Genomic DNA, 57,671 nt, shown 5'->3' on the forward strand with positions numbered 1-57,671 from the left:
AAACGCTCGACTGGGATACCCCAGCCGAGCGTCTGCGTGATCTACTAATGACCACCTAGCCACCAGCGGTGTTGCAACGACCCCTTGAAACCGCCGGGGAGCCACCGCCGTCGTTAACCCGCGGAAAGTAAACCAGCGGAACCTAGTGCACCGGAACGGTAATCGATTCGTCCTCGGATGCCTCGCCGGCAACCCGCCGCTTCCAGTTCTTCATGACCGCAGGATCCGTCGGCTTGGTCAGCAGTGACACCGCGATGTAGACGACTGCCGAGGCCGCCAGGCCGAAGTAGATCGGCTCGTTGGCGTAGATGCCGTCCAGCGGTACCTCGGCGTTGATCTCCAGGACGATCATGGTGCCGAGGGTAATGACTGAACCCACGGCCATGGAGGCCGCTGCTGCGTGACCGGTGCCGCGCTTCCAGACCAGGCCGCCGAGAATGGCCACAAGGAGGCCGCCGACCAGGATGTCGTAGGCGATGGTGAGCGCCGCGACTACATCCTTGGTGATAACGGCGATGACGATCGCCACGATGCCCAGCCCCAGGACCCACATGCGGTTGGCTTTGACATCGTGTTCCGGGTTGTCCGTGTCGGCGGTGTTGATGTTCTTGCCGAACCAGCTGGCGACGAATGGCAGCACATCGGCGCGGGCCACGGTGGCGGCAGCGATCAGTGCGCCGGAGGCGGTGGACATCATGGCGGCGACGGCCGCGGCGAGCACCAGGCCGCCGATGCCGATCGGCAGGATCTGCGTGGCGACCTCGGCGTAGACAACGTCCTTGCCGAGGTTCGCGACGTCGATGTCCGGCAGCGCGACGCGGGCGCCGAGGCCGATCAGGGCGCCGGCCGCACCGTAGAGAATGCAGTAGACGCCGGCCGTGGCGCCGCCCCAGCGGGCAACTGTCGGGGTCTTGGCGGTGAAGACGCGCTGCCAGATGTCCTGGCCGATCAGCAGTCCGAGCGTGTAGACCACAAAGTAGGTGATGATCGTCTGGATGCCGATGCCGTCAATCTGGAAGAAGCTGGCGTCAACACGGGCACGGATGCCGTCGAGTCCGCCGGCGGCGTTGAGCGTGAACGGCAGCATCAGGACGAAGATACCGACCGTTTTGATGACGAACTGGACCTGGTCCGCCAGGGTGATGGACCACATGCCGCCGATAGTCGAGTAGATCAGCACGATCGAGCCACCGACGGCGATAGCGAGGGCGCGGTCCCAGCCGAAGAGCACCACGAAGATGGTGGCGTACGCGCTGGTGGACGTGGCGCACAGCATCAGCGTGTAGGCGAGCATGATGATGCCCGAAGTCTGCGTGGACTTGCTGCCATAACGCAGGGTCAGCATCTGCGAGACCGTGTAGATCTTGAGCTTCTGGATGGTGGGGGCGAAGAGCAGGCTCAGCAGCAGGACGCCGGCGCCGATTGCGACCACGAGCCACATGCCGGAGATGCCGAACTTGTAGCCCAGGCCCACGCCGCCGACGGTGGAGGCGCCGCCAAGCACGACGGCGGCCATGGTGCCGGTGTAGAGGAACGGGCCGAGGCGTCGGCCGGCGACGAGGAAGTCGCTATTGTTCTTGGTGCGGGACTTGCCCCACCACCCGAACGCCAGCATGGCGGCCAGGTACACCACCACGATTGCGATGTTGACGAAACTTGCGTCCATTAAGGGCTCCTTGGAGCTGGTTGGCAGCGGATGCGCATTGCCGGGCCTCAACAGTGTGTTCGGCAAGGCTGCTGCTGCGTGAAGTGGTTGGAGGAGGATGTCCGTCGGAACCTCCGGTATTGCCCAATAGGCAACACATGTTGCCAAAAGAGTATGTTGTGACCCCGGTAACAGTCAAGGCGCAGCGCGTGCCGCTGCCGCATCCGCGTCACGAAGGCCCGCTCCCGCTAGGATTGCTCCAATGATGGGGCCAAGCGGCCGGCCGTGAAAGGTTCCTAAATGAAGGCTCTACCAGTTGAACCGAGCAACGTTCCCGTTGCCATCGGTTCGCGGATCCGCGCCGCCAGGCAGTCCCAGCGGCTCACTATTGAACAGGTCGCGGACGCCACCGGCCTCACCAAGGGATTCCTCAGCCGGGTCGAGCGGGACCTCACCTCGCCCTCGGTAGCCTCCCTGGTGACGCTGTGCCAGGTCCTGTCCATCTCGATCGGCGACCTCTTTGCCGCCCCCGAAACGCACCTCACGAAGCAGAACGAGGGTCCCCGAATCTCCCTCGGCGGCGAGGGGATCGTCGAGCGGCTGCTGACAGCACGCTCCGAGCGCCGCGTCCAGATCATCCAAGCGGTGATCGAGCCGCGCGGACGCGGCGAGTCCGAACTCTATGCCGTGGACTGCGACGTCGACGTCCTGCATGTAGTCAAGGGAAGCATCCGGCTGATCCTGACCAATGAGGAATTCGAGCTCAGCACCGGGGACACCGTGACGTTCCCGGGCCGGGAACCGCACACCTGGGTCAATCCCACCGACGACGCCGTCGAAGTGCTGTGGGTGCTGGTGCCCGCCGCCAGCCGCTGAGGGCAGGACCGGCCTGCCTGCCTTCCGCGGCCATGCTGACTGCCGTGGCACTCCTTCCCGGTTGCTAAGCCGACGAGGGCCGTGGGCTGGCGTCCAGTCCCGGAATCTAGCGGGCGGTCCGGGGGGTTCCCGGAGGCAAGTGGGCAGGAACGTCACGGGATGCTGCGCGGGGTCCGGCTCAGCACGGCCCGAATTTCAGCGATGACACGCTCCGGCTCAAACCAGATGTGCTCCGGCATGTACCTCAGCACGGCAAACCCGTTCACCGTGGAGGCGTTGTTTCGTCCCAGATCCCGGCGCATGGCCTCGCGGTTGGAGTGGAATGCGTAGCCGTCCACTTCCACGATGAGGAATCCCTCGATCAGGAAGTCGACCCGGCCGATTCCCGGGAGTTGGACTTGGGTGTCGAAGCCGATCCCGTTTGCTTTGAAGAGATGCTGGGCATCGACCTCCACGATTGACTCGGCGCGTAAATCCAGCTGCCGCAGGGCCTGGAGTACCGGACCCGACCGGTCGCCGATGAGCTGGGCCTTCAGCAATTCGAGGGGAATGCCATGTAAACGCATGGCTGATGTCGCCAGGGCTGTTGATACGGGCGGCCTCAAACACGACAGGGCATGCAGCGTAACGTCCTCGACCGCGGCCACTGGCAGCTGGACAGGACCATCGAACCTGATGGTCCGATGCCTGATGAAGTCGGTTCCGTGGCCGTGGTTGCAGGCCAAATGATGCTGGGCCGGAATTTCTCTAAGCCACAGGCCGTAGTGCGGGGCCGCACTGGCGCAGGTGACGCGGGCATTGTGCCGGATGGCCGCAGCGAGCTCCGGCTGGCACTCGGGGAGCATGAACACTCCTCGCCTGGGTTGGCGCGCCCCCGCCCTCGTCAGCCCGGCGATGTCCGTCCGGGAGTATCCCGCGGCCAAAAACTGGCCGGTCCGGGCGACTCCGCCGAGTTGTGCGAGGTAGTTGATGGGGTCCATGTCGCCAGTCCACAGGGCCGGCCTGGACCATGGAAGGCGGCAATGGGGCTATGTGGGCATTGGGCTCTGCCGAAAATTCGGCGGTTTGCGCACCCATCGGCGGGCGCTGGCTGCGTTCCTTCCCGGTTGCCGGGCGCCGGGGCGGCTCCGCGGCCGGCAAAACGCTGAATCACGGTGTGGGGCCAGGGGCGGGCGTGGAGCAACCGGGAAGGAACGCTGGCCGCCCGCCTGCGGCCTTGGTGAGACTTACGTCACATCCTGGAAATCTGCCGGAAACGGTAATTTAATGCCCGGTGCCCTCGCGTAACGTGCCGGCAAGAATCGGAATGCCTTCCCGAAACACGTCGTGGGTAGCGTCATCTGCGGGGGGACGTACAACAGTCCCAAACGTCACATGGTCTCGCCGAATCGGCGCCCTCGGAGCGCCGGCACTCGAGGAAGGCTCCCGCTATGAAGTTCTCTGTGCTTGCAGTAGGAATGGCAGTAGATCCGCAGGTCCTTGACCCCGGATCGACCGCGTGGATGCTCACGGCGTCCGCCCTGGTCCTCCTGATGACCCCCGGGCTTGCGTTCTTCTACGGCGGGCTCGTCAGAATGAAGTCCGTCCTCAACATCATGATGATGAGCTTCGGCGCCATGGGCGTGGTGGCCGTCGTCTGGGCCCTGTGGGGCTACGGACTGGCCTTCGGCCCGGATGCGTTGGGCGGCTTCGTCGGGGATCCCTTCACTAATTTCGGCCTGAGCGGGCTGACCACCAGCATCGGCACCAAGGCGGCAGGCCTGCCGGACATGATCTTCGTCGGATTCCAGGCCACATTCGCCATCATCACCGTCGCGCTCATCAGCGGGGCGGTGGCCGAACGCGTCAGATTCGGACCTTGGCTGCTCTTTGCCGCCCTCTGGGTCACACTCGTCTACGCGCCGATCGCACACTGGGTCTGGGGCGGCGGCCTCTTTGGACCCACCGGCATCATCGGCAGCAAAATTTCGGCCCTCGACTTCGCCGGCGGGACGGTGGTCCACATGAACGCTGGCATAGCCGGACTCATGCTGGCGGTGGTTCTGGGCAAGCGGCTCGGCTTCATGAAGGACCCCAACATCCGCCCGCACAACCTGCCGTTCGTCATGCTCGGCGCGGGGCTGCTCTGGTTCGGCTGGTTCGGCTTCAATGCCGGCTCGGAACTCGCCGCCGACGCGACCGCCGCCCTGGCCTGGACCAACACGCTGCTTGCCACCAGCGCCGCCCTGCTGGGCTGGCTGCTCGTGGAGCGGCTGCGCGACGGGCATGCCACCTCGCTCGGAGCCGCCTCGGGCGCCGTCGCCGGACTCGTGGCAGTCACCCCGGCCTGCGGCTTCATCGACCCCGTCGGGGCCATCCTGATCGGCGCGATCGCCGGAGTAGTCTGCGCGCTCGCCGTCGGGCTGAAGTTCAAGATCGGACTCGACGACTCCCTGGACGTCGTAGCTGTGCACTTCGTTGGCGGCCTGTGGGGGACCCTGGCCCTCGGATTCTTCGCACTACCGTCCGCCAAGACCGAAGGCGGCCTCTTCTACGGCGGCGGCCTGGCGCAGTTCTGGCCACAGATCCTCACCGCGCTGATTGTCACGGCATGGAGCGCCGCCATGACCACCCTGATTGGCTTCGCGATCCACAAGAGCATCGGCATGCGCGTTTCCGAGGCCGACGAGCTCTCCGGCATCGACGTGACGGAGCACGCCGAAACGGCGTACGAACTCCTCATGGTCGGCGGCAGCTTCCACCCCGGCGACCCGCATGCCAGGACGGATGCTGCCGTGGCCCACGCCCAGACCGAAGGTCCGGCCGAAGCGCAGACCCAGGCCGAGGGTGAGGCCGCGCGCGGCAGGGTGTCGTCATGAAGCTCGTGACGGCTATTGTGCGGCCGGAGCGGGTTGACGCCGTCAGCGCGGCCCTGGAGCGGTCCGGAGTCAACGGCCTGACCGTGAGCCAGGCCAGCGGTTATGGCCGGCAGCGGGGCCACACCGAGGTGTACCGGGGTGCCGAGTACAGCTCCGACCTGCTGCCCAAAGTGCGGCTGGAGGTCCTGGTCAACGAGGACGCCCTCGGCGCCGTCATGGCCGCCATTGAAGAGGGCGGACGCACAGGCCGCTTCGGCGACGGCAAGATCTGGATCATTGACGTGCGCGACGCCGTCCGCGTCCGGACGGGGGAGCGGGGCGCCTCAGCCATCGCGTGAGGCCACTGGGAACGCCATTGGTAAACAAATGATGCGCAATGCGAAACTTCGAGTGTATGATGGCTGTCACAACCGTCGGTCAATCCTCGAAGGAGAGGCTTCTTTTGGAAGAGCTGCGCATCGAGGCCAATGGCAACCTTGGCCCCATCGATTCATCCCGCGTCCCACGCTACGCCGGGGCTGCCACATATGCCCGCCTGCCGCGCCTGGACCAGGTGGCCAAGGCTGACGTTACGGTGGTCGGCGTGCCGTTCGACTCCGGCGTCTCCTACCGCCCCGGCGCCCGCTTCGGGGCCAACCACATCCGCGAGGCCAGCCGCCTGCTGCGGCCATACAACCCGGCCTGGGACGTCAGCCCCTTCGAGAACATCCAGGTGGCCGACGCCGGCGACATGGCGGTCAACCCGTTCAACATCAACGACGCCATCGAAACCATCCAGCAGAACGCCCTGGACCTGACGGCCTCCGGCAGCAAACTGGTCACCCTCGGCGGCGACCACACCATCGCCCTGCCGCTGCTGCGCGCCGCCGCCGAGCGCGCCGGCGGCCCCATTGCCATGCTGCACTTCGATGCGCACCTGGACACCTGGGACACCTACTTCGGCGCCGAATACACCCACGGCACCCCGTTCCGCCGCGCGGTCGAGGAAGGCATCCTGGACACCGAGGCCATCAGCCACATCGGCACCCGCGGCCCGCTCTACGGCAAGAAGGACCTCGACGACGACCACCGCTTCGGCTTCGGCATCGTCACGTCCTCGGATGTCTACTACCAGGGCGTCCTGGAGACGGTGGCCAAGGTCCGGGACCGGATCGGGAACCGTCCGCTCTACATCTCGGTGGACATCGACGTCCTTGACCCCGCGCACGCCCCGGGCACCGGCACACCGGAAGCCGGCGGCCTCACCAGCCGCGAACTGCTGGAAATCATCCGCGGATTCCGCGGCATGAACCTGGTCGGCGCCGACGTCGTCGAGGTTGCCCCGGCGTACGACCACGCCGAGATCACCGGCGTGGCGGCAAGCCATGTCGCCTACGAGCTCGTGACCCTGATGGCGGACCGCGCCGTCGAAGGGGACCGCTTCGGCGCCCCGAACGGTTATGCGGCTCAGGCCCTCGGCCAGGAATCCCGCCGCCCCGCCGGCTTCGGCTCCCCTGTGGCTTCGCCGGTGGCTTCGCGATGACCGGCGTGCGCAACGGCGGAGACCTCGTCGTCGAGACCCTTGAGGCGCTCGGCGCCAAGACGGTCTTCGGCATCCCGGGCCAGCACGCCCTGGGCCTGTTCGATGCGATGGGCCGCGGGAACCTGCACTTCGTCTCGTCCCGGGTGGAGAACAACTCGGCCTTCGCTGCGGACGGGTACTCCCGTGCCACCGGCGAGGTCGGCGTGCTGTTCCTCTCTACCGGCCCGGGCGCGCTGACGTCCCTGGCCGGGCTGCAGGAGGCCTACGCCACCGGCGTGCCCATGGTGGTCGTGGCGAGCCAGATCCCGCTCGATGGCCTCGGCGCCCGCCGCAAGGGCATGCTGCACCAGCTCGATGACCAGAAGGCCTCGGCCGCGAACGTCACCAAGTCCCAGCGGCTGATCCAGCACGCCTCCGGCATCCCCTCGGCAATCCAGGATGCCTGGACCGAGGCGATCTCCTCGCCGCAGGGCCCCGTCTGGCTGGAAATCCCGCAGAACGTGCTGCTGGACCCCATTATGGTGCCTCCTGTGGAGGACGCCCTCGCTGAGGCCGCGGACAACCCGCCCCGGGTGGAGCTGGTCCGCGAAGCCGTCAAATGGCTCTCGACGGCGGAACGTCCCGCGGTCATCGCCGGCGGCGGCACCCGCCGCGGCCGGGCCGAGAAGTCGCTGCTCTCGATTGCGGAGAAGCTGCGGGCCCCGGTCATCTGCACCCCCGGCGGCAACGGCGCGTTCCCCTGGAACCATGAGCTCTCGCTGCAGTCCTGGATTGAAGACCAGCACATGACGGAGGTGCTGCAGGACGCCGACGTGCTGATCGTTATCGGCTCTTCCCTGGGCGAGGTCACCTCCAACTACTTCACCTTTGAACCGCGCGGCCGGATCATCCAGATCGACGCCGAACCCCGGGTCCTGGAGTCCAACCGCCCCGGCCTTGGCATCCGGGCCGACGCCGGCCAGGCCCTCGCCGCCCTCGACGAGGCCCTGACCGAACCGCACGGCGAACGCGCCGACTGGCACGGCACCTCTCCCGAGGCCCTGGTCAAGGACACCCTGGCCAAGGTCACGGCCCGGCTCGAGTCCCAGGACCTCGGCAAGGAGCTGAAGTTCATGGCCGACATCCGCGAGGCCGTTCCCGCGGCGATGCAGACGTTCTGGGACATGACCATCTCCGCCTACTGGGGCTGGAGCTGCTGGGACGCCCGCGAGGGCCAGTTCCACTCCGCGCAGGGCGCCGGCGGGCTGGGCTTCGGCTTCCCCGCGGCGATCGGCGGCGCCGTCGGGCTGGAGACCACCGGGGCGCCCGGCGCTTCGGCCCGGGTGCTGGCCGTCTCCGGCGACGGCTCGGCCATGTACTCCATCTCCGAGCTCGCCACCGCCAAGCAGCACAACGTCCCGGTCACCTGGCTGATCGTGGACGACGGCGGCTACGGCATCCTGCGTGAATACATGGTGGGCGCCTTCGGCAAGGCCACGGCCACCGAGCTCGCCCGGCCCGACTTCGTCAAGCTGGCCGAGGCCTTCGGCGTCCCGGCCGTCCGGGTGGCCCCCGAGGGCGTCGGGGACGCCCTGAAAGCCGGCTTCGCCGCGGACGGCCCCAACGTCGTCGTCGTCGAGACCCTGCTCAAGATGTTCGGCCCCACCCACCTGGCCACGTAGTCGGCCCGGGCGAGACCGCCCTCAACAACACAACTACACAACACAGCGGACCGGCCGGTCTGTCCCTCACGGTGAGGGGCAGGCCGGCCGGTCCGCGTTTGTCTTTAAGTCCCCTTTCGGCGCCCTTTTAGCGCCCGCGTGGCACCTCTCACGGAAGAGTTAGTTTCCCGAAGTAACCAATTTAAGATAAAGTTGCCTTGGGCAAACAAAAGAGGGGTGTCCATCATGTCAGTTGAATCCAACGCTGCCGCCAAACTCGTCTACCAAATCTTCGACCTCCAGCGCGCCGTCCGCTGCGTTGCCGCCGCCAGCCTGCGCGGGCAGGACACCGGAGTGGCGCTTCAGGGCGTTCTTCGCTTTGTGGGGGAGGGCGAATCCCGGGCCACGCATCTTGCGGAGCGGCTCGGCGTCAGCGCGCCGGTCCTCAGCCGGCACATCGCCGAGCTCGAGGAGCACGGCTATGTTGTCCGCCGGCCGGACCCCGAAGACGGCCGCGCGCAGCTGATCGCTCTGTCGGCCACCGGCGCGGAGAAACTGCGCGTCATCGAGGACCAGCGGACGGCCGCCCTCCAGGGCCTGCTGCAGGACTGGAGCCAGGACGACGTCGAACTGACGGCGCGCACCCTCGAAAAACTTGCTGAGTCCCTCAGGACTTCAGCCCGGGCAACGACGGCCGGACCCACGAATACGACCGAAATTGTTGAGGAGTAGATATATGGCTAGCCACGCTGCCGCCACGGGGCCGGACACTGCGCTGTTGAACACTGCGCCGTCGGGCCTTCCGCCGAGGGCGCCCCGCGCATCCCACCCCGCCGCAGAACCTGCGGCGATGACTCACCGCCAGATCATGGAGGCGCTCACTGGGCTGCTGGCGGCGTTCTTCACCGCCATCCTGAGCAGCACGATCGTTGCCAACGCGCTGCCCACCATCATGTCCGAGCTCAAGGGCACCCAGACGGACTTCGCCTGGGTGATCACCGCCGCGCTGCTGGCCAACGCGGCCACCACGCCGATCTGGGGCAAGCTGGCGGACCTCTTCAACAAGAAGGTCCTTGTCCAGCTGAGCATTGTGATCTTCGTGGCCGGCTCCGTCATGGCCGGCCTGTCCGAGACCATCCCGCTGCTGCTGACCGCCCGTGTCATCCAGGGCATCGCCATGGGCGGGCTCACCGCCCTGGCCCAGGCCATCATCGGATCCATGATCCCGCCTCGGGACCGCGGAAAATACTCCGGCTACATGGGCGGCGTCATGGCCGTGGGCACTGCCGGCGGCCCGCTGCTCGGCGGCTTCATTGTCGACAGCCCGCTGGGGTGGCGCTGGACCTTCTTCGTCTGCGTCCCGCTCGCGGTGGTGGCGCTCATCCTGCTGCAGGTCACTCTGAAAATCCAGCACGTCAAGCGCCCCGCCAAGATCGACTGGCTCGGCTCCATACTCTTGACCTCCGGCGTCAGTCTGCTGCTCATCTGGGTCTCCTTCGCCGGCAACCCGGACTACTACGACTGGTGGTCGTGGCAGTCCGTCGTTATGGTGGGCGGCGGTGTCCTGCTCCTGGGCCTGCTGGTGCTGGTGGAATCCCGGGTGGCGCAGCCCATCATCCCGCTCAACATCATCTCGGAGCGGACCACTGCCCTCGCGATCCTCGCCTCGGTGGCCGTTGGCGTGGGCATGTTCGGTTCCTCGACGTTCCTCGGCCAGTACTTCCAGGTGGCACGCGGTGCCACCCCCACCGAGGCCGGCCTGCTCACGCTGCCCATGATCGCGGGCAACCTGATCGGTTCGGTTGCCTCGGGCATGCTCATCAGCCGCACCGGCAAGTGGAAGCGGTACCTGGTGGCCGGCGCCATCCTGCTGATCGGCGGCCTCGGCCTGGCCGGCAGCATGGACCACACCACTGACCTGTGGCTGACCGGCATCTACACGGCCATCCTCGGCGTTGGTCTGGGCCTGCTGATGCAGAACCTCGTGCTCGCCGTCCAGAACACGGTCCAGGCCAAGGACATCGGCACTGCCAGCGCCTCGGTTGCCTTCTTCCGGTCCGTCGGCGGAGCGATCGGCGTCTCGGTCCTCGGCGCCGTACTGGGCAACCGGGTCAAGGAGCTCGTGGTGGAGGGACTCGCCTCCGCCGGAATCCAGGTTCCGGCCGGATCTGCCGGTGCCAGCATGGACCTCAAGGACATGCCGGCACCGATCCGCGACATCATGCGGGCCGCGTACGGCGACGCGATCGCTGAGGTCTTCCTGATCTCTGCGATCATCGGCCTCGTGGCGCTGGTTGCCATCCTGTTCATCAAGGAACGCCCGCTGCGCCGCACCGTCGATGTCCGTCCGGAACCTGCCGAGCAAGCAGGCGATGCCGCCACCGATGCCGCTGTGGCGGCCGCCGGGGGCGCGGCGGCAACGGCTTTGGGGAATGCCGGGAACGACGCCGTCCGGGCAGTTCCGTCCGACGGCGGTGCCGGCATCGTGGACCTGGACCGGGAATTCATCGAGGTGCTCAGCCGGGAGCGCGCTGAATCCCGTTTCCCGGATGCCGCCCGCCGGGAAGCCGACCTCGGCTTTGGAGCCAGCGTTGGTTCCGGCCGCGATTCGGGTGCAGCGGAGTCCGGTGCGGAGTTGGGTGCGGAGCGGGCAGCCGAGAGGGAAGGTGTCCGGCAGCGGGCCCGGACCTTGGTGGCCGAGAACCGAGCCGACGTGGCCGACGTCGTACCCGTGATGCTGCAGACCCAGCAGCTGCTGGCGGAGCAACAGCTCCAGCTGGCGGACGCGCTGCGCGCTGTGCACGAGCAGGCCGCAGAGCAAAGAGCGATCGCCGCGGAACAGGCCCGGGTTGCCGCAGAGCTCACGGTCCTGCGCCGCCAGCTTGCCAAGGAGCGCAAGATGCAGCGCGCGGCGGCCGACTACATCGCCACCCACGGCCGGCACCGCACCGAGTAGCGCCGGTTTACGGTACCGGCCCGGCCCGCACCGGACCGGCACGTACCGGACCGTGCACCGCCGGACTGTGCAGTACCGGACCGTGCACCGCTGTGCCGGATCCCAGAGGCCCCGCGGCCGCCCCAGGGCAGCCGCGGGGCCTTCGCCGGCTGGCCTTCGCGGACCTGCATTTGCGCGGCAGGACCGCGGCAGGGCTGCGGGCAGACGCTTAAGTACGTCGTTTGGATGATATTCAGTGTCCCGTGTTCCACCCGGGCGGGGGATTTCGTAGAGTTGGGTGGCTAATGGCTGTCGGTCCCGTGGGCTAGTCTCCAATCAGCTTTCCAATGAACTTGTTTTGTTCGGTTTTTATTTGGTTTTGTTCGGTCTTCGTAAATTTCAGTCTTCGTAAGGACTCGTGGGCATGCTCGTCACTCTCATGCGGCGCTATTCCAAGCCGTATCTGCCATACATCGCGGCTGTGGTCATCTTTCAATTGGCTTCGACCATCGCGGCGTTGTACCTCCCCAGCCTCAATGCCCAGATCATCGACGAGGGCGTTTCCCGCGGCGATACGGACTACATCTGGCGCACCGGCGGGGTCATGCTCGGCGTCTCCCTGATCCAGGTGGCCACCGCGATCGCCGGCGTCTACTTCGGTTCGAAGGCTGCGATGGCGTTCGGCCGTGACCTGCGCCGCGGTGTCTTCCGCAAGGTGAGCAGCTTCTCGGCGCGGGACGTCAACCTCTTCGGCGCACCCACCCTCATCACACGTGGCACCAACGACGTGCAGCAGGTCCAGATGCTCATGCTCATGGCACTGAACTTCATGGTGGCCACGCCCATCATGTGCATCGGCGGGATCTTCATGGCTTTGCGCGAGGACCTCAACCTGTCCTGGCTCGTCTGGGTTTCTGTGCCCCTGCTCATCGTTGTGGTGGGCTACCTTGTGGTCCGCCTCATGCCGCTCTTCCGTTCCATGCAGGAGAAGATCGACCGGCTCAACGGTGTCCTCCGCGAGCAGATCATCGGCATCCGCGTGGTCCGGGCCTTCGTGCGCGAACCCCACGAGGCCGAGCGCTTCGGTGCGGCCAACAAGGACCTCACCGACGTCTCGCTGAAGATCGGCTCCTTGTTCGTCCTGATGTTCCCCGCCATTGGCATGATCCTGCATGTCTCCACGGCCGCCGTGCTGTGGTTCGGTGGCCAGCGTGTCGATGCCGGCGAAATGCAGGTCGGCTCGCTGACCGCCTTCCTCCAGTACCTGTTGCAGATCCTCATGGCCGTCATGATGGGCACCTTCATGGCCATGATGATTCCCCGCGCCTCGGTCTGCGCCGACCGGATCGGTGAAGTGCTCGACGTCGAACCCTCCATCCACGAATCGCTCACCCCGGTGGCGCCGGCCGCAAGGGCCGGTCGCGTTGAATTCCGCAACGTGACCTTCGCCTACCCCGGGGCCGAGGCCCCGGTGCTGAGCAACATCAGCTTTACGGCAGAGCCCGGACAGACGGTGGCGATCATCGGTTCCACAGGCGCCGGCAAGTCGAGCTTGCTGGCGCTGCTGCCGCGGCTCTACGACGCCGAATCGGGTGAGGTCCTGCTCGACGGCGTCCCCGTCACCCAACTGGACCGGGCCCAGATCACGCAGCGCGTGGCCATGGTGCCGCAACGGCCCTACCTGTTCTCCGGAACTATTGAGCACAACCTGCGCTTCGGCAAGCCCGAGGCCACGGACACGGACCTGTGGGAGGCCCTCACGGTCGCCCAGGCCGCGGACTTCGTGCGCGAAAAGAAGGGCGGCCTGGCATCGCGGATCGCCCAGGGCGGCACCAACGTCTCCGGCGGCCAGCGGCAGCGGCTGTGCATCGCCCGCGCCCTCGTCACCGAACCCAAGGTCTTCCTGTTCGACGACTCGTTCTCTGCCCTTGACGTCGCCACCGATGCCAGGCTCCGCCGCGCGCTCAAGGCCAAGACGGCCGATGCCACGGTGATCATCGTCGGCCAGCGTGTGTCCACCATCGCCGATGCGGACCAGATCCTAGTGCTGGACAACGGCAGGATCGTGGACCGCGGAACACATGAGGAACTGTTGGAAAGCTCCAGCACCTATCAGGAAATCGTCGAATCCCAGCTGAGCGCGGAGGCAGTGGCATGAGCACCAACGAGAAAGTCTCCACCACTTCGGCCGCGGCCGACACGACCGCAACCGACACCACCGCGGCCGGTACAGCCGGAACCGACGTGATGGAGGACGACTTCATCGAGGAGGAGTACACGCCCGGCGAAGCCGACGGCGGCATGTTTGGCGGTGTGCCGGCCAAGAAGGCCCAGCACTTCTGGCCCTCGGCCAAACGGCTCATGGGGCTGCTGAAACCCGAGCGCGCCGGCATCATCGTCGTGCTCGCCATGGTGACGGTCGCCGTCGTCCTCAACGTCATTGCACCGAGGATCCTGGGCCAGGCCATGGACGTGATCTTCGCGGGAGTGGTCGGCAAGCAGCTCCCGGCCGGTGCCACCAAGGAGCAGTTCATCGACGGGCTGCGCTCCCAGGGCCAGAACAACTTCGCCGACATGCTGGCCAAGATGGACGTAGTGCCGGGCACGGGCATCGATTTCCAGAAGCTCGCGTTCCTCATCAGCGTGGTGCTGGTGATGTACTTCGTCGCCAACATCTTTCTGTGGCTCCAGGGCTATGTGCTCAACGTGCTGGTCATGCGCGTGGTCCGCACCCTGCGCGATGACACCGAGAAGAAACTCAACAAGCTCCCGCTGAACTACTTCGACACCCGCCAGCGCGGCGACATCCTCTCCCGCGTCACCAACGACGTCGACAACATCCAGCAGGCGCTCCAGCAGGCCTTCGCGCAGCTCGTGAACTCGGCCCTGACGGTCCTCGGGATCGTGATCATGATGTTCATCGTGTCCTGGCAGCTGGCCCTGATCGCGCTCGTCGCCCTCCCGCTCTCCGGCGTGGCTGCCGGCATCATCGGCGCCCGCAGCCAGAAGCTCTTCGCCGCCCAGTGGAAGAACACCGGTGAACTCAACGGCCAGATAGAGGAATCGTTCTCCGGCCACGACCTAGTCCGCGTGTTCGGCCGCGACGCCGACATGCTGGCCCGCTTCGACGAGCGCAACGAGGAACTCTACAAGGCCAGCTTCGGTGCCCAGTTCGTCTCCGGCATGATCATGCCGGTCATGCAGTTTGTCTCCTACCTCAGCTACGTGGGGATCGCCGTCGTCGGTGGGCTGCGCGTGGCCTCCGGCGCCATGAGCCTGGGCGACGCCACCGCGTTCATCCAGTACTCGCGCGAGTTCACCCAGCCGCTGGGGCAGATGGCCGGCATGGCCAACATGCTGCAGTCCGGCGTCGCCTCCGCCGAGCGGGTCTTCGAATTCCTCGACGCCGACGAACAAGACGCCGAGACCGCCACCGAGCACCTCCCGGCGAAGACGGACGGACACGTCGAATTCCAGCACGTCACCTTCAGCTACACGCCGGACAGGCCGCTGATCGAGGACCTGTCCTTCACGGCCGAACCCGGACACACGGTGGCGATCGTGGGACCGACCGGGGCGGGCAAGACCACCCTGGTCAACCTCGTGATGCGCTTCTACGAACTCAACGCCGGCAGCATCACCCTGGACGGGGTGGACATCACCCGGCTGAGCCGTTCGGAGCTGCGCGCCAAGGTGGGCATGGTGCTGCAGGACGCCTGGCTGTTCGGCGGAACCATCTACGAGAACATTCGTTACGGCAAGCTGGACGCCACCGAGGACCAGATCATGGCGGCGGCCAAGGCCACGTTCGTGGACCGCTTCGTCCGCGCGCTGCCGGACGGCTACAACTCGGTCATTGACGAAGAAGGCAACAACGTCAGCGCCGGCGAAAAACAGCTGATCACCATTGCCCGGGCCTTCGTGGCGAACCCGTCGCTGCTGATTCTGGACGAGGCCACGAGTTCCGTGGATACCCGCACCGAAGCCCTGGTCCAGAAGGCCATGGCCGCGTTGCGCACGGAACGCACCAGCTTCGTCATCGCCCACCGCCTCTCCACCATCCGGGACGCGGACACCATCCTTGTCATGGAGGACGGGCAGATCGTCGAGCAGGGCCGGCACGCCCAGCTGCTGGCCATGCAGGGCGCTTACTACCGGCTGTACATGTCCCAGTTCGCCGGTGAGGACGCGGACACGGCCTTGCTGGATCCCGCGGAGGACCCGACGGCGGTGCACAGCTGAGCGCCGTCGGGCGCCCCGCCGGGGAGGCCCCGGCCGGGGCAGTACCAGCAGGGGAGGGCGCATCCGGGGCAGGCCCCGGGGAGGGCCCAACAGGGGAAGGCCCAGGCACGGAGCCCCGGCGCCTCGTGGTGGAGGTGCCGATGCGCTGGAGCGACATGGATGCCTACGGGCATATCAACAACGTCCAGATTGTCCGGATCCTGGAGGAAGCACGGATCGCGGCGTTCGGGCCGCCCCGGGGCGCCGGGCTGCCCGGAACCGAACCCCGGGTGTCGCTCTTCAACGAAATCCCGGAAGGGACCCTGGCGCTCGTGGTCGAGCACAAGATCAGGTACGTCAGGACGCTCGAATACCGGAATGTGCCCGCCGTCGTCCAGCTGTGGATTGGTGCGGTCAAGGGCGCCAGCTTCGACATCCACTACCTTGTGCAGGATCCCGTCACGCGGGAGGACTGCGTCCGGGCCACGAGCCACCTGGCATTCGTCAATGAGGCAACCGGACGGGTGCTGCGGCTGACGCCGGAGCAGAAGGAACGGCTGGCCCCGTACACCCGCCCCCACCCGGTCCACTAGCTCTACCACCAGCGTCTACCACCAGCGTCTACCACTAGCCTCTACCACCGTGCCGGTGGGGCTCCTACAATGAACAACTCCGGACGCTCTAAGGAGGCGTGGTCGTTGTGAACATGGGCAAGAACATGCACAAGAGGCACACTCGCAAGAAGAATTGGAAAGAACTCTCGCCGATGGCACGGTTCGGAACAATCGTGGCGGCCACCGTTCAGCTGACGCTGCTCATTGCTGCCCAGACGGACATCAACCGGCGGCCGGCCGAGGAGATCAGGGGCAGCAAGGCGCTGTGGCGGTTTGCCACCTTTGTGAACTTCATTGGCCCGGCCACGTATTTCACCGTCGGTGTGAAGCACCGGTCTACCGCGAAGTAGGTGCAGCGGTGCGCTTGGCTGCGGTCTACTGAACGGTAGCTTTGGGGCGGCGTTAAATGCGCGCGTTCAGTTTAAGCCTGTAAATTGAACGTATGACCCCAGCCAAGAAGCCTGCCCTGCACCGTGCCCTCGGCATCTCCAAGGAGATAGAAGACGCGGCGTGGTTTGTGCTGGGCCCGGGGCTGCTGGGCAAGGCGTCCGCCCTGGACGGCCGCACCAAAACCTGGTCAGTCCAGGCCGCCGCGGAGTTGCTGGAACGCCTTGAACGCGGCGTTCCCGATCCCAAGGCGCCGATGATGACCAACCTGCGCCAGAACCTGGAAGATGCTACCCGCGGGGCGAAGCAACTGGCCGTGGAGCTACTCTTCCTCCAGTCCCTGCCGCTGGCCCACGAGGTCAAGTCCCTGAAGGTCAAGCGGGCCCGCGTTGCCGAGGCGGCGTCCTGGCTGGAGCCTCCGCTGGAGCTCCCGGACGAGCTCTACGCGGGGATGACGGACCACGGCGTGATCCGGGACCGCACCGCGGAATTTAACTGGACCATCTGGGACCACCTGAAATGGCTCTGCCGCTTCGTGCAGCACGTCGCGCAGCGGCCGGCCCACGTCGTCCAGGCTGCGGTCAAGGATCCGCTGGCCTTCCACCGGCTGGTCGCCGGGACCCCGGATGACCAGCCGGCCATCCGCCGCAGCATTGAGTTCCTAGTCTGGCCCAGCTACTTCGAACCCGTTGTGGCCGACGTCGAACGGCAGGAGATCCGCGACGCCTTTGCTTCCCTGGTGGGCGGGGCCAAGGGGGACAGCGACGAGGACATTTCGGCGGACATCCACAGGATCCGCCTGCACCTGGACCAGCAGGCCGGGCAGCGGATCGACTGGTACTCCCGCCAGTTGGTGAGCCAGTGGCGGAAGGTCGGCGACCCCGGCCGCCGCGCCTGGCTCTTGCGCACCCACCACGAGAACGCCGAGCTGCTGGGGGAGTGGCGCGACGGGGAAGCGGTGACGCTCGACGTCGAACACCTCCGCCTGCTGGACCCCGGCGTTTCGGCCGGGCTGGTCCAAAACGCGGTGGACGAGGACTACAAGCACCTCGGCTACGTGGAGCGCGAGGACACCAAGACCGCCGTCTTCGCCTTCCTGACGGTCATGAAGCCGGGTGACCTCGCGCTTTACCAGAGCTCGGGCAAGGTCCGGATCGGCGTGGTCCTCGGCGAACCGGAGCATGGAAAGGACAACCGCCAGCTCCGCCGCAAAGTCCGCTGGTTTGATGAGGAGCACGACGCCACCGGGCTGCCCCGCCACGTGCAGCGGCAGCTGACCACGTCCGGCAACATCGTGGATATCACCCGCGTGATCCAGGCGCTCGAGGCGCTCCTGCCGGCAGAAGCGGAAGCCGAGGACGGCGACGGCGCCGAGCCGGCTGCCGCCGTCGAACCTGCCTATGAGGGTTTCCGGCCGCTGACGCCGGAGTTCGCCGCGTCGCTGCACATGGACTTGGATCCGTTGCAGGAAATCGCCGAACTCCTCGAGGAGAACCGGCAGCTGGTGCTCTACGGTCCGCCGGGAACGGGCAAGACGTACCTGGCCAAGCACCTCGCCGCCGAGCTCGCCGGCGACACCACGGACGAGCGGGTCAAGCTGGTCCAGTTCCACCCGTCCTACGCCTACGAGGACTTCTTCGAGGGCTTCCGTCCGGACAAGACGGACGAGGGCCAGGTGTCCTTCAAGCTCGTGGCAGGCCCGCTTCGCCGGCTCGCCGAGGAAGCTGCCAAGCCGGGGAACGAGAGCAAGCCGTACTTCCTGATCATCGACGAGATGAACCGGGCAAACCTCGCCAAGGTGTTCGGCGAGCTGTACTTCCTGCTCGAATACCGCGATGACCGCATCTACCTCCAATACAGCCCCAACGAGCCGTTCACCCTGCCGGACAACCTCTACATCATCGGCACCATGAACACCGCGGACCGTTCCATCGCGATGATGGACGCGGCCATCCGGCGGCGGTTCTCCTTCATCGAGCTGCATCCGAAGACCGAACCCGTGAAGGGCTCGCTGCTGCGTTTCCTCCAGGCCCGCGACCTGGACACGACGCCGGCCCTGTTGCTTGACGCCTTGAACGACGCGATCGACGAGTGGGACCGCGACCTCATGATCGGGCCCTCCTACTTCATGAAGAAGTCAGCGCAGACGCCCAAGGGCCTGCGCAGAATCTGGAAGTACGAGCTCATGCCGCTGCTGGAGGAGCACTATCACGGCCAGCTCAACCGCGCCCAGCTCGAGGAACGGTTCGGACTGGAACAACTCCTGGGCCGCCTGGCGCATGCCTAGGCTGGCCGGGGACGCGGTAGCACTAGACCGCAGCCCGTCGGACCGCACCGACAGGGCCGGGTCGGACCAGGGTGCGTCGGGGCGCAGTTCGTCGGACAGGGGTTCGGCCAAGTCGGGTTCCGCCAAGTTGGCTTCGGCCGGGCGGGGTCTGTCCGGACGCGGCGGCGCGGCCGAGCCCTGCCGTCACATTGTCCTGGACGAGCTCTCCGCCGGCGTCGTGGAGCGGCTCGATCCGGACACCGCGGCCTACGTCAACGCCAGCGGCCTGGCGAAGGCCTCACCGATGGGCATGGGCCTGTACCGGATCGAACCGGTGGGGAGCGTGGGCTCCGTGCGGACCCCCGCCGTGCAGCTGGAAGTGCGGCCGAAGGGACGGCTCGGGCTGAGCCGGCTGCTGTTCCTGCTCGGCTACGCGGGGGACCAGGGCTTCCGGGACGATTCGGTGGCCGCGGTGGAGCACACCGACCTTTGGAGCGCCCTGGCCGAATCCCTGGCGCAACTCGCGGACCGGGCGCTGAGCCGGGGCGTGCTGCAGGGGTACCTCATGGTGGAAGAATCCCTCCGGACCGTCAAGGGCCGGATCCGGATGTCGGACCAGATTTCCCGCCGCCCCGGGATGCTGGTCCCGCTGGAAGTCTCCTATGACGAGTTCACGGAGGACATCGCGGAGAACCGGATTCTGCGCGCCGCGCTGGAACGGATGTCCCAGGTGCCGCGCGTGCGGCCGGAAGTCCTGAGCCGGCTGCGCCAGCTGAAGGGAAAGCTCGACGCCGTGACGCGCCTGCAGTCCGGCGCGCCGCTGCCGCAGTGGCGGCCCAGCCGGATGAATACGCGCTACCACGCGGCCCTCCGGCTCGCCGAACTGATCCTGCGGAACGCGTCGGCGGAGGCCGGCGACGGCAAGCAGCAGTCGGCGTCGTTCGTGGTGGACATGGCAAAGGTGTTCGAGGACTTCGTGGGGACGGCCCTGCGCGAAGCCATGGCCGCTTTTCCCGGAGAAATGCGGTTGCGGTACAACGCCCTGTTGAATGAGGCCGTCCGCGACTCGGACCGGATTGTGGTCCAGCCGGGGGCCGTCCACTTCCTCGGCGGCCGGCCCGTGATGGTGTACGACGCGAAGTACAAGGCCGCCGCTGATGCCGGCGCGTCACTCTCGGCCGACCACTACCGGATGCTCGCCTACTGCACATCCTTGCGGGTGCCGACGGCGTGGATCATTTACCCGGGAGCAGGGGAAATCAAGCTGCGCCGGATTCTCAATACCGACATCGACATTGTCGAGTTCCCGCTGGATCTGTCCCTGCCGCCGTCGGAAATCCTGGCCTCCGTGGCGGATCTTGCCCAGCAGTCCTGGGGCGAAGTGCTCCGGCAGGCCAGTATCGACCGGTCAGCCAGCTAAACCGTTCAGCCAGCTAAACCGGTCAACCAGCTATGCGGATGCTTGCTGGTCGGCCACTGTCCGCAAATGTTCCAGGAGCGCCTTTTCCGGCTGGCCCGGGTTGTTCGCGACATGCCACTGAAGTTTCTCCCGCACGTCAGCTTCTTCCGGGTCGGTGCCCGCGAGGACCTCGTCGATGATCGAGGTTGCCTGCCGGCGCAGCGGCTCCAGATCAGGGTCCGCTCGGCGGAAGTGGCGGGGCCGGGGCCGGACGGAGCGATGTTTGGTGTGGCCGAGGCGAGGGAACTGAAGAACTGTGGAACCGGATTCTGCTGGCGTAGCAGCCGTGTCGGACTCGTCGTTGGACATCAGCAAGTGCGGCATCGTGCGCTCTCCCGTGTTTGCAGTACGCAGTGGTACTGACCGAATAATTCCCTAAGGCCCCCGGAGTCGAATATTAGCTGAGGCCGTTCAGCCTGCACCGGAAGCAGGCAGCGCGACACGCAGGATTTCTCCCGGTCATCGGATGTCGTCAGGAGCGCTATTCTGTTGGCGGTTCCCGGAGGAACGCGTCCAGCCGGAGCTCCAACGCCGATCGATCCTTCAGCTCGCACTCCCACACCGTGAGCACTTCCCAGCCCTCGCGCTCGAGCTGAAGCCGCTGGGCGGCGTCGCGGTTCCGGGTTCGGGTGCGTTTAGTGTCCCAGAACTCGGCATTTGCTTGGGGAGCGTGCTGCCCCACCCGGCAGTCGTGGAAATGCCAGAAGCAGCCGTTGATGAAAATGACCTTGTGGCGGCCGGCGAAGACGAGATCGGGGTTGCCCGGGAGTTTGCCGCCACCCGCCGTGCCATGCAGGCGATAGCGGTACCCCTTCGCATGCAGCAGCCTGCGGACCAGCATTTCCGGCTTGGTGTTCTTGCCCCGGATCCGGGACATGTTCCAGCTGCGCCGCTCCGGAGTCAGCTTGTCCGCCATCATTTAAGTCTAGGCGGCTGCTAAGCCTTGGCGGCTGCCGTGCAGGTCACGGCGGGAAGCACCGGACAACGCGCGTGGCGGACCGGGCGGACGACGGCGGAGCGGGCCGGGCCGACGGCGGCGGGCCGCTAGTCGCCGTCGCGCGCTAGATCTCCCGTTCCGGCTGTTCGCCGAGGAGGAAGTGGCGACCGCTGACCGACGTCGGCGTAATTTCGACGTAGAAGTCTTTCAATGTTGGAACCCACGATTTGAGTCCGAGGGCCTCCGCGGCGGCGATATCGGCCGACTTGTCGAGAACCCGCGCTGTCCCGCGCAGGACGACGGACCAGGCTTCCTCGGACAGGACGCCGTCCGTTTCGAAGAGCACCTTCGAGTTGATGGTGAGCTCGGCCAGCTTGTTGCCCGGGGCGGTGCGGAGGAACAATTTCCGTCCGCCGACTACGTAATTGACCGGGAAGATGTCAGGTTCTCCGGCCACGGTGACCACGAGCCTGCCGTGTTTGGTGCCCTCCACCAGTTTCCAGGCCTGCTCGTCGTCGAGGTTGAGGATGGGATTGCCGTCTTTGTGATCGAACATCATGCGGTTCATTGTTCTGGCCATGAAGGGCAAATGGCTAGGGGCTAAAGGACTCAAGGCGGGTGGGGTTGCCGTGATTAACCTGGCTCCTCCGAGGCGTGGCACGCTGCTGTGGATAACTTTGGTTGCCAAAATGTGACGTCGGTTACCCTTAGGTATTGCTTGGACTCGCGCGTCTTGATTTTCTATCGGGGGAGTAGCTGACCATGACATCTCGCACTTCGCTTTCCGGTCCCTGGCGAGCCTGTGCGGTCACTTGGGTGTCGATCTCCCTGATGTCGGTCACAGCGTGCAGCGGGGGCGAAACGCCACCTCCCGGATCTCCAACTGCTGAATCGCAAAGCCCGTCGGCATCGTTCACTCCGAGTGCTGTTCCGACGCCCTCCGCCAGCTACAAGCCGGCCGACGCATCAGGAAGGGCGCAGAACGTTCCGGTTCCCGAACTGCCGGAAGCTGCGAAGGCGGAGACAAAGGCAGGCCTTGAGGCATTTGCCCGGTACTGGTTCCAGCAACTGAATTTCGCGTACGAGACCGGGACTTCGTCGGGGTTGGACTCCGTAACGTCGGCTGGATGCGAGTTCTGTTCAAGGATCACAGCGTCATTGAAGACAAACTATGAGGGCGGCCGGTGGTTGGCCGGCGGCCATATTGTGACACCATCAATTAGCACTACCTACGAAGCCCAGTCGGACGGTCAGTATCAGATTGCCGTGCAAGTTCAGCAGGCGAAAATCACCTACTTCGATCCAGACGGAACGGAGTTCAGGCCACCGACTCCGCCGTCAGATACAGGCAACGTAATGCTCGCGGCGTTCAAGAATGGCGCCTGGCAAATCACCGCCCTGCATCCGCTCCGGTGAGTGCGTCAGTGTTTCGCCAGAGCCGCCGGACTTTCAGACTGCTCTTCGCTGCCTTAGTCGTGGCAGGTTCCCTAGTGTTGCCTCCTTTGGCGATGGCTGAGGAAGGGGGCGTTGATTCCGGTTTCGGAAATCAGGGTGTAGATGTTCTCGGATGGAGGCTGGATCCCGCCACGGGCAAATTTGTTGCTCTCCAGCCGGGAACCCCCTCTGCGGACCCCTTCCAATACAAGTACGAGCTTCAATGCCACTTGGGCGGAGGCGACTTTGACGCCGATTGTCTCGCCGGCGCCGTGGACTGTTCGAACGGCCCAGACGGAAAGCCTGGCATTCCCGTTGTCTGGCTCAAGGCACCAGCCGGGATTGCGAACCCCTCGTGGACCTACCACTCAGGCCCTACGTGTCTCTTCGATCCCAGGCCCGAGGACTTGCTCCTCAGAATTGCCGCAATGATCCAACGAGAGTTCCAGCGGCTTCCGATATCTGCTGGAAGTGCTACGGCCCAACCCAGCCCCAACACCCTGCGCGGAGCAGAGACCAACTTCTTTGCCAGCGCCGAAGATCAGCAGTTCGACATCACAATCCTGGCTCAGGCTGTCCACGTCACGGCCAAGCCCTCGGAATACATCTGGAGCTATGGCGACGGCACTTCGTTGGGCCCGCAACCGGCGGCCGGCGGACCGCTTCCGCAGGACCGCTGGGGCGAGAAGACCCTGACGAGCCACGTCTACGCCCAGACCGGCGACTTCCGGGTGGTTCTGACAACGCATTTCCAAGGCACTTACTCCGTCAATGGCGGCCCACCCCTTCCCATCCCGGGCCGAGGCTCCTTCAGCTCGCCGCCGCAGACCGTCAGCGTCTGGCGGTCGATCACCAGGAATTACGCAGACACCTGCCTGCAGAACCCCCAAGGCCAGGGCTGCCCCGGCGTCGCCGCTCCGCCTCCCTAGTGCGCAGCCGCGCCTGTTCCCCAGCACTGAGTCCCGGTGTTGCTCCCAGGTGGCTAGCGCGCGCGGCCCGACTGTACGCCCCAACGGTGGCTCCACGTTTCGTGGCTATGCTCGCAGCTCCCGGTCCACCCGTTCCATCCGGGCGCTCACAAGCTGGCACCGGGGATCGTTCGGTCCGATCAGCGCTGCCGCGGCAGCAGCAGTCGCCGTATCGGAGGATCCCATGTCGCTTGTGCACCACTGCAGCATCAGCCGGGCATCACCGCTGGACCGGATGGACGCTCCTACGGCTGCGTTCAGCTCGTCCCGCATGAACCCAACCGCCAGATTGGCCGAACGGGTGAGGAGTTTTGCCGAGTAGGCCGTACATGCCTCGGCAACCCGTCCGTCCCGCAGATGCGCGGCCACGACTGAGGCATCCGTGACGACGTTGACGGTTGAATCGAATCGGTAGGGGTTTGCTTCCAGGACATCGCCCAGGATGTTGCGTATCCGGTGCATCTCGGTCCGGATCGCGGCGCCGGTGCCCGTGTCACCATGGATCTCGTACGCCAGTTCATCGGCGCTCCAGCCCTGGTCACGCGAGGCCAGCAGGGCCATGATCTCGGCACGCCGCAGCGTCAGCGGGCGCCTGCTGCCGCCGTCGAGCGCCGCGGACGGCGCGTCTCCCAAGAGCCGCAGCACCAGCTGCGACTGGGCGCGGCCGTCGCGCCGTGCTCGCTGGTCGCGTCGTGCCGGGTGCCCTGGGGTCCGGGCATCGCCGTTGGGAACCGCAGCCGATCTCAGCAGCTCCTCTGCCAGCCGAACTCCACAACGCACCAGCCGCAGGCTGTCCGGCGTGACCGACTCGAACGGTCCGGAGACATCCAGGACGCCGACGATTTCGCCCGACAAAGGGTCGCGAATGGGAGATGCAGTGCAAGCCCAATCATGATGGGTCCGCACGAGGTGCTCGGCCGAGAAGAGCTGCGCCGGTGCGCCGGTTACCAAAGCCTCGCTGATGGCGTTGGTGCCGACCCCGGACTCGGACCAATCCGCGCCCTCCACGAACTCCAGCGAGTCTGCAAGGCGCAATGCCTGTTTGCTGCCAACGCGCCACAGCACTTCGCCCTCGTGGTCGGTCACGATCAGCAGATGGCGCCCGGTGACGGTTTCATCGGCCAGCAACTGCGAGAGCGCAGGCATCACCGTGGCCAGCCGATGGCCAGCACTGAGGGAGCGCGCCTCGGAAACTTCATGCCGGTGCAGCGGCCGGTGCTGGTCTGGATTGATACCCAACGCGAGGGAACGCTGCCAGGACTTGATAAGCGAAGGGGACAAGTGCGGATCCGGGTGGCCGGAAATGGTGGCCTCGTGCGCCGCCCGAAGAGTTCGGGCGTACTCCGCCGGCGCGGAAAACCTGAGGTCTGAGGGATGCGTAATGGAGCCATTGCCCTGCCGCATGCTCATTCTCCCAACTCGCCCTCGAATCGTCGCACCCGGCTGGTTCCCCGCCGCCGTCGTCTACCGTGCGCGCCGGCCGACAGCTTGAGAGCTCCGTGTAACCCGATTGTAACCCCCTGCGATCTTTACTTGTGATGCGGGTCACGGCGTGGTCTAGGCATCACGCAACGGGAACGACCCACTGTCAGCAATGGAAAGAGGAATCATGCCTGAGACACCAAACGGCGTCGTCGGGGCGTGGCTGGCGCAGTTCGATGAGGCGCTGCGCAGCCACAACACGGACGCCGCACTGGAACTTTTCGACGACGATTCGTACTGGCGCGACTTCGTCTCCTTCACCTGGAACCTCAAGACACTCGAAGGCAAAGCAGCCATCGGCCGCATGCTCGACGCCACCCTGGACGATGTCCAGCCCAGCAACTGGACCCTCGCCGAGGACGCCACCGGGGATGCGGCAAACGCCGAGGCCTGGGTGAATTTCGAGACCGCCCAAGCCAGGGGCTACGCCCATTTGCGCCTCCGGAATGGAAAGTGCTGGACGCTGCTCACCACCATGCAGGAGCTCAAGGGCTTCGAGGAAAGGAAGGGCCCCAACCGGGAGAAGGGGGTCGCCCATGAGATCACCAAGGGTCGCAAATCCTGGCTGGAACTGAAGGAAGAGCAAGAAGCGCGGCTGGGCTACGAAGACCAGCCCTACACCGTCATCATTGGCGGCGGACAAGGCGGAATCGGACTGGGGGCGCGGCTGCGGAGACTCGGCGTGCCCACCATCATCATCGAAAAGAATGAGCGTCCGGGCGACTCGTGGCGCAACCGCTACAAGTCCCTCCACCTGCACGATCCGGTCTGGTACGACCACCTTCCCTACATAAAGTTCCCCGACGACTGGCCGGTTTTCGCGGCCAAGGACAAGATCGGCGACTGGCTGGAAAACTACACACGGATCATGGAACTGAACTACTGGTCCAAGACCGAGTGCACCAACGCCCGCTTCGACGAATCGTCCCAAAAGTGGGTGGTGGAGGTGATGCGCGACGGTGAACCGGTCACCCTGCGCCCCGAGCAGCTTATCTTCGCCCTGGGTGTTTCGGGGTACCCCAGCGTCCCCGCATTCGACGGCGCCGAGTCCTTCCTGGGGCAGCAGTACCACTCGTCCAAGCACCCGGGCGGTGGAGACTGGACCGGCAAGAAGGCTGTGGTCATCGGCTCCAATAATTCAGCCCACGATATCTGTGCCGATCTCTGGGAGCATGGGGCCGATGTCACCATGGTCCAGCGGTCCTCCACGCATATTGCCCGCAGCGAGTCCCTCATGGACCTTGCGCTGGGCGATCTGTATTCCGAAAAGGCACTCGCCAACGGCGTCACCACGGAGAAAGCCGATCTGCTGTTTGCGTCGTTGCCATACCGGATTCTGCCCGAAGCCCAGATCCCTGTTTATGCGGAGATGGCCAAGCGGGACGCCGGCTTCTATTCCCAGCTGGAGGCAGCAGGCTTTGACCTGGACTTCGGCGTTGACGGTTCCGGCCTGTTCCTGAAGTACCTGAGGCGCGGTTCCGGCTACTACATCGACGTCGGTGCCTCGCAGCTCATCATCGACGGTCGGGTCAAGCTCGCCAACGGCGAGGTCAGCAAGATCACCGGCAACTCCGTCGTGATGGCCAACGGAACGGAACTGGATGCAGACGTCATCATCTACGCCACCGGTTATGGGTCGATGAACGGCTGGTTGGCTGATTTGGTCTCGCCCGAGGTAGCCGACGCCGTCGGCAAGTGCTGGGGGTTCGGATCAGATACGCCCAAAGATCCGGGCCCGTGGGAAGGGGAACTCCGCAATATGTGGAAGCCCACAAACGTGGAGAACCTCTGGATCCATGGCGGCAATCTGCACCAGAGCCGTCACTACTCCACCTATCTGGCCCTGCAGCTCAAAGCAAGGATGGAAGGACTGCCAACGCCGGTCTTCGAGCTGCAGCCCACACACCACACGCGCTGACTACACCTGCTGACACACACGGGTCGTGACAATCACAGTCACGGCAACCAGACTGGGGTTACGGCCCCGTCGTGAGAATCCAACTTTTATTCCGTGGATGCGCCTGATCGGCGCATCCACGGCCTGGAATGCGAAGGCGAAACACCATGAAAGCAGCACGATTCCACGCCCGCGAGGATCTCCGGATCGAAGATGTTCCAGAGCCGGAGCTGTGTCCGGGAACGGTGAAGATCGCCGTGGCCTGGTGCGGCATCTGCGGCACCGACCTCCATGAATTCCTCGAAGGACCTATTTTCACCCCGCCGCCCGGCCACCCCCACCCGCTTACCCACGAGGCCGCCCCGGTCACCCTGGGGCACGAGTTCTCCGGCACTGTAGAGGAAATTGGTGATGGCGTCAGCGGTCTGGCCGTCGGAGACAACGTTGTCGTTGAGCCGTACGTCGTCTGCAATGAATGCGGTCCCTGCCTCAGCGGACACTACAACCTGTGCACAAAGTTGGGCTTCATAGGTTTGGCGGGTGGCGGTGGCGGATTGAGCGAGAAGATCGTCGTCAACACACGTTGGGTGCACCCTGTCGGCGACATTCCCTTGGACGAGGCCGCACTCATCGAACCTCTCGCGGTGGCGTATCACGCAGTCGGCAGGAGCGACCTCAAAGCCGGGGACGTCGCCGTCGTCGGGGGTGCGGGACCCATCGGGCTTCTGACCGCCGCGGTCCTCAAAGGCATCGGCATCACCACGATCGTTACTGAGCTGTCGGCCGCCCGCAAGGACAAGGCGGCATCGTCCGGAGTTGCGGATCATGTTCTCGACCCCAGTACCGACGACGTCAAGGCGCGAGTGCTGGAACTGACCAACGGCGCAGGGGCCAATGCTGCGTTTGAATGCGCCGGCGTGAATGCCGTGTTGGACACGATGCTCGACGTCGTGAAGCCGGCCGGCGTCGTCGTCAACGTCTCCATCTGGGGACACCCGGCCACAGTGGATATGCAGAAAGTGGTGCTGAAAGAAATTGATCTGCGCGGCACCATCGCCTACTGCGGCGATCATGAAGCCGCCATCAAACTCGTCCAGGAGGGAAAAGTCGACCTCAAACCCTTCATCACCGGAAGAATCGCCCTGGACGATTTGGTGGATAAGGGGTTCGACACGCTGATCAACCACAACGACACCGCGGTGAAGATCATCGTCCACCCGTCGTGATCCGAGTCTCAGATGGAATAGTTGCAAACGCTGTGCAGTTAGCCCCAATGAACCAATCCATTGTGAAAGGAACTGCGCATGCTGTTTTCCCCGATGACCCTCGGCGAGCTGGAACTACCCAACCGACTCGTGATGGCGCCGCTTACCCGCGTACGCTCGGGCAACGAAGGAATCCCCGGCCCGTTGGTGGTCGAACATTACCGCCAGCGCGCCTCGCTGGGCCTGATCGTCAGTGAGGGCACGTACCCCAGCCACGCCGGCCGAGGCTTCCCGGGCCAGCCCGGACTGGTGACCGACGAGCAGCTCGCGGGCTGGGCCAACGTTACTGCCGCCGTGCACGCTGAGGGTGGCCGCATCTTCGCCCAGGTCATGCACGCCGGCAGGGTTACCCACCAGGACACCACCGGTGGCTACGAGGTGGTCGCACCCAGTGCCATTGCCATCGACGGCGAGACCCGCACGTACGAGGGCAAGCAGGCGTTCCCCGTACCGCACGCCCTGACCACCGAGGAACTGCCGGGCATCGTCGAAGAATTCGTGACGGCCTCCCGCAAAGCCGTAGAGGCAGGGTTCGACGGCGTCGAACTTCACTCGGCCAACGGCTACCTGCTGCACGAGTTCCTCACTCCGGCCGCCAATCAGCGCGACGACGTCTACGGCGGCTCTCCGGAGAACCGGGCGCGCTTCGTGATCGAAGTTACCCGGGCCGTGGTGGACGCCATTGGCGCGGACCGCGTCGGCATCCGCATCTCCCCGGAGCACAATGTCCAGGGTGCCCTCGAACTCGACGCAGCAGACGTCCAGGCGACCTACGCCAACCTTGTGGGCGCGCTGGCTCCGCTGAAGCTGGCCTACCTCAGCATCCTTCACAAGGACCCCGCCAGCGAGCTGGTCCGGGACCTGCGTGCACGGTTCAACGGAACGTTTCTGGTCAACACCGGCTTCGGCATCGTCACCACGCGCGACGAGGCCACTGCCCTGGTCGCGGACGGCCACGCTGACGCCGTCGTCGTCGGACGCCCGGCCATCGCCAACCCGGACCTGGTCCGCCGCTGGCGCGAAGGCCTGCCGGTCAACGAGGCGAATCCGGCCACGTTCTACACCGACGGCGCCGAGGGCTACACGGACTACCCGGCCTACCAGAACTAGGCAGCGGCGCCACCTCCACCACTGGACATGTCCAGCCGTGGCAACAAAGAGTGGGCAGAACACCGTTCTGCCCACTCTTTGGGTTAAGGAATGGGCATGTCCGCGTCCTATAGGATCTGAAGATGCAACCAGCTTCCTCCGGGAGTCGCCCTGAGGGCCACTACGCGGGCCGTCCCGTCAGCCGCCAGGTCCTCGCCGACCACGTCTATGAAGAGCTTTTGGCGTCGCTGATGGACGGGCGGCTCGAACCCGGGGCAGCCGTGAGTATCGATGGAACCGCCCGGGAGCTCAATGTTTCCCCGACGCCGGTGCGCGAGGCGCTTGCGCGTCTCGAACACACTGGAATGGTTCGCCGCGTCGCGCTCAAGGGCTACCGGGTTGCGCCGATGTTCACCCAGGAGGACTTCGCCGAACTCATGGAAGCAAGGCTTGCCATCGAGCCGGTGAATGCCCGCCTGGCGTGCGCCCGGCAGACGCCGGCGCACCATGCCGAGCTGGCCACGGCCGTGGCCGACCTCAAGAAGGCGCCGCGGGGCCCGTCGTTTGCCGAATACCGCGACTATCTGGAAGCCGATGAGCGGTTCCACCGGTTGATCGCGGAGCAGACCGGCAACCAGTTCATGGTGGCCGCCTATGCCGCCCTCGGTGGGCAGGTCCAGCGCTTCCGCCTCTTCGGCGGCGTCGGCATCACGGACGCGGAACAGGCGATCGCCGAGCACCAGGCGGTCCTGGACGCGCTGTCCACCGGTGACCCGGAGCAGGCCGCAACCGCCATGGTTGAGCACGTGCAGAAGGTGCGCGGCCGCGCCATCGCGGACGCTCCCGCAGAATAAGTCGTCGTTCCGGCGACTTCCGGCGACTTCGGGATACTTCCGCAGGCTTCCTGAGGCCTGCTCAGCGGACCCATCAATAACTTTCTTGTGACCCTCTTCACAATTGGATCGAAGACCCTATAGGATCTTCGATTGTGACCGGCTACGGTGCCGGCAAGGGGATTCACGAGGGAGTGAAGAGTGCAAACAGAAACTTTGGCCGCAGGGCCCAAGGAATCAGCAACACGCCGCACCATTAAGAATCTGCGGTGGTGGATCCTTGGCTGGGCGCTGGCCGCCGGCATCATCAACTACATGGACCGCAGCGCGATCTCCATCGCCGCGCCGCAACTGATCAAAGACTTCGGCATGAGCCGGACTGACATTGGCCTCCTGGGCACCGTGTTCTCCTGGACCTACGCATTTGCCCAGCTGCCCGCCGGCTGGCTCGTGGACAAGCTTGGCGCCCGCCGGATGTACTTCCTGGCAATCGCGGGCTGGAGCATCGCGACCGCGCTGATGGCCATCGGCGGCAAGATGTGGCAGTTCATCACCTTCCGCTTCCTGCTCGGCATCACCGAAGCCCCGAACGGTCCGGCGTCGGCCAAGCTCACCGCCGACTGGTTCCCCCGGGCCGAACGCGGACAGGCCACCGCCATCTGGGACAGTGGCTCCAAATGGGGACCGGCCATCGCCCCGCCCGTCCTGACCGCCATCATGCTCGCCTTCGGCTGGCAGGCCATCTTCATCTTCCTCGGCGTCGCAGGCCTCGTACTGGCGCTGGCATTCTTCCTGTACTACCGCGCTCCCGAGGAGCACAAGCGCATCAGCGCCAAGGAACTGGACTACATCGAAAGCCAGCGCACCACCCAGCTCCTGACGGCCAAGAAGGTCTCCTGGCTCGGCCTCTTCAAGCACCGCCAGATCTGGGGCATGATGGCCGGCTTCTTCTGCGTCATCTGGATCTGGAACATCTTCATCGTCTTCCTGCCGCTCTACCTGCAGGAAGAACGCGGTGCCAGCATCGCCAGCTCCGGCTGGCTCGCGGCCGTCCCGTACCTAGGCGCAGCCATCCTCGGAATCACCGGCGGCTGGGTCATGACGCGCTACTCGAAGAAGGCAGGGCGCGATCCGCTGCTGGCCAAGCGCCACGTGATGTCCGTAGCCGCGATTGCCGCCGGTATCCTGATCTGCCTCATCCCGTTCGTGGATTCCCTCCCGCTCGCCATCGCCGTCATGACCGTGGCACTGGGCTTCGTCGCCACCATGCAGGCAGCCGCCTGGGCCATGCCCGGCGACATCGTGGACAACTCCCAGGTTGCCTCGGTCGGTGCCATCCAGAACTTCGGCGGCTACTTCGGCGGCGCCTTTGCCCCGCTGCTGACCGGCGTGATCGCCGACGCCACCGGCTCCTACGCGCCGTCCTTCGTGATCGGCGGCATCATCGCGGCCCTGGCCGCCGTGGCTTACACCGTGCTGGTCCGCGAACCCATCAAGGACAAAACCGCAGTACTGCAGACAGAAAGCTGAACCGACGCATGAGCACAGCAACAAATGCATTGACGACGACGGCGGTCGCCACCTCGGCGGCCGCCTCGGCGGCGGGAACCGCCACTGTGGGAACCAGCGCTGCGGGAACCGCCCAACCGCCGTTCACCGTGGCGGTCACGGCCGACGCTGCGCGGCCCGACGGAAGCTCGATTCACGGGGATCTGGGGCTGCAGCGGCTCAGCGAGAACGGCATCAGCTGGAGCGTCCTGCCCAGCTACACAGACCCGGTTCCGTTGCCCGACCTCGCCGGGGTCCAGGCCGTCCTGTCGCTGGGACACATCGCCTTCGATTCACGCACCGTGGACCACGCTCCCGACCTGAGGCTGATCGCCCGGTTCGGGGCCGGCTACGAAACCATCGATTTGGACGCCTGCACCCGCGCCGGCGTCGTTGTCACCAACACCCCGGACGCGATCCGGCGGCCGTTGGCGGTGGCGGGGCTGACGCTGCTCCTGGCGCTCTCCCACAAGCTCCTGGCCAAGGACCGGTTGACCCGGACTTCGGACTGGGCGCAGCGCGAGCACTACCGCGGCGCGCCGCTGGTGGGGCAAACGGTCGGCATCGTGGGCTTCGGCAGCGTGGGCGCTGAGCTTGCCCGCCTGCTGGCGCCGCTCGGGATGAAGGTCGTGGGCAACAACCGCAGCGGCCGACACGCGGAGGCCGCCGGGCTCGGCGTCGAACTGCTGGGCCTGAACGAGCTCCTGGAGCGCTCGGATTACGTGGTGCTCTGCGCCGCGCTGACCCCGGCGACCCAGAAGCTGATCGACGCCGCCGCGTTGGCCCGGATGAAGAAAGGCGCCTACTTGATCAACATTGGCCGCGGAAAGCTCGTGGACACGGATGCCCTCCGGGACGCCCTGCGGGAGGGTCGGATCGCCGGCGCAGGCTTGGACGTCTTCGAGCCGGAGCCGCTGCTTCCCGACGACGAGCTCCTGACCTTGGACAACGTGGTGCTGTCCCCGCATTCCCTGTGCTGGACCGAGGACTTCACCCGGGACGTCGCGTCCAGCGCCATTGCCTCGATCCTGGCCGTCGCGGCAGGGGAGCGCCCCGCCAACGTCCTGAATCCGGAGGTGTTCGCAACCGCGGCTTTCGCCGCGAAGCGCGGGTAAAGCCAGGTGTGACCTTGACAACATCAGCCCAGATAGTAGATCCTATAGGAAACAGGATTCCACGAAGGAGTGAACCCCATGGCCTATACAGCCGAAAACTGGCCCATCACCGCAGCGCTCCTGCAGTTCCCGGGAACCGACGCACAGGGTAAGCACATCAACGACGCCGACGCCGCCGCCTGGGCCGAGGTCCTCACCGAGGTCAAGGACGCCGGTTTTGCCGACGCCGACCTCACGGACAGCTGGGTCCGCCCCGGCGACCTGAGCTCCGCCCGGCTCGCGGAGTTCAAGCAGACCGCGGAGACCGTCGGCATCGGCATCCCGGTCATCTCCGCGATCCGCCGCAGCGTGATCGAGGAAGGCAACTGGGAAGCGAACCTGGCGTACAGCCACCGCACCATCGACGCCGCCGCCGAGCTGGGCTGCGAGGTGGTCTCGTTCGGGCTGCACCAGGCCATCACCGCCGAGCAGCAGAAGCAGCTGTGGTTCTGGACTCTCGAGGGCTACAAGGACCCGGTGGGCGACAAGGAAACCTGGGGCAAGGCCGTGAGCCGCCTGCGGGAACTCGGCCGGCACGCGGCCGAGGTCGGCGTGCTGCTGTCCCTGGAGATGTACGAGGACACCTACCTCGGCACCGCGGACTCCTCGGTCCAGCTGGTGCAGGACATCGGCCTGGCCAACGTCGGCCTCAACCCGGACATCGGCAACCTCATCCGGCTGCACCGGCCGATCGAGGACTGGCGCGAGATGGTCGCCAAGACGCTGCCGTACTCCAACTACTGGCACATGAAGAACTACATCCGCGACGAGGACGTCGCCCGGGACACCTACGTCGCGATGCCGGCCCCGATGGAAAGCGGCCTGATCAACTACCGCGAGGCGTTCAAGGTGGCCCTGTCCGTGGGCTTCCAGGGCATCCTGTGCACCGAGCACTACGGCGGCGACGGCCTGTCCGTTACGGCCAGCAACCAGGACTACCTCCGCCGCCAGGTCCTGCCCAAGACCGACGGCTACGCCCTCGGCCAGAGCCAGGTGGCCCAGGGCCGGCAGCTGCCCGCAGCCACGGCACTCGCCAGTGTCTGACGCAGGCGCCTGATACCGGGGCTTGGTGCGGCCGTCAAGCCATTTGGGGGGCGGCCGCACCACCCCAGCCCCAACTCAGCTCTCTACCCACAGCATTAGTTCTCCAACACGGATTCAATGAGGAACCATGACCCAGATCTTCGACAATCCCGCTGATTTCGCGGATGAGGCACTGGACGGCTTCGTGGCGGCCAACCGCGGCTACGTGGCCCGTGTCGACGGCGGCGTGGTCCGCTCCACCGAGGTCCCGGCCGGGCAGGTCGCCCTGGTGGTCGGCGGCGGCTCCGGGCACTACCCGGCCTTCGCCGGCCTGGTCGGGCCGGGCCTGGCCGCCGGATCGGCGTGCGGGAACATGTTCGCCTCGCCCGCGGCCGGGCAGGTCTACCGGGTGGCCAAGGCCGCCCACGCCGGCGGCGGGGTGCTGCTGAGCTACGGCAACTACGCCGGCGACGTGCTGCACTTCGGCCAGGCCCAGCTGCGCCTGAACGCCGAAGGCATCGAGACCCGCACCGTCCTGGTCACCGACGACATCGCCAGCGCCCCGCCGGAGCAGATCGGGAAGCGCCGCGGCATCGCCGGGGACCTGACGGTCTTCAAGATCGCCGGCGCCGCCGCCGAGGCCGGGCTGGGCCTGGACGAGGTGGAACGGCTGGCCATCAAAACCAACCACCGCACCCGCTCCCTCGGCGTGGCCTTCGGCGGCTGCACCCTGCCCGGCGCGGACGCGCCGCTGTTCACCGTCCCGGCGGGCCAGATGTCGCTGGGCTTGGGCATCCACGGCGAACCGGGCATCTCCGAGCAGCCGATGCCGACCGCCTCGGAACTGGCCGAGCTCCTGGTCAGCCGGCTCCTGGCCGACAAACCGGACGGCGCCGGCACCCGCGTGGTCGCGATCGTCAACGGCCTCGGCACGGTCAAGTACGACGAACTCTTCCTGCTCTTCGGCAAGATCGAAAAGCTCCTCGACGCCGCCGGGCTGACCGTGGTGGAACCCGAATGCGGCGAGCTCGTCACCAGCCTGGACATGTCCGGGCTCTCGCTGACCCTGCTCTGGCTGGACGAGGAACTCGAACGGTACTGGGCCGCCCCGGCCGACACCCCCGCGTTCCGCAAGGGCAACCTGGCGCCCCGCGCCCGCCGCGAACTCGCCGGTCCGGAAGCCTCCTTGACCGCCGACGTTGAACGGCCCACCGCAGCGGCGGCGGCCCTCGGCCGGTTGGCGGCCGACCTGCTCGGCCAGACGCAGAACGTGATCATTGAGCATGAGGAGGAACTCGGCCGCCTCGATGCCATCGCCGGCGACGGCGACCACGGCATCGGGATGCGCCGCGGCGTGGACGCGGCCGTCGCCGCAGCCGAGCAAGCTGCTGCGGATGATGGCGGCGCGTCGCCGTCGCGGGTCCTGACCGCTGCGGGGGAGGCCTGGAGTGAACGCGCCGGCGGCACTTCGGGCGCGCTCTGGGGCTCGGCGGTCATCGCGGCCGGACTGGCCCTGGGCAACCGGGACAGCTACTCCGGCGGGGACGCAGCCGCCGCGGTTACGGCCTTCGTTGACGCGATCACCGAGCTCGGCAAGGCCGAGTTGGGCGACAAGACGATGGTGGACGCCCTCGTGCCGTTCCGGGACGCGTTCCTCACGGCCTTCGACGCCGGCGCCTCAGTGACTGACTCGCTCGCCGCAGCAGCGGAAGCCGCCACTGCCGCCGCGGACGGGACATCCGGATTGCGCCCGCTCAAAGGCCGGGCCCGCCCGCTCGCCGAGAAGAGCCTCGGCCACCCCGACCCCGGCGCGGTGTCCTTCGCACTTATCGCCACGCGGATTTCTGCACACACCGAAACTTCCAGCACAGGAACCCGGCTCGCTACCTCCGAGCCGGCGGAACAAGGAGCAAAAGCATGAGCACAACAACAGGCTGGCGCATCGTCGTCGGCAACGATGAGGCCGGCGTCGAATACAAGAACGCCCTGAAGGCACTCCTCGAAGCGGACCCCCGCGTGGCGTCCGTGCTGGACATCGGCGTCGGACCGGACGACTCCACCGCCTATCCGCACGTGGCCGTCGACGCAGCCCGCAAGATCGCCGAGGGCGACGCCGACCGGGCACTGCTGATCTGCGGCACCGGCCTGGGCGTGGCCATCGCGGCCAACAAGGTCCCCGGCATCCGTGCCGTCACCGCGCACGACAGCTACTCCGTGGAACGCTCCGTCCTGAGCAACAACGCCCAGGTCCTCACCATGGGCCAGCGCGTCATCGGGCTGGAACTCGCCAAGAAGCTCGTGGGCGAATGGCTGAGCCACCGCTTCGACGAAAGCTCCTCCTCCGCCGCCAAGGTGGACGCCATCGGCTCCTACGAACCCGAATACACGAAGGCAGTCTGAACATGACCGAATCAACAGAAACCGCAGCGGCCATCAACGCCGCCCGCAAGATCGCCGTCGTCGGCTCCGGCTACATGGGCGGCGGGATCGCCCAGGTCCTGGCGCTCGGCGGCGCCCGGGTTGCCCTCGCGGACGTGTCCGCCGAAGTGGCGCAGAAGAACTACGAGCGGCTCCTGACCGAATCCGACGAATTCGTGGCCGCGGGTCTCTTCCCCGCAGGTTCCACCGCCATCCTGAAGGAAAACCTCTGGGCCGCCAAGGACATCGAGGAAGCCGTGGCCGACGCGGACTTCATCGAAGAAGCCGTCCCCGAGGTGATCGGAATCAAGCACCAGACCCTGGCCCGGATCAGCGCCGCCGCCCGGCCGGACGCCATCATCGGCTCCAACACCTCCACGATCTCCATCGCGGAGCTGTCCGAGCCGGTGACCAACCCGGAACGCTTCCTGGGCGTGCACTTCTCCAACCCCTCGCCCTTCATCCCCGGCGTGGAAATCATCCCCCACGCCGGCACCTCGGCCGCCACCGTCGGCGCCGTCCGCGACCTCGTACACGCGGCCAACAAGCAGACCGCCGTCGTCAAGGACGTCACCGGCTTTGTGCTCAACCGGCTCCAGTACGCCCTCTTCCACGAGGCCGCCCAGCTGGTGGAGCAGGAAATCGCGACCGCGGAAGACATCGACACCCTGGTCCGCACCACCTTCGGCTTCCGGCTGCCGTTCTTCGGCCCCTTCGCGATCGCCGACATGGCAGGCCTGGACGTCTACAACTTCTGCTACAAGTCCCTGCAGACCGAATTCCCGGAACGCTTCGCCACCCCGAAGATCCTCACCGAGCTGGTGGAGGCCGGAAAGCTGGGCACCAAGACCGGGGCCGGCTTCCTCAACGTCCCCGCCGAGCGCACACCGGAACTGATCGCGTACCGGAACAAGGCCTACGTGGCCATGCAGAAGCTCATCGACGAGCTCGGCCCCGCCCCCATCAACTGACCTCCAGCGTTCACTTCACTTCAGGAGCATTCCCATGAGCACTTTCCCCACCGAACGCACAGCCATCATCACCGGCGCCGTATCCGAGCGCGGCATCGGCCGCGCCACCGCCAACTACCTGGCGGCCCAGGGCTGGAACATCGGCATCATCGATCTCGATGACGCTCGCTGCAAGGCGGCGGCCAAGGAACTGGCCGCCGAGCACGGCGTCAAGGCCTTCGGCGCCGGCGCCAACGTGTCCGACGAAAGCTCGGTCCGTGCCGCGATCGACGCCATCGAGGCCGAACTGCCGCAGATCGTTGCCCTCGCCAACGTGGCCGGCGTCAGCTCACCGGTTCCCTACCTCGAACTCGACGCCGCCGAGTGGGACCGCGTGCTCAACATCAACCTCAACGGCGTCCACTACGCCACCCGCCGCGTCGCAGAATCCATGGTGAAGAACAGGATCGGCCGCATCGTGAACATCTCGTCAGTCTCCGCACAGCGTGGCGGCGGTACGTTCTCCAAGACGCCGTACTCGGTGGCGAAGGCCGGCGTGATCGGCCTGACCCGGGCAACGGCCCGCGAACTGGGCGAATACGACATCACGGTCAACGCCATCTCCCCGGGCCCCATCGACACTGACATCATGGGCGGCACCCTCAGCGAGGAACGCAAGGACGAACTCACCAAAGACCTCGTGGTCAACCGCGTTGGCTCCACCCGGGACATCGCTGCAGCCATCGCCTTCCTCATCAGCGAGGACGCCGGTTACATCTCCGGTCAGACGCTGAATGTGGATGGCGGACTCTACATGCACTAAGGAAGAAGCATCGTGGCACAACACAGCCAAACCACCGCCGCCTCCGGATTCGCAGCCTGGAGCAAAGGGCGGAAGATCTACCTCGCCGTCGGGATCCTGGCCTGCCTGGCCGGCGTCCTGATGATGGTTCTTTCACGCTAAAAGTTGTTCCCGGCCGGATCTGGCCCCCGCCTGTCTGGCCTACTTTGGCCGGGCAGGCTTGGCCGCGTCCGGCCTCTTGGCCGGATCCCGGCCGCCCTCCACCGCAACTGATTCACCCACTGAGTTACACCACTGATTGCTCGACGAGGAGTTTTTTGATGTCCGTAACAACAACGTCCACCCGGGACCTACTGGAGACGCCGGTCCTTAAATCGGCCATCTCCAAGGCCTCTCGCCGGCTCATGCCCATGCTGGTGATCCTGTATGTGGTGGCCTTCCTGGACCGCACCAACGTGGGCTTCGCCGAGGCCGCCCTGGGCGTGGACAAGGGCATCACCGCCGGCGCCTACGCCCTGGGCGCCGGGATCTTCTTCATCGGCTACGCCCTGTTCGAAATCCCGAGCAACCTGCTCCTGACCAAGTTCGGGGCGAAAGTGTGGCTGGCCCGCATCGCCATCACCTGGGGCATCGTCTCCGCCTGCTTCGCGTTCGTCCAGGGCGAGACGTCCTTCATCATCCTGCGGTTCCTGCTGGGTGTCACCGAGGCCGGGCTGTTCCCCGGCGTCATCATGTTCCTGGCGGCCTGGTTCCCGAACAAGGTCCGCGTCAAGATGTTCGCCATCTTCTACCTGGCCCAGCCGTTCTCCCAGATGTTGGGTGCCCCGCTCTCCGGCTGGCTGATCAACATCGGCGACCAGGTTCCCGGCGTCCAGGGCTGGCAGGTCATGTTCTTCGTCGAAGGCATGCTGGCGGTCATCGCCGGCATCGCAGCGTACTTCTTCCTGATCAACAGCCCGCAGGACGCCAAGTTCCTGGCCAAGGACGAGAAGAATGCGCTCCTGGAAGTCATGGCGCTCGAGGACACCGTCAAGGAAGAATCCGGGCCGCGCGGCGTGCTTGCCGCCATGAAGAACGGCAAGGTCTGGTACTTCACCGTCATCTACTTCTGCCTGCAGATCGCCGTCTACGGCGTCACCTTCTACCTGCCGCAGCAGGTGGCCCAGCTGACCGGGCAGAAGGTGGGCATCGCCGTCGGCCTGATGGCAGCCATCCCGTGGTTCTTCGGCATCTTCGCCTGCTACTTCATCGGCAAGGCCGCCAACACGGTGGTCCGCCGCCGGGTCTGGGGTACCGGGCTGTTCATCTCCACCGGACTTTGCATCTTCGGCTCAGCGTGGGCCGGCGCAAACCACCTTCCGGCGCTGGGCATCATCTTCATCACGCTGGCCGTGTGTTCCTTCCTTTCCATCGGCCCCATCGCGTGGTCATACCCGACGGCGTTCCTCACCGGAACGGCCGCGGCCGCCGGAATCGGCCTGATCAACTCACTCGGCAACCTCGGCGGCTTCGTCGCGCCGATCCTGCGGACCTCGGTTAACCAGATGACGGCATCCGACACCGGAACCATGGGTGTCTACGCACTCGGAGTGCTACCGTTCCTGGCAGCTGGGATGATGTTCGCGACCCGTCGCTTCAAGAACAAAGCCGACGAGCTCCTGGAGCAGTAGAGGCCCCTCCCAGCCACCGGCTTCCAGCGCCCATCAACTGGATCCAGCAGAAAGCACCAACAAATGCAGCAGATTCCCGGCCGCCAGACCTCCATCAACCAGATCCTGGTGGGGGTCAGCACCAAGATGTACCTCGGCTACCGGGACAGCCTGGACTGGTTGGAGCGGCTGCGGCACGAAGTGGACACCCGTCCGGCCCTCATCGCCGGGCGGGTTGTCCCGTTTGTCATTCCTTCCTTCCCCGTCCTGCCCGAGGCGGCCCGGCTCCTGGCCGGTTCGCCACTGCTACTCGGGGCGCAAAACTGCGGCTGGGCGGACGGGCCCTGGACCGGGGAGATTGCCCCGTCCATGCTCGCGGAACTCGGCGTCCGGCTCGTGGAGATCGGCCATGCCGAACGCCGGCGGCACTTCCACGAGGACGATGCCATGGTGGCACTCAAGGTCCGGGCCGCAGACGACGCCGGGCTCACGCCGCTGCTGTGCGTGGGGGAGACCGAGCGCGGGGAGCCCGCCGCCGCCGCGGACTTTGTTTACCGCCAGATCGAGTCGGCCGTCGACGGCGACTGGGACCTCGCCGGCCGCTTGGTTGTGGCGTACGAACCCGTCTGGGCCATCGGCGCGGCCGAGCCCGCCGCCGCCACGTATGTGTCCGACGTCGTCCAGCGGCTCCGGGCGCAGCTCACCGTCGCCGGCGTGTCGGGTTTGCCGGTCATCTACGGCGGTTCGGCCAAGCCCGGACTGCTCCCAACGCTTGAGGGTGTCTCTGGCCTGTTCCTGGGCCGGTTTGCCCACGACCCGGCGAACTTCGGCACCGTCCTGGATGAGGCACTCCTGCTGGCCTAGGGCTTCCCCGCGCGAGGACCAACCCCGTGGGACATGTCCAGCCTTGGTCCTGAACAGCGGGCGGGACACCATTGCGTCCACTGCGGGAGTCTACGAATGGGCATGTCCCGCGAGCTGGCGGTCGAAGCTCAGGAAGCCACCGACCGCTGGCACAGGCCGATGAAGCCGCCCAGCTGTTCCATGCCCTCCGGATGCGTGGGCAGGTAGTTCGTCAGTTCCGGCGCGCGGACGATCACTGCCCGCCACTGTCCTCGGGAGACCGCCACGTTAATCCGGTTCCGTGAGAGCAGGAACTCCATGCCTCGCGGAGCCTCGGCTACCGCTGAACATGCCATGGACACAATCACCACGGCCGCTTCCTGGCCTTGGAACTTGTCCACAGTCCCTACCCGTACGCCGGAGAGATCTGCGGTGTCCAGAGCGTCGCGGATCACGTTGACCTGGGCGTTGTAGGCCGCCACCACCAGGATGTCCGCGGCGTCGAGCGGGCGGGTACCCGCCTCCGAATGCCAACCCAGCCCCAGATGCCGATTCACCTGACGGACCACCTCGGCGGCCTCCTCGACCGACGATGTGATGTTGCCGCTGTGCTCCACCATGACCGTCTCAATTCCGGCAGGAACCCCATCGAGCCGCCGGAGGTCAGCAGCCGACGCGGAGCGCAGCTTGCCCTCATAAGAGAGCTCAGAGACGGCGAGGCAAAGCTCCGAGGTCATCCGCCACGAATCGGCCAGGAAATAGCCAAGCTCCGGCGGAAGCGTGGCGTGACCGGCGGAGACCCAGCCCAGAGCGGACTCGTCCACGGGCTCGGGGTGTGCGCCCTGACTGACCTGCGGCAACTGCTGGGGATCCCCGAGCAACAGCAGCCGGCTGCTGGCCTGGGCCACGGCAAGGGTGTTGGCCAAGGAGAACTGCCCGGCCTCGTCGATCACCAGCAGATCCAGCGACCCGGCCGGGACATTTGCTCCCGTCATGGTCCACGCCGTACCGCCGACCAGCGCCCCGCCGGGCGAGCCCAGCAGGCGTGCCACATCCTGCGCCGAACGCTGCTCCCAAGGAAGGAGCTCGGCGTGTTTCACGTCCTTGGCGACCACGGCGGGATCGACGCCGGCCTTGGTTACTGCCGTCTTCAGCAGGTTCTCCACCACCGCATGGGACTGGCCGACGACGCCGATCTTCCAGCCGCGGGCCACGAGCCGGGCGATTACGTGTGAGCCCACATACGTTTTGCCGGTCCCGGGAGGACCCTGGACCGCCAGGTAGGAGTGGTCCAGGCCCGCGACGGCATCGGTGATGGCGTCCATGTAGCGGTCCGGTCCGTTGCCGGGCGCAGGCAGCGGTGCGCCGGAGGCAAGCCGCGGCGGAACCCGCCGGACCAGATCCAGGGCCGGATGATGCGGGAAAGCGGAGGGCCTGGCCTGCAGCGCCGAGGTGACCTCCGCGGCCAGGGCCGCCAGCGCCTCCTCGAGGCTCTTGGTCTGGATGGGTTGGTCTTCGGTCAGCGCGACGGGGACCTGGTTGTAGGGTTCGATGTTCTTGCGGAGCTTGTCCCGGATAATGACGGTGTCCCTGCCATCCTCGTGGCCCAGCTCCAGAACCTCGGTGCCGAACCAGCCGTTGCGCCCGGTCCCGTTGATGCCTGTGCCCTCGAGCCCGGCCGGAAGGGGCGGCTCATACATGCGGAACCACGTGCTGCCCTCGCGCAGGTCCGAGCCGGGGCTGACCGCGCCGATCAGTTTCACCCTCCGCTCCGGATTCTTGGCGCCATCCTTCCACCAGTCCTCAAGGACCTCGGCGTCCTCGACGAGGAAGACGTTGCGGTCCTGCTGGTGATGGGTGTCGGGGCCGTTCTCGCAACGGTCGAAGTGCGCCCACCAGAACGCCTTGCGCTCCCGCCGGTGATAGCTGACCGCCGCCGCCAGCATCGAGACCGCCTTCCGGTCGTCCTCGGACAGCCCGACGCCGGGACCCGCCAGCTCGGCCAGCGCCACTTCCAGCGGGTCCAGTTCGGCCAGCGCCACTTCCAACGGGTCCAGTTCAGCGGAAGTCGGCCCGGACCCCGCGCTGACGTCCACCGGCTTGAGCGCGGCCGAGGTCGCGCCGTCGCCTCCGACAGCGCCGCCGCCTCCCGGCTTGATCCCGCGCTCCTGCGCCAGGCCCAGGAGCCAGTTCCGGAGCTCCAGTGTGGAGAGGCAGTCGTATTCGTTGTAGTCGGAGATTCCTGCGAGGATTGTGGCCGCCTCATCGGGCCGCTCATTGTCGCGGGCGTCGCAGTAGTGGGCGTAGGCAACCACGGATGCGCCGGCGTCCTTCACATCCCCGGAGCGCAGATTCGTCCCCATGTAGAGCGGCTCAAGCTTCTTGATGCTGTAGGAGTTCTCGGAGATCCGGATGCTGTTCCGGACGGTCTGGTACAGGTCCACCAAGAGCCCGCCGCGCAGCCAGCCGTCCACGGTGTCTTCGCCGGCAACGTGCATGACCGAAAGTTTCCGGAGCGCCGTCTTCTCATAGGCGGCGTAGTGGTAGACGTGCATGTCCGGGTAGTCCCGCCGGCGTTTCTCCACGTAGTCGAGGAAATCGAGGAAGGCCTGTTTCTCCGCCTCCCGGCTGTGGGCCCAGAACGGCCTGAAAACCCCGGGGACGCCGGGCCCCGTCGGTGCCTCGATGACGCCGAACAAGTACTCCAGTCCCCAGACTCCGGTGGCCTTTTCCTGCCACAGGGGATCGCCCTCGAAGTCGAAGAAAATGTCGCCGTCGCTCGGCGGGGGAAGCTCGGCCAGCGTGTTTTCCGGAATGACCGCGTAGCGGAGGGAGTGCTCCTGGCCGTCCTTGACGTACCGGACGCCGCCGTCGTCTCCGCCGATGCCGCTCTGCATCCGGGCCTGGGCCTGCAGGCGCAGGAGCGCTGCGTTCGCCTTCGGAAGGCTGGCCCGGGCCAAGTCCGTGACCGAATAGATGCCGTCTGCGCGCAGTTTCTTGCGCTGTGTCGAATTCATTCGGGCGACGAGCAGCAGGTCGTCGCTGGCCGTGACCTGCTCCTGGCAGTAGTCGCAGCGGCCGCAAGCGGTGATCGCGGCTGCACCCCACTGCACTGCGCCCCACTGAACTGCGCCGGGCTGCGCCAGATGCGAGGAGGTCAAAGCCAGGAAGCGGTTCCGCCGCTCGCGGAAGACCGGCAGAATTTCTGCGAGTTTGTGGTGGCTGCGGACGTAGTCGAATCCTCCGCCGGGCAGCGGGACGGTGGCGCCGAGGACGAGGGTCACGGCCGGGTCCGGTGTAATCCCGGCCTTCAGCAACTGGTCGCCGTAGGCCGCGAGCTGAAGCAGCGCCGTCACCTTCGCGTGGCGCGCCAGCTTGGTGTCGAACACGGCATAGCTGCCGTTGGCCTGCCGGACCAGGAAGTCGGAGCGGCCATGGAACTGGCCGTCAAAGAAGGCCGCCTGGAACACGACGTCGGCGCCCGAGCGCAGTGCTTCAATGGACTCGGAATGCTTCGCCAGTAGAGTGGCGCGGTCCATGGCTTCAGCCGGGACGACGTCGTACACGCCGCGTCCGGTGGCCGGATCCCACACGCCAAACTCGTCGACGAAGGAGTCCAGCACCCGGTGCTCGTGGACGTCGCCCAGCTTGGCCGCGTGCTTGAGCATCTCATCGTCTTCGAAGACAGCCTTGGGGGAGCGGCCCAGCTTTTCGTCGAGCTTCCGGAGCAGCTGGTACTCGCAGCTGGCGGCTGTGACGAGGTCGCTCGCGGAGAAGACCAGGTCCTGCGCTGTACCGGCTACTTCCGGTTCAAGAAAAAACACTGTGCCCCCGTTGATTGGCCCGTTGCCGTTGATGACCCTGCTTGACTAGATCCGCTGCCGTTGATGCTCCCATTGCCAAGCTACCAAAGCCCTCCGACAATCTAACCCGACATTTTCGGACCGCCCCCTCCTTCGCGGGGTAGGGCAAAATGGTTTGGGTGACCCAACACCCGCAGCGCCCCGCCTCGCCCGTCTCGCCCGCCTCCGGCCCGTCGCCGAAGACCGCCCCGTCGCCGAAGACCGGTTCCCCAAGGGCCGGTACGCCGCACACTCAGGAGTCCGGCATCGCCGCCCAGATCGCCGGCGAACTCGGCGTTCAAGCCTGGCAGGTCAAGGCCGCCGTGGACCTGCTCGACGCCGGGTCGACCGTGCCGTTCATCGCCCGGTACCGGAAGGAGGCGACCGGAACCCTGGACGATACCCAGCTCCGTGAGCTGGAGGAGCGGCTGCGCTACCTGCGCGAGCTAGAGGACCGACGCCGGACTATCCTCGAAGCGATCGCCGCCCAGGGCGCGCTGACCCCGGAACTGCAGGCCGCCGTCGTCGGCGCCGACACCAAGTCCCGGCTCGAGGACATCTACCTCCCGTTCAAAACCAAGCGGCGCACCAAGGCGCAGATCGCCCGCGAAGCCGGACTGGAACCGCTCGCCGACGCCCTGCTCAAGCGCCCGGAACTGGACCCGGACCGCGAAGCCGCCAAGTACCTCAACGCAGAACACTCGATCGGGGACCCGGCCGCGGCGCTCTCCGGCGCCCGCTCCATCCTGGTGGAACGCGTCGCCCAGGATGCCGACCTGGCCGCCACACTCCGGGAACGGCTGTGGACCCAGGGCCGGATGATGTCCCGCGTGAAGAAGGGCAAGGAAGCCGAAGGCCAGAAGTTCAAGGACTACTTCGAGTTCTCCCAGCAGCCGGCCGGAATGCCCTCGCACCGCGTCCTGGCACTGCTGCGCGGCGAAAAGGACGGGGCACTCGAGCTGGATCTCGCCGAGGCTGAACCGAACGACGACGCCGCCCTGACCGCCGCGCGCGGCAGGTACGAAGCCGCTGTGGCCAGGTTCCTCGGGGTTGCCGACCGTGGCCGGCCCGCCGACGCCTGGCTGCTGCAGACCGCGCAGCTGGCGTGGCGCTCACGCGTGCTGGCCCGGCTGACAGCTGATCTGCGGAGCCGGATGTTCGCCGCTGCCGAGGACGAGGCCGTGCGCGTGTTCGCCGCGAACCTCCGCGACGTCCTGCTCGCCGCGCCGGCCGGGAACCGCGCCACCCTGGGCCTGGACCCTGGTCTGCGCACCGGTGTGAAGGTCGCGGTGGTCGATGGCACCGGCAAGGTGGTTGCGACGGACACCGTCTACCCGCACGCCCCGGCCCGGAAATGGGACGAGGCGCTGCGGACGCTCGTGGGCCTGGCCAAGAAGCACGGCGTGGAACTCGTCGCGATCGGCAACGGCACCGCGTCACGGGAGACGGACAAGCTCGCCGCCGAACTGCTGAAACAGCTCGCGCCCGGGTCGGCAGAGAAACCGCAGAAGATCGTGGTGTCCGAGGCCGGAGCGTCGGTGTATTCGGCGTCGGCACTCGCCGCGGCCGAGCTGCCCGGCATGGACGTATCCCTGCGCGGCGCGGTCTCGATCGCCCGGCGGCTGCAGGATCCGCTCGCGGAGCTGGTGAAGATCGAGCCGAGGTCGATCGGCGTCGGGCAGTACCAGCACGACGTCACGGCCGCGAAGCTGGACCGGAGCCTGGACGCCGTCGTCGAGGACTGCGTGAACGCGGTGGGCGTGGATGTCAACACCGCCTCGCCCGCACTGCTGAGCCGGGTGGCCGGCGTCGGGCCGCTGCTGAGCGAGAACATTGTGGCGTACCGGAACGAACACGGACCCTTCAGCAAGCGCAGCGAGCTGAAGAAGGTCCCGCGGCTGGGCGCCAAGGCGTTTGAGCAGTGTGCCGGCTTCCTGCGTATCACCGGGGGCGCGGAGCCGCTGGATGCCTCCAGCGTGCACCCGGAGGCTTACCCGGTGGCACGGAAAATCAAGGCGGCCGCCGGGAAGGCCCCGGCCGCGGGAAGCTATGCGGCGCTGAACCCGCAGGACTTCGTGGACGGCTCCTTCGGCCTGCCCACCGTGCAGGACATCATCTCCGAACTCGATAAGCCGGGCCGCGACCCGCGTCCGGCCTTCGCGGCGGCAGCGTTCTCGGAAGGCATCGAGAAGATCTCGGACCTGCGGCCGGGCATGGTGCTGGAGGGAACCGTGACCAACGTGGCGGCGTTCGGCGCGTTCGTCGACGTCGGGGTGCACCAGGACGGGCTCGTGCACGTGTCCGCGCTGGCCAACCGGTTCGTCTCTGATCCCCGCGAGGTAGTGAAGTCCGGGCAGGTGGTCCGGGTCAAGGTGCTGGAAGCGGACCCGGAGCGGAAGCGCATTTCCCTGACGCTAAGGCTCGACGACGTACCGGCGGCGTCCGGGGGACGTGCGGCTTCCACGGAACGTGCGGCCGGCGCTGGTGCGGCTGGCGGACGCGGGGACGGCGCCCGCGGCGATCGTGGGGCTGGCGGAGGTGGGGACTCGCGGGCGGAACGACCGCGGCAGTCGGCGCGGCAGACGCCGTCGAATCAGCCGTCCGGGAAACCGACGCCCGGCCGCCGGACGCAGGCCAGGCAGCCGCAAAAGGCGACGCCCACGCCGTCGCCCATCAACACGGCGATGGCCGAGGCGCTCCGGCAGGCCGGCCTGGGCAAGTAGCTCCGCGGGCCGCGGGCGCCCACGCCGGATCCGCACTTACCGTTTATCGCGGATTTCCTACCGCTTGGCGCATAAGTAGTACGTTTGCTGACGATTTGCACCATGATTGCCGGAGGCAACGGTCCTCTGCCGGATGCTCGGTCAGAGGCCCTGGCAGAGGACCGTCGCTCCAATGTGCAAGACACCGATGTCGTTGACGAGCAGGGGAGCACTCATGGGCTGGCTGGACCGCGAACGAACCATCGCCCCGCCGGGATTCAACCGGTGGCTCGTACCCCCAGCAGCGCTCGCCGTGCACCTGTGCATCGGCCAGGCCTACGCGACCAGCGTCTACAAGAACGCGTTGGTAAAGCACTTCGGCGCCAGCCTGACCGAAATCGGTGTAATTTTCTCTATCGCGATCGTGATGTTGGGACTCTCGGCCGCCATCATGGGCACCTGGGTGGACAAGAACGGACCCCGCAAGGCGATGTTCACCTCCGCCGCGTTCTGGGCCAGCGGCTTCCTTATCGGTTCGCTGGGCATCTTCAGCCACCAACTCTGGCTCGTCTACCTCGGCTACGGCGTCGTCGGCGGCATTGGCCTGGGCATCGGCTACATCTCCCCGGTCTCCACCCTGATCAAGTGGTTCCCCGACCGGCCCGGACTGGCCACGGGCATGGCCATCATGGGGTTCGGCGGCGGTGCCCTGATCGCCAGCCCGGTCTCCACGGCGCTGCTCAAGATGTACGATCCCAACTCCGGCGCCAAGGCCTGGGTGGCCAGCGGCGAGTCAGTGGGCAAGCTCTTCCTGACCCTCGCCGTGATCTACCTTGCCTACATGATGTTCGGTGCCTTCACCATCAAAGTCCCGGCCGAGGGCTGGAAGCCGGCTGGCTTCGACCCCGGAAAGGTCAAGTCTGCCTCCCTGGTCACCACGGAGAACGTCTCCGCCAAGAACGCGGTCAAGACCAAACAGTTCTGGCTCGTGTGGATCGCCCTATTCTGCAATGTCACGGCAGGCATCGGCATCCTTGAACAGGCCGCCCCGATGATCCAGGACTTCTTCCGCCAGCCCGATGGCACCTCCCTGGCCAGCGCCGCTGTGGCCGCCGGCTTCGTGGGGCTCCTGTCGATCGGCAACATGTCGGGCCGCTTTGCCTGGTCCGCCACCTCCGACGTCACCGGCCGCAAGCGCATCTACATGGTCTTCCTCGGCGTCGGCGCCGTGCTTTACACCGTGCTGGCCCTGGCCGGGTCGTCGTCGACCGTCCTCTACGTGGCCCTCGCGTTCGTGATCATCTCCTTCTACGGCGGCGGGTTCGCTACTGCCCCCGCCTACCTGCGCGACCTCTTCGGCACGTTCCAGGTCGGTGCCATCCACGGCCGTCTCCTGACGGCCTGGTCCGCGGCCGGCGTCGCAGGTCCGTTGATTGTCAATGCTTTCCTGGACGCGCAGGGCAAGCCCGGCGCGCTCAATGCCGCGTCCTACCAGCCGGCCCTGCTGACCATGGTGGGGCTGCTGGTTGTCGGTTTCGTGGCGAACCTGCTGGTCTCGCCGGTGGACGCGCGATTCCACGAACCCCGTGCCGGCCGTGTCCGGTCCGAAGAACCCGCCTTGGAGGCCTGAAATGAGTACTGCACAGAGTTCGGTGACACCGGTGACACCGTCCACCGGAAAATTGGTTACCGCGTGGGCGCTGGTCGGTGTGCCGCTCGCATATGGCGTTTACGAGACACTGACCCGGGTGGCGGCCCTGTTTGGCTGACACGGTGGTTGCAGAAGTCTCCTGGGACGGCCCGCGTGCGGCGCGGGTGCCGTTCACCAGGCCGGCGCCGTTCACCACCCGCCCCACGCTGCAGGGCACCTTCGGGATGAGCGCGTCCACGCACTGGCTCTCGACGGCGGCCGCCCAGGCGGTGCTGGAGCGCGGCGGCAACGCCTTCGACGCCGCTGTGGCGGGAGCATTCGTGCTCCATGTGGTGGAGCCGCACCTCAACGGACCCGGCGGAGACATGACCGGGATCTTCGTCACCGCGGACCGGCCGGACCAGCCAATAGTCCTGATGGGGCAGGGTGGGGCGCCGGCCGGGGCCACCGTGGAGCACTACCTTGCCGAAGGCCTGGACCTCGTTCCGGGCTCGGGTGCCCTGGCCGCCGCGGTGCCCGCCGCCGTCGACGCCTGGCTCCTGCTGCTGCGTGACCACGGGACGTGGGAGCTGGATGCGGTGCTGGACTTCGCGATCGGCTACGCGCGGGACGGCCACCCCATGCTGGGCCGGGTTGGAACCACCATCGCGGCTGTGTCCGCACTGTTCCAGACGCATTGGCCCACGTCGGCTGAGCTGTGGATGCCCGGCGGAAGAATCCCTGCCGAAGGTGAGCTGGTGTGGAACCCGGCCTATGCCCGCACACTGGAACGACTCGTGGAGGCCGGGGTCAAGGCATCCACCCGCGAGGCAGGGATTGATGCGGCCCGGCACGAGTGGCGCGAGGGCTTCGTGGCCCGCGCCATGGTGGATTCGGTTCAGGCCCCGCACCGGCATTCCTCGGGCACGGACCACCGCGGGGTGCTGGCCCTGGCGGATCTGGCGGGTTTCGAAGCCGGATATGAGGCGGCCGCCACCGTGGAGTTCCGGGGCCACACGATCGCCAAGACCGGACCCTGGGGCCAGGGGCCCGCGCTGCTGCAGACCCTCGCCATCCTGGCCGGGTTCGAGGACCATTACCTTGATCCATCCACTGAACTGGGGGCGCACACCATCCTGGAGGCGCAGAAGCTCGCGCTCGCGGACCGGGAGGCGTACTACGGCGACACGGACGTCCCGCTGGACTACCTCCTCTCTGCTGACTATTGCGCCAGCCGCCGGGCCTTGATTACGGACCGGGCCTCCCACGACTTCCGGCCCGGCACCGTGCCCGGACGGGAACCCTACCTGCCACTGTTGCGCACCGAGTACACGCCGCCTGCGCTCGCGGGGGATGCCTCTACGGCCGGCCTCGGCGTCGGCGAGCCCACCGTGACACCCGCGGGGGAGACCCGCGGCGATACGTGCCACATCGACGTCGTGGACCGCTGGGGCAACATGGTGTCGGCCACTCCATCCGGCGGTTGGCTGCAGTCCTCTCCGGCGATCCCAGAGCTGGGTTTCTGCCTGGGCACCCGGCTGCAGATGACCTGGCTGGAGCCCGGCACGCCGTCCACGCTTACGGCCGGCAAACGCCCGCGCACCACATTGACGCCCACTCTCGTGCTGCGGGACGGCCTCGCAGTGACCGCGCTGGGTTCACCCGGCGGCGACCAGCAGGACCAATGGCAGCTGCCGTACCTGCTGAGGACCATCGTGGGCGGGTATTCGCCACAGCAGGCCATCGACGCCCCGACGTTCCATACGACGTCGATGCCCGGGTCCTTCTGGCCGCGCACCTGGGAGCCGGGCGGCGCCGTCGTCGAGGACCGGCTCGGGGAGAACGTCATCGAGGGCCTAGAGCGCCGGGGGCACATCGTCACCCGGGCCGGTGACTGGGCGCTGGGGCGGTTGTCCGCCGTCGCGCGGGATCCGGAGACCGGGGTTCTGCAGGCTGCCGCGAATCCGCGCGGTGCGCAGGGGTACGCGGCTGGGCGGTAGTGGTAGCGGTAGCAGTTGCGGCGCTCAACGGTGGAGCTGAGCATTTCCCGCCTCTTAGCCGGAGGTCCGGAGCCGGTCCATGAAGCGCAGGGACTCGGCAACTATCTGCTGCTGCGCCTGTTCGCGGGTGATGCCTGGCTCTCCGTCGCCGGGCTGCTCGCCGTAGTTCCCGAAGAACGCGTGCACGCCGCCCACAACCGTTGCGTAGGTGGTGGTTGGCGGGAGCAGGGACCGCGACGCCGCGATCTTGTCCGGGGTGCTCAGGCCATCGTTCGACCCGGAGATGGAGAGCACCGAGAGGCCCTGGGCGTCCGTCAAGTTCTCTGCGGGGTACGAGGCGAACAGCAGCAGGCCTGCGACGTCAGAGTTCGATGCCGCGAAGGATGACGCGCTCACGCCGCCCAGCGAATGACCGCCCACGGCCCAAGTGGCGATCTCCGGATGCCGGTCCATGGCTGCGCGGGCCTGGTTGGTGTCCAGCAGGGAGACGCCAAGGGGTACTTTCAGGATGACGACTAGATGACCCGCGGCCGCGAGCGGCTGCAGCAGGTCCTGATAGGCGTGCGCGTCGACCCTGGCGCCGGGGTAGAAGACGAGACCCGTGGTGGCCTTGCCCGCCGGGGCAAGGGTGATCGAAGTGGCGTCTTCTGTAGCCGTTGACCCGGCTGGCGTGGCCGCGGTGGTTCCGGTGGTCGGGACAGTCTTCTCGCGGTCGGGTTGGTGGGGGAACGGGCTGAGCCACATCAGCGCCGCCACGAAACCGAGGACCGTGAGCCTGCCTGCGATCCCGCGGACCAACTGCCAAGTGGAAATATCACCGCTACGCTGCTGTTTGCTGCCGAACAACCAGCGTCTGACCAGAATCAGCGCCCAAAAAATCCCCAATGCGACGGCGGCCACCAGGAGAGTTGGCAGGGCGGGGTGGCCGCCGAGGACTGCCGGGTTGCTGAGCAGCATCCAGAGCGGGACCACTATCAGGGCGGCCGCCGCGAGAGCGCCGCTCCAGTTCAGGATCGAGGACTTCCAGAATGTGGGGTTGGGCCCTGAAGGGACGGGGCCGGGGGTTTCGGTGGGGTTCGCAGGACGAAAAGGCTGGCCTTCCTTCACGGCTTGATGATATCCCCCCGGCCGCGCAACCCGATGGTGTCCGGGCGCGAGAAAACCCCGTCACCGGCTCGATCAGAGGCCGCTGCGCCTCACCCACAGCCCATGCAACAGCGGAAGCACCGACGCGATCATCAGGACATTGCCGAGCACCATGTCATCCGCGCGGACCAGGGAGCCGGAAACCAGCAGGGCGCCGAAGATCAGCGCCGATGCAGATCGCTGCGCCGTGCGGTCAAGCCGTCCCAGCTGCCGCTCAAGGCGCGGATTTGCCACCGACAGTGAACCATCTTCGAGCCGGGTTAGCAGCCCATCCAGACGTTTCGGCAGACCCAGCGCCATTCCGGCGGCATCGAGCGCCTGCTGGGCAACGTCCTGCACAATGTTGCCGCGCTCGTCGCGCAGCAGCTGCGCCGCATAGGGTTCGACCGAGTCCCACAGATTGAACCGGGCGTCCAGCGAGCTGCACACACCCGACGTCAGTGACATCGCCCGAATAATGAGCAGGAAGTTCTCCGGCATCTGGAACGGCAACGAGCGGACCACGTCACCGAACTCCACCGCAAAATCACGGAACTCCCGGGGGTCCACCTCGCGAAGCTCGGCGAAGCCCATCCCGCCAAAGCGGGCAAAAAGGTGCGTCATCGCCCGCTCAAGCTCGACTGTGTCGGCCGAGGGCACCAACACCCCCACGTCGCTGATCGCGGTCATCAACCCCTTGCCGTCACGCGAAGCGGCAGCGATGAGCAGCTTCCGCAGACCGCTGCGTGTGCTCGCCGGAACTTCGCCCATCATGCCGAAGTCGATGAAGGTCAGCTTCCATGGGCGCTCCGTGGATGGATCGGTAACTGGCGTGACAAAGATGTTCCCCGGGTGCGGATCGGCATGAAAAAAGCCGTTCGTAAAAATCTGGTCGAACATGACCGAGGCAAAAACAGGGGCAACCTGGGCCGGATCGATGCCCGCCGCCAGAAGTGCCTCCGAGTCCGTGATCTTGATCGCCGTGACGTCTTCGAGGGTGAGCACGCGGCGGGTGCTCCGTTCCCAGACGACGTCGGGCACCTCCACGCGGCCGTCGTCGGCGAAATCACCAGCGAACCGCCCCGAATTCGCCGCCTCATTCAGGTAGTCGATCTCCTCAAGACTGGTCTGCGCAAACTCCTCGACCAGGGCGGGCATGTCGGCACGATCGGACACCAGGCGCACGTGGCTGAGCCATCCGCCAACTTTGCTCAGTGCCGCCAGGTCGACGTCGACAATGGCGTTGATGCCCGGCCGCTGTACCTTCAGCACCACGCGGTCGAGCCCGGTGTCGGCGGCGTCGCCCGGGCCAAGCCTCGCCCGGTGCGCCTGCCCGAGGGACGCTGCTGCGATCGGTGTCTCCTCGACTGAGGCAAACAACTGCTCCAGCGGCGCGCCCAGCTCAGCTTCGGCGAGGGCGCGGATCGCGGAGAACGAAACCGGAGGCACCTCGTCCTGCAGCCCCTCGAGTTCCTTGGTGATTTCGGGCGGCAGCACGTCGAGCCTGGAGGACAGGAACTGTCCGACTTTGATCATGAGGCCGCCGAGGTCCACCGCCAGCGCATGGAAGCGCTGCGCGAAACGCCGCATCCTCTTCGCCCTGGTGCGCTCGGCAATCCTCACCAGCCCGATGCGGGGGAGGAACAGCTCAAACCACCAGGTAACCGCGAGATGCCATGCGGCGAAGCGCAGGATGCGGCGGTAGCGGGCACGGTAGCCCCGGGCGCCGGGTACCGGAGCTGCCCGGTCCCGGCGAACCGACGTCACCCCCGTCAGCCCTGGGCGAGGATCGCGTACAGCCGGCGGCGCGCGTCATCGAGAACCGCCACGGCTTCCTGCACCTGCTTCGGTGTCCCGGTGCGTCCCACCTGGGAGGCGGCCTGCGCGAGCTCGACGCCCGCCTTGGGCAGCGCCGCGAACCCCGAGCCCGACGCCGGACCAGTCGATTCCCAGGGCGCTGACGTACCCGCGCCCGTCATCTCCTCGCGGCCCGCGTCCGTCAGGGAATAAATCTTGCGGCCGTTGGATTCCTCAGCACGGATAAGGCCCTCGTCGGCCAGCAGCTGGAGGGTTGGATAGACGGAGCCAGCGCTGGGCTTCCAGGTGCCGCCGCTGCGCTCCTCGATTTCACGAATAATCTGGTAACCGTGCATCGGCCGCTCGGCGAGCAGTGCCAGCACAGCCGAGCGCACCTCGCCCCGCCCCGCCCGGGAACCCGAGCGCTTCTCGAATCTCGAACGCAACTCCTCTACGGCCTGCCACATACTGTCGACATTGTTGCCGCGAAATCCGCCTGCCGGGTAAGAACTGCGCATCGTGCTCTCCTCTGGACAACCGCGAACGATATACAACGATAGTCAACGATACACGCGCAAATTTGCGAAACCAAGAGCGACGGTGGCCCGCTTAAGGGCCTGAAACCGGCCCCTCGCACCTAGCCATCGTTAGCTTTGGGGGCGGGTGTGGTCGCGAAAAAACGCGCGGTAACCTCTTGAGTCCAGGGGTCTGCACCCTTCGGTCCGAGGTATCACCGATGGCTGTTCTGCCTTCAGTCACGAAGCGGCCGCCCATACGGATAGTCCACCCACTCGCCCGGGACGCCATCGCCGGCCACTTCCTGCGCGCCGCGCATGACCGTCCAATAATCAGCTGGGTAACGGGCACCTTCCAGGACATTATCGGGATTTACGTTGGTTTGGACTTCGCCATCCTGGAATCGGACGTCGTAGGTGAAATATGTCCTACCAAATATTAGGGAACGACGCTTCCTGGTGACCCTAGTTGCCCGAACGTGTACCGGTAGAGTTGTTTCCATATGCTTCCTCTTTTAGATGCATCATGACAGCTGCCACGGGAGTCCGCGCGGCGGTGAAGGCTCGCGCGGATTCCATGCCACATTTTCCAAGTCAGGTAATCACGCCCATTCGCTATGGTGTCGTCGGGCGTGTTGCCTCAGCCTCGCTTCCAGTTACCCATTCCGGACCGAACTACGATGCCTTTGGGTTGCTGAAGCAATCAGCCAATGCCGTTTCAATCGAATCCAGATCATGAACCAACCGCGAAGGCATGAAACCCGTCGCATTACCCATCGGAAACTCCACTGCATCCGCAACACCCGAAGACCGCACCAACCCAGACCCCGGCCATCAACAAGCTACTCCGCCTTTTCTGCGGTTTCCCGGGTCCGCTTAGCGGGCTTACGGCGCTTACTCGCATGCTGCCAGGCTAGTCCTGCCTGAGTGCCCGAAATAAACCCACCGAACCACGCGGTTCCGGCTGGGCCCAAGACCAAACAGAGAACGAGGGATAGGACCAAAACCAACATGGCGAGCCATCGCCAGGCCGGCGAGAAACGCAGAAACCACACACCCACGGTCAGGCCTGCGAGTAGTGCAATGACCTCCTGTGAGACGTGGTCCTGAGGTCCTACCAGGATCACCGCGACCGTGGCACTCAATAACACGCCACTAAGGATCAGAGCATTCCTCGCCGGATGTTTAGCTTTTCTTCCCACAACAACCATCGTATTCAGCGTTGAGATCATCATCGACTGAACCTTCCCTATAAGCGTATCGGTCGCTGAGGCTGCCGCTGCCCTTCCCAAAGCTTCTAGAGACCCACTCTCGCGCCTCATTCACAGCCCGAGTTGATGAGTCAGTTCGAAGTTTTACCTCGAGATTCTCATAATTCTGAGCTAATTGGGGGAGTTCCATAATTCTCAACAGACTCGTAAACCTGAACATATCGGGTGTCAGAGTATCTATATCAGTGCCCATGTCCAGTCCGGTCTCTATTTTTTGACAATTTCTCCCGCGGTCTTTGCCTCCGCAAGATAGAGCTGGGGTTCCGCCTGAAGACATCTGCGGCGGTCACCCGTTTGTACGCAGCATTAAAAGGCGCTTCCGCGTCCTTAGATATCGTTCAGATCAGCGACGACAGCACCGGAAGGATATCCGGCCCACTCAGATTGACCGTTCCGGAAGAGTTCCGCAACTCGATGCATGCACATGTAGGCATCCTGATTCGTTGTTGTTCGTGGGGCGAGGAGTGCCGCTAGCAATTCGTGCCTATCCAGCCTTCGCTCTTCTCCGAGGGCATCGATCAGCACGTACGTCCAACGGTGCGTCAGTCCAAATAGGCCCGACCGCTTGTGCTGATCTACCCTGAAGAACTTCTCCTGATATGCCATGTGATTCACCCAAATTCCAAGAAGGTTGCGGATCTTGACTGTAACGCTGATAACCCGCTACCTGCTCCAACTCCATGTTGTAGTACGGGCTTGGACGCAAGACGTGCACTCCGGGAGGCGGGGCCCCTGCCGGCGCGCCGATATCCACCAAAGACTTTCCCTGCATCATTTGATAATTGATCCACTTCTTGTTTGCCCATAGGTGAATGCTTTCATACGAATTCGGGAAGTGATCTTCGGTAAAGTCGTAGAATTTATTCGGCAAAGCCGTGTAATATCCCATTCCGTGTGCGTCCGCGTAGGGCTGGACGCGTTGCGGCATACTCCTACCCATCGCCATCGTTGCCGCGTCAGGACGGACAGTGACCGCCGCCATCACCTTCTGGCTGATCTTGGGTTAGGCGGCTGCGGTTGATGATGAATCTGGCTGCTGCCAGCGTCGGAGTTGCCTCCGCGCGGCCATGACTTGGGCCTGGGGGCGGCCGGGAGGGGGCCGCGCGGGCCGTGACAGCCTGTCATGCGGCTGTCATGAGGTCGTCTGGTCGGAAGTAGTGGTTGCGTCTGGGGCGTTGGCGGGGGTCGAGGTGGGGTGGCGGGATGAACCAGGGGATCCCGGATTTGAGCTGGATGGTCCAGCGTTCCTTGTGGATCACGTGGTGGTGATGGGAGCAGAGCAGGGTTCCGTTCTCGGTTCCGGTGGTGCCGCCGCGGGACCAGTAATCGATGTGGTGGGCTTCGCACCAGGGCGCGGGGATGGTGCAGCCGGGAAAGGCGCAGCCCCGGTCCCGGGCGGTGAGGGCCTTGCGGATATGCGGCGGAAAAACCCGGGAGGCCCGGCCGATGTCCAGGACCCGGCCCTGGCCGCCGAGCAGGACGGGGATGATGTCGGCATCGCAGGCGATCTTCCGTACAGTCGAGGCCGTCACCGGCCCGGCGAACAACAGCAAGCCCGTCTGCTCGAGTGTGCCGGTGTGCTGCAGAGCCCTGGGTGCCGGCTCCGGGGCCTCTACCGTGTCGGCCGTGCCGGTGGGGGTGGTGCCGAGCCGGGTGAGCAGATCCCGGTAGTCGATGGTGACCATGACCTGGGGACGGAGCCCGCCCGAGGCGGGCAGCTGGCCGGTGGCGAGGGCGAGTTTGCACGCGCCGACCAGGCCGTCGAGCAGCTTCTGCGGGCGGGAGCGGAGATCCAGGGCCCGCAGTGCAGGGTCTTCAGCCAGGGCGGCAGCCTCATCGCCGGGGCCGGGCTGGTCCTCCAGTGCGGGGAATGTGGCCGACGCACCCGCCCGCGCCGGGCCGCCGCCGGCAGCACCAGACTCGCAGGCCACGACACGGGCGGCAGCACTGACCGAACCCTCAGCGTCGGCCGCGGCACTGACAGAACTTTCTCGGGCGGCTGTGTCTGCGGTCCAACCAACACCGAACGCTGTATCCGCGGCCCAATCACCGCAGGCGGCCGAGGCTCCGGCGG

At 66.1% G+C, this 57,671-nt stretch carries 44 protein-coding genes (1 of these 44 running past the window's edge); 33 read left to right on the forward strand and 11 right to left on the reverse strand.

Annotated features, from left to right (window positions below; translation table 11 throughout):
• Window positions 1-142: 142 nt before the first annotated feature.
• Window positions 143-1,666 carry a sodium:solute symporter gene (locus M2428_RS20420; RefSeq protein ID WP_277527799.1) on the reverse strand — a complete coding sequence of 508 codons (1,524 nt, stop codon included), beginning with the start codon at window positions 1,664-1,666 and terminating at the stop codon, window positions 143-145.
• A 279-nt stretch (window positions 1,667-1,945) separates the two neighbouring features.
• Here M2428_RS20420 and M2428_RS20425 point away from each other — a divergent pair, with 279 nt between their 5' ends.
• Window positions 1,946-2,521, forward strand: coding sequence for a cupin domain-containing protein (locus M2428_RS20425; RefSeq protein WP_018775913.1), 576 nt, complete (start codon window positions 1,946-1,948; stop codon window positions 2,519-2,521).
• Between the two features lie 152 nt (window positions 2,522-2,673).
• Here the strand turns inward: M2428_RS20425 and M2428_RS20430 are convergent, their stop codons facing one another.
• A complete protein-coding gene (locus M2428_RS20430; protein ID WP_277527800.1) occupies window positions 2,674-3,501 on the reverse strand; it encodes a DUF559 domain-containing protein in 828 nt (275 codons plus the stop codon).
• Window positions 3,502-3,951: 450 nt separating this feature from the next.
• Between M2428_RS20430 and M2428_RS20435 the strand changes: the two genes are divergently transcribed.
• From M2428_RS20435 to M2428_RS20490, 12 genes are all read left to right on the forward strand, one after another.
• Window positions 3,952-5,379, forward strand: coding sequence for an ammonium transporter (locus tag M2428_RS20435; RefSeq protein ID WP_277527801.1), 1,428 nt, complete (start codon window positions 3,952-3,954; stop codon window positions 5,377-5,379).
• A complete protein-coding gene (locus M2428_RS20440; protein ID WP_277527802.1) occupies window positions 5,376-5,717 on the forward strand; it encodes a P-II family nitrogen regulator in 342 nt (113 codons plus the stop codon). Before M2428_RS20435 ends, M2428_RS20440 begins: the two co-directional genes overlap by 4 nt.
• Before the next feature lie 104 nt (window positions 5,718-5,821).
• On the forward strand, window positions 5,822-6,901 hold the full coding sequence (gene speB / locus M2428_RS20445; protein WP_277527803.1) for an agmatinase: 1,080 nt from the start codon (window positions 5,822-5,824) through the stop codon (window positions 6,899-6,901).
• The gene (locus tag M2428_RS20450) at window positions 6,898-8,562 is read left to right on the forward strand and encodes a thiamine pyrophosphate-binding protein (protein ID WP_277527804.1); all 1,665 of its coding nucleotides are present in this window, start codon (window positions 6,898-6,900) and stop codon (window positions 8,560-8,562) included. Before speB ends, M2428_RS20450 begins: the two co-directional genes overlap by 4 nt.
• A 225-nt stretch (window positions 8,563-8,787) precedes the next feature.
• Window positions 8,788-9,273 (forward strand): MarR family transcriptional regulator, encoded by a 486-nt coding sequence (locus M2428_RS20455; RefSeq protein ID WP_277527805.1) that lies wholly within the window; start codon window positions 8,788-8,790, stop codon window positions 9,271-9,273.
• A 118-nt stretch (window positions 9,274-9,391) separates the two neighbouring features.
• Window positions 9,392-11,497 carry an MDR family MFS transporter gene (locus tag M2428_RS20460; protein WP_277527837.1) on the forward strand — a complete coding sequence of 702 codons (2,106 nt, stop codon included), beginning with the start codon at window positions 9,392-9,394 and terminating at the stop codon, window positions 11,495-11,497.
• Window positions 11,498-11,900: 403 nt separating this feature from the next.
• Window positions 11,901-13,634, forward strand: a complete 1,734-nt coding sequence (locus M2428_RS20465; RefSeq protein ID WP_277527806.1) for an ABC transporter ATP-binding protein — start codon at window positions 11,901-11,903, stop codon at window positions 13,632-13,634.
• 89 nt (window positions 13,635-13,723) lie between these two features.
• Entirely contained in the window at window positions 13,724-15,718 is a 1,995-nt protein-coding gene (locus M2428_RS20470; protein WP_277527838.1) for an ABC transporter ATP-binding protein, read from the forward strand.
• Between the two features lie 140 nt (window positions 15,719-15,858).
• The gene (locus tag M2428_RS20475) at window positions 15,859-16,290 is read left to right on the forward strand and encodes a thioesterase family protein (protein WP_277527807.1); all 432 of its coding nucleotides are present in this window, start codon (window positions 15,859-15,861) and stop codon (window positions 16,288-16,290) included.
• Between the two features lie 98 nt (window positions 16,291-16,388).
• The gene (locus tag M2428_RS20480) at window positions 16,389-16,661 is read left to right on the forward strand and encodes a hypothetical protein (RefSeq protein ID WP_277527808.1); all 273 of its coding nucleotides are present in this window, start codon (window positions 16,389-16,391) and stop codon (window positions 16,659-16,661) included.
• A 92-nt stretch (window positions 16,662-16,753) separates the two neighbouring features.
• Window positions 16,754-18,985: an AAA family ATPase gene (locus M2428_RS20485; RefSeq protein WP_277527809.1), complete on the forward strand. Its 2,232-nt coding sequence runs from the start codon at window positions 16,754-16,756 to the stop codon at window positions 18,983-18,985.
• Window positions 18,978-20,384 (forward strand): restriction endonuclease, encoded by a 1,407-nt coding sequence (locus M2428_RS20490; protein WP_277527810.1) that lies wholly within the window; start codon window positions 18,978-18,980, stop codon window positions 20,382-20,384. Before M2428_RS20485 ends, M2428_RS20490 begins: the two co-directional genes overlap by 8 nt.
• A 30-nt stretch (window positions 20,385-20,414) precedes the next feature.
• Here M2428_RS20490 and M2428_RS20495 read toward each other — a convergent pair whose 3' ends face one another.
• The 3 genes from M2428_RS20495 to M2428_RS20505 form a co-directional block, all read right to left on the reverse strand.
• Window positions 20,415-20,747: a hypothetical protein gene (locus M2428_RS20495; RefSeq protein ID WP_277527811.1), complete on the reverse strand. Its 333-nt coding sequence runs from the start codon at window positions 20,745-20,747 to the stop codon at window positions 20,415-20,417.
• Window positions 20,748-20,904: 157 nt separating this feature from the next.
• Window positions 20,905-21,339 carry a very short patch repair endonuclease gene (locus tag M2428_RS20500; RefSeq protein ID WP_277527839.1) on the reverse strand — a complete coding sequence of 145 codons (435 nt, stop codon included), beginning with the start codon at window positions 21,337-21,339 and terminating at the stop codon, window positions 20,905-20,907.
• A gap of 145 nt (window positions 21,340-21,484) precedes the next feature.
• Window positions 21,485-21,919 (reverse strand): pyridoxamine 5'-phosphate oxidase family protein, encoded by a 435-nt coding sequence (locus M2428_RS20505; RefSeq protein WP_277527812.1) that lies wholly within the window; start codon window positions 21,917-21,919, stop codon window positions 21,485-21,487.
• 272 nt (window positions 21,920-22,191) lie between these two features.
• On the opposite strand from M2428_RS20505, the gene M2428_RS20510 reads away from it, so the two are divergent.
• Together M2428_RS20510 and M2428_RS22285 are read left to right on the forward strand one after the other, a co-directional pair.
• The gene (locus tag M2428_RS20510) at window positions 22,192-22,776 is read left to right on the forward strand and encodes a DUF6318 family protein (protein ID WP_277527813.1); all 585 of its coding nucleotides are present in this window, start codon (window positions 22,192-22,194) and stop codon (window positions 22,774-22,776) included.
• A gap of 446 nt (window positions 22,777-23,222) precedes the next feature.
• A complete protein-coding gene (locus M2428_RS22285; protein ID WP_346780766.1) occupies window positions 23,223-23,723 on the forward strand; it encodes a hypothetical protein in 501 nt (166 codons plus the stop codon).
• Window positions 23,724-23,828: 105 nt separating this feature from the next.
• Here the strand turns inward: M2428_RS22285 and M2428_RS20520 are convergent, their stop codons facing one another.
• On the reverse strand, window positions 23,829-25,166 hold the full coding sequence (locus M2428_RS20520; RefSeq protein WP_277527815.1) for a GAF domain-containing protein: 1,338 nt from the start codon (window positions 25,164-25,166) through the stop codon (window positions 23,829-23,831).
• Between the two features lie 205 nt (window positions 25,167-25,371).
• On the opposite strand from M2428_RS20520, the gene M2428_RS20525 reads away from it, so the two are divergent.
• The 14 genes from M2428_RS20525 to M2428_RS20590 all read left to right on the forward strand — a co-directional run bounded on the left by M2428_RS20525 (window position 25,372) and on the right by M2428_RS20590 (window position 40,736).
• Complete coding sequence (locus tag M2428_RS20525) at window positions 25,372-27,162, forward strand: NAD(P)/FAD-dependent oxidoreductase (RefSeq protein WP_277527816.1); 1,791 nt, start codon at window positions 25,372-25,374, stop codon at window positions 27,160-27,162.
• A gap of 146 nt (window positions 27,163-27,308) precedes the next feature.
• Complete coding sequence (locus M2428_RS20530; protein WP_277527817.1) at window positions 27,309-28,367, forward strand: 2,3-butanediol dehydrogenase; 1,059 nt, start codon at window positions 27,309-27,311, stop codon at window positions 28,365-28,367.
• Between the two features lie 78 nt (window positions 28,368-28,445).
• A complete protein-coding gene (locus M2428_RS20535) occupies window positions 28,446-29,516 on the forward strand; it encodes an alkene reductase (protein ID WP_277527818.1) in 1,071 nt (356 codons plus the stop codon).
• Window positions 29,517-29,638: 122 nt separating this feature from the next.
• A complete protein-coding gene (locus M2428_RS20540; protein WP_277527819.1) occupies window positions 29,639-30,349 on the forward strand; it encodes a GntR family transcriptional regulator in 711 nt (236 codons plus the stop codon).
• 180 nt (window positions 30,350-30,529) lie between these two features.
• Window positions 30,530-31,858, forward strand: coding sequence for an MFS transporter (locus tag M2428_RS20545; protein ID WP_277527820.1), 1,329 nt, complete (start codon window positions 30,530-30,532; stop codon window positions 31,856-31,858).
• Window positions 31,859-31,866: 8 nt separating this feature from the next.
• Complete coding sequence (locus tag M2428_RS20550; protein WP_277527821.1) at window positions 31,867-32,991, forward strand: NAD(P)-dependent oxidoreductase; 1,125 nt, start codon at window positions 31,867-31,869, stop codon at window positions 32,989-32,991.
• Window positions 32,992-33,069: 78 nt separating this feature from the next.
• Window positions 33,070-34,074, forward strand: a complete 1,005-nt coding sequence (locus M2428_RS20555; RefSeq protein ID WP_277527822.1) for a sugar phosphate isomerase/epimerase family protein — start codon at window positions 33,070-33,072, stop codon at window positions 34,072-34,074.
• A 127-nt stretch (window positions 34,075-34,201) separates the two neighbouring features.
• The gene (gene dhaL / locus M2428_RS20560; protein ID WP_277527823.1) at window positions 34,202-35,974 is read left to right on the forward strand and encodes a dihydroxyacetone kinase subunit DhaL; all 1,773 of its coding nucleotides are present in this window, start codon (window positions 34,202-34,204) and stop codon (window positions 35,972-35,974) included.
• Window positions 35,971-36,453, forward strand: coding sequence for a ribose-5-phosphate isomerase (locus M2428_RS20565; RefSeq protein ID WP_277527824.1), 483 nt, complete (start codon window positions 35,971-35,973; stop codon window positions 36,451-36,453). Before dhaL ends, M2428_RS20565 begins: the two co-directional genes overlap by 4 nt.
• A gap of 2 nt (window positions 36,454-36,455) precedes the next feature.
• The gene (locus M2428_RS20570) at window positions 36,456-37,442 is read left to right on the forward strand and encodes a 3-hydroxyacyl-CoA dehydrogenase family protein (RefSeq protein WP_277527825.1); all 987 of its coding nucleotides are present in this window, start codon (window positions 36,456-36,458) and stop codon (window positions 37,440-37,442) included.
• A 34-nt stretch (window positions 37,443-37,476) separates the two neighbouring features.
• Window positions 37,477-38,244 carry an SDR family oxidoreductase gene (locus M2428_RS20575; protein ID WP_277527826.1) on the forward strand — a complete coding sequence of 256 codons (768 nt, stop codon included), beginning with the start codon at window positions 37,477-37,479 and terminating at the stop codon, window positions 38,242-38,244.
• A 12-nt stretch (window positions 38,245-38,256) separates the two neighbouring features.
• The gene (locus M2428_RS20580; protein WP_277527827.1) at window positions 38,257-38,385 is read left to right on the forward strand and encodes a hypothetical protein; all 129 of its coding nucleotides are present in this window, start codon (window positions 38,257-38,259) and stop codon (window positions 38,383-38,385) included.
• A 158-nt stretch (window positions 38,386-38,543) separates the two neighbouring features.
• A complete protein-coding gene (locus M2428_RS20585) occupies window positions 38,544-39,893 on the forward strand; it encodes an MFS transporter (RefSeq protein WP_277527828.1) in 1,350 nt (449 codons plus the stop codon).
• 63 nt (window positions 39,894-39,956) lie between these two features.
• Window positions 39,957-40,736, forward strand: a complete 780-nt coding sequence (locus M2428_RS20590) for a triose-phosphate isomerase family protein (protein WP_277527829.1) — start codon at window positions 39,957-39,959, stop codon at window positions 40,734-40,736.
• Window positions 40,737-40,864: 128 nt separating this feature from the next.
• Here M2428_RS20590 and M2428_RS20595 read toward each other — a convergent pair whose 3' ends face one another.
• The gene (locus tag M2428_RS20595; RefSeq protein ID WP_277527830.1) at window positions 40,865-44,539 is read right to left on the reverse strand and encodes a bifunctional RecB family nuclease/DEAD/DEAH box helicase; all 3,675 of its coding nucleotides are present in this window, start codon (window positions 44,537-44,539) and stop codon (window positions 40,865-40,867) included.
• Window positions 44,540-44,688: 149 nt separating this feature from the next.
• Here M2428_RS20595 and M2428_RS20600 point away from each other — a divergent pair, with 149 nt between their 5' ends.
• The 4 genes from M2428_RS20600 to M2428_RS20615 all read left to right on the forward strand — a co-directional run bounded on the left by M2428_RS20600 (window position 44,689) and on the right by M2428_RS20615 (window position 50,889).
• Window positions 44,689-47,280, forward strand: a complete 2,592-nt coding sequence (locus M2428_RS20600; protein WP_277527831.1) for a Tex family protein — start codon at window positions 44,689-44,691, stop codon at window positions 47,278-47,280.
• A gap of 214 nt (window positions 47,281-47,494) precedes the next feature.
• Window positions 47,495-48,889 (forward strand): OFA family MFS transporter, encoded by a 1,395-nt coding sequence (locus M2428_RS20605; protein WP_277527840.1) that lies wholly within the window; start codon window positions 47,495-47,497, stop codon window positions 48,887-48,889.
• 1 nt (window position 48,890) lies between these two features.
• Entirely contained in the window at window positions 48,891-49,028 is a 138-nt protein-coding gene (locus M2428_RS20610) for a hypothetical protein (protein WP_277527832.1), read from the forward strand.
• Between the two features lie 106 nt (window positions 49,029-49,134).
• The gene (locus M2428_RS20615) at window positions 49,135-50,889 is read left to right on the forward strand and encodes a gamma-glutamyltransferase (protein WP_277527841.1); all 1,755 of its coding nucleotides are present in this window, start codon (window positions 49,135-49,137) and stop codon (window positions 50,887-50,889) included.
• A gap of 54 nt (window positions 50,890-50,943) precedes the next feature.
• Here the strand turns inward: M2428_RS20615 and M2428_RS20620 are convergent, their stop codons facing one another.
• The 4 genes from M2428_RS20620 to M2428_RS20635 all read right to left on the reverse strand — a co-directional run.
• Window positions 50,944-51,996, reverse strand: a complete 1,053-nt coding sequence (locus M2428_RS20620; protein ID WP_277527833.1) for an alpha/beta hydrolase — start codon at window positions 51,994-51,996, stop codon at window positions 50,944-50,946.
• Between the two features lie 72 nt (window positions 51,997-52,068).
• Window positions 52,069-53,781: an AarF/UbiB family protein gene (locus M2428_RS20625; protein WP_277527834.1), complete on the reverse strand. Its 1,713-nt coding sequence runs from the start codon at window positions 53,779-53,781 to the stop codon at window positions 52,069-52,071.
• 5 nt (window positions 53,782-53,786) lie between these two features.
• Window positions 53,787-54,329, reverse strand: a complete 543-nt coding sequence (locus M2428_RS20630) for a PadR family transcriptional regulator (RefSeq protein ID WP_277527835.1) — start codon at window positions 54,327-54,329, stop codon at window positions 53,787-53,789.
• Between the two features lie 2,389 nt (window positions 54,330-56,718).
• Window positions 56,719-57,671: part of an HNH endonuclease signature motif containing protein coding region (locus M2428_RS20635; protein ID WP_277527836.1), annotated on the reverse strand (this coding region is incomplete at its 5' end). Its footprint extends 151 nt past the window's final position; the window shows 953 of its 1,104 annotated nt.

Origin of the sequence: Arthrobacter sp. ES3-54 (genome assembly GCF_029504395.1) — a bacterium.
Lineage (GTDB): Bacteria > Actinomycetota > Actinomycetes > Actinomycetales > Micrococcaceae > Arthrobacter.

Coding starts and splice junctions, on each gene's coding strand:
- M2428_RS20500 (WP_277527839.1), bottom strand. CDS start 21,339: ATGGCGGACAAGCTGACTCCGGAGCGGCGCAGCTGGAACATGTCCCGG.
- M2428_RS20600 (WP_277527831.1), top strand. CDS start 44,689: ATGGTTTGGGTGACCCAACACCCGCAGCGCCCCGCCTCGCCCGTCTCG.
- M2428_RS20490 (WP_277527810.1), top strand. CDS start 18,978: ATGCCTAGGCTGGCCGGGGACGCGGTAGCACTAGACCGCAGCCCGTCG.
- M2428_RS20540 (WP_277527819.1), top strand. CDS start 29,639: ATGCAACCAGCTTCCTCCGGGAGTCGCCCTGAGGGCCACTACGCGGGC.
- M2428_RS22285 (WP_346780766.1), top strand. CDS start 23,223: ATGATCCAACGAGAGTTCCAGCGGCTTCCGATATCTGCTGGAAGTGCT.
- M2428_RS20505 (WP_277527812.1), bottom strand. CDS start 21,919: ATGATGTTCGATCACAAAGACGGCAATCCCATCCTCAACCTCGACGAC.
- M2428_RS20575 (WP_277527826.1), top strand. CDS start 37,477: ATGAGCACTTTCCCCACCGAACGCACAGCCATCATCACCGGCGCCGTA.
- M2428_RS20450 (WP_277527804.1), top strand. CDS start 6,898: ATGACCGGCGTGCGCAACGGCGGAGACCTCGTCGTCGAGACCCTTGAG.
- M2428_RS20420 (WP_277527799.1), bottom strand. CDS start 1,666: ATGGACGCAAGTTTCGTCAACATCGCAATCGTGGTGGTGTACCTGGCC.
- M2428_RS20570 (WP_277527825.1), top strand. CDS start 36,456: ATGACCGAATCAACAGAAACCGCAGCGGCCATCAACGCCGCCCGCAAG.
- M2428_RS20525 (WP_277527816.1), top strand. CDS start 25,372: ATGCCTGAGACACCAAACGGCGTCGTCGGGGCGTGGCTGGCGCAGTTC.
- M2428_RS20610 (WP_277527832.1), top strand. CDS start 48,891: ATGAGTACTGCACAGAGTTCGGTGACACCGGTGACACCGTCCACCGGA.
- M2428_RS20530 (WP_277527817.1), top strand. CDS start 27,309: ATGAAAGCAGCACGATTCCACGCCCGCGAGGATCTCCGGATCGAAGAT.
- M2428_RS20455 (WP_277527805.1), top strand. CDS start 8,788: ATGTCAGTTGAATCCAACGCTGCCGCCAAACTCGTCTACCAAATCTTC.
- M2428_RS20425 (WP_018775913.1), top strand. CDS start 1,946: ATGAAGGCTCTACCAGTTGAACCGAGCAACGTTCCCGTTGCCATCGGT.
- M2428_RS20565 (WP_277527824.1), top strand. CDS start 35,971: ATGAGCACAACAACAGGCTGGCGCATCGTCGTCGGCAACGATGAGGCC.
- M2428_RS20605 (WP_277527840.1), top strand. CDS start 47,495: ATGGGCTGGCTGGACCGCGAACGAACCATCGCCCCGCCGGGATTCAAC.
- M2428_RS20615 (WP_277527841.1), top strand. CDS start 49,135: ATGAGCGCGTCCACGCACTGGCTCTCGACGGCGGCCGCCCAGGCGGTG.
- M2428_RS20550 (WP_277527821.1), top strand. CDS start 31,867: ATGAGCACAGCAACAAATGCATTGACGACGACGGCGGTCGCCACCTCG.
- M2428_RS20535 (WP_277527818.1), top strand. CDS start 28,446: ATGCTGTTTTCCCCGATGACCCTCGGCGAGCTGGAACTACCCAACCGA.
- M2428_RS20520 (WP_277527815.1), bottom strand. CDS start 25,166: ATGCGGCAGGGCAATGGCTCCATTACGCATCCCTCAGACCTCAGGTTT.
- M2428_RS20465 (WP_277527806.1), top strand. CDS start 11,901: ATGCTCGTCACTCTCATGCGGCGCTATTCCAAGCCGTATCTGCCATAC.
- M2428_RS20475 (WP_277527807.1), top strand. CDS start 15,859: ATGCGCTGGAGCGACATGGATGCCTACGGGCATATCAACAACGTCCAG.
- M2428_RS20470 (WP_277527838.1), top strand. CDS start 13,724: ATGGAGGACGACTTCATCGAGGAGGAGTACACGCCCGGCGAAGCCGAC.
- dhaL (WP_277527823.1), top strand. CDS start 34,202: ATGACCCAGATCTTCGACAATCCCGCTGATTTCGCGGATGAGGCACTG.
- M2428_RS20460 (WP_277527837.1), top strand. CDS start 9,392: ATGACTCACCGCCAGATCATGGAGGCGCTCACTGGGCTGCTGGCGGCG.
- M2428_RS20430 (WP_277527800.1), bottom strand. CDS start 3,501: ATGGACCCCATCAACTACCTCGCACAACTCGGCGGAGTCGCCCGGACC.
- M2428_RS20510 (WP_277527813.1), top strand. CDS start 22,192: ATGTCGGTCACAGCGTGCAGCGGGGGCGAAACGCCACCTCCCGGATCT.
- M2428_RS20590 (WP_277527829.1), top strand. CDS start 39,957: ATGCAGCAGATTCCCGGCCGCCAGACCTCCATCAACCAGATCCTGGTG.
- M2428_RS20495 (WP_277527811.1), bottom strand. CDS start 20,747: ATGCCGCACTTGCTGATGTCCAACGACGAGTCCGACACGGCTGCTACG.
- M2428_RS20630 (WP_277527835.1), bottom strand. CDS start 54,329: ATGCGCAGTTCTTACCCGGCAGGCGGATTTCGCGGCAACAATGTCGAC.
- M2428_RS20555 (WP_277527822.1), top strand. CDS start 33,070: ATGGCCTATACAGCCGAAAACTGGCCCATCACCGCAGCGCTCCTGCAG.
- M2428_RS20435 (WP_277527801.1), top strand. CDS start 3,952: ATGAAGTTCTCTGTGCTTGCAGTAGGAATGGCAGTAGATCCGCAGGTC.
- M2428_RS20440 (WP_277527802.1), top strand. CDS start 5,376: ATGAAGCTCGTGACGGCTATTGTGCGGCCGGAGCGGGTTGACGCCGTC.
- M2428_RS20585 (WP_277527828.1), top strand. CDS start 38,544: ATGTCCGTAACAACAACGTCCACCCGGGACCTACTGGAGACGCCGGTC.
- M2428_RS20485 (WP_277527809.1), top strand. CDS start 16,754: ATGACCCCAGCCAAGAAGCCTGCCCTGCACCGTGCCCTCGGCATCTCC.